51 protein-coding genes and 2 pseudogenes (2 of these 53 running past the window's edge) are annotated in these 57,671 nt (G+C 68.3%); 20 read left to right on the top strand and 33 right to left on the bottom strand.

Going from position 1 to position 57,671, the window contains the following annotated elements; translation table 11 throughout:
• The 3 genes from AB0L60_RS32560 to AB0L60_RS32550 all read right to left on the bottom strand — a co-directional run.
• Positions 1-141 carry the 5' portion of an SRPBCC family protein gene (locus AB0L60_RS32560; protein WP_364621871.1) on the bottom strand. Its footprint begins 519 nt before the window's first position, so 141 of the gene's 660 nt are visible here — the first part of the coding sequence; it begins with the start codon at positions 139-141; its stop codon lies beyond the left edge, outside the window.
• The gene (locus AB0L60_RS32555; protein WP_364621868.1) at positions 138-1,922 is read right to left on the bottom strand and encodes a thiamine pyrophosphate-binding protein; all 1,785 of its coding nucleotides are present in this window, start codon (positions 1,920-1,922) and stop codon (positions 138-140) included. Before AB0L60_RS32555 ends, AB0L60_RS32560 begins: the two co-directional genes overlap by 4 nt.
• A gap of 196 nt (positions 1,923-2,118) precedes the next feature.
• Entirely contained in the window at positions 2,119-3,330 is a 1,212-nt protein-coding gene (locus AB0L60_RS32550; protein ID WP_364621865.1) for a serine hydrolase domain-containing protein, read from the bottom strand.
• Between the two features lie 231 nt (positions 3,331-3,561).
• On the opposite strand from AB0L60_RS32550, the gene AB0L60_RS32545 reads away from it, so the two are divergent.
• Positions 3,562-4,800 (top strand): MFS transporter, encoded by a 1,239-nt coding sequence (locus AB0L60_RS32545; protein WP_364621862.1) that lies wholly within the window; start codon positions 3,562-3,564, stop codon positions 4,798-4,800.
• Complete coding sequence (locus AB0L60_RS32540; RefSeq protein ID WP_364621859.1) at positions 4,797-5,999, top strand: amidohydrolase; 1,203 nt, start codon at positions 4,797-4,799, stop codon at positions 5,997-5,999. The genes AB0L60_RS32545 and AB0L60_RS32540 overlap by 4 nt, the downstream gene beginning before the upstream one ends.
• 29 nt (positions 6,000-6,028) lie before the next feature.
• Here the strand turns inward: AB0L60_RS32540 and AB0L60_RS32535 are convergent, their stop codons facing one another.
• Both AB0L60_RS32535 and AB0L60_RS32530 read right to left on the bottom strand, forming a co-directional pair.
• The gene (locus AB0L60_RS32535; RefSeq protein ID WP_364621856.1) at positions 6,029-6,580 is read right to left on the bottom strand and encodes a GtrA family protein; all 552 of its coding nucleotides are present in this window, start codon (positions 6,578-6,580) and stop codon (positions 6,029-6,031) included.
• A gap of 69 nt (positions 6,581-6,649) precedes the next feature.
• Positions 6,650-7,717 (bottom strand): annotated as a pseudogene (locus AB0L60_RS32530) (ferredoxin--NADP reductase).
• A 239-nt stretch (positions 7,718-7,956) separates the two neighbouring features.
• Between AB0L60_RS32530 and AB0L60_RS32525 the strand changes: the two are divergent.
• Positions 7,957-8,193 carry a hypothetical protein gene (locus tag AB0L60_RS32525; RefSeq protein WP_364621853.1) on the top strand — a complete coding sequence of 79 codons (237 nt, stop codon included), beginning with the start codon at positions 7,957-7,959 and terminating at the stop codon, positions 8,191-8,193.
• On the opposite strand, the gene AB0L60_RS32520 is transcribed toward AB0L60_RS32525, so the two are convergent.
• On the bottom strand, positions 8,183-8,725 hold the full coding sequence (locus tag AB0L60_RS32520) for a helix-turn-helix domain-containing protein (protein WP_364621851.1): 543 nt from the start codon (positions 8,723-8,725) through the stop codon (positions 8,183-8,185). The genes AB0L60_RS32525 and AB0L60_RS32520 overlap by 11 nt on opposite strands.
• A gap of 276 nt (positions 8,726-9,001) precedes the next feature.
• Here AB0L60_RS32520 and AB0L60_RS32515 point away from each other — a divergent pair, with 276 nt between their 5' ends.
• On the top strand, positions 9,002-10,801 hold the full coding sequence (locus AB0L60_RS32515; protein WP_364621848.1) for an alkyl sulfatase dimerization domain-containing protein: 1,800 nt from the start codon (positions 9,002-9,004) through the stop codon (positions 10,799-10,801).
• 133 nt (positions 10,802-10,934) lie between these two features.
• Positions 10,935-11,252, top strand: a pseudogene (locus tag AB0L60_RS32510) (oxygenase MpaB family protein); the annotation flags it as partial.
• Here AB0L60_RS32510 and AB0L60_RS32505 read toward each other — a convergent pair.
• On the bottom strand, positions 11,242-11,889 hold the full coding sequence (locus tag AB0L60_RS32505) for a TetR/AcrR family transcriptional regulator (protein ID WP_364621846.1): 648 nt from the start codon (positions 11,887-11,889) through the stop codon (positions 11,242-11,244). The pseudogene AB0L60_RS32510 and the gene AB0L60_RS32505 sit on opposite strands and share 11 nt — an antisense overlap.
• 104 nt (positions 11,890-11,993) lie before the next feature.
• Between AB0L60_RS32505 and AB0L60_RS32500 the strand changes: the two genes are divergently transcribed.
• The 3 genes from AB0L60_RS32500 to AB0L60_RS32490 all read left to right on the top strand — a co-directional run bounded on the left by AB0L60_RS32500 (position 11,994) and on the right by AB0L60_RS32490 (position 14,756).
• Entirely contained in the window at positions 11,994-13,244 is a 1,251-nt protein-coding gene (locus AB0L60_RS32500) for an oxygenase MpaB family protein (protein WP_364621843.1), read from the top strand.
• Positions 13,245-13,444: 200 nt separating this feature from the next.
• Complete coding sequence (locus tag AB0L60_RS32495) at positions 13,445-13,600, top strand: hypothetical protein (RefSeq protein ID WP_364621840.1); 156 nt, start codon at positions 13,445-13,447, stop codon at positions 13,598-13,600.
• Between the two features lie 4 nt (positions 13,601-13,604).
• Positions 13,605-14,756, top strand: a complete 1,152-nt coding sequence (locus AB0L60_RS32490) for a YeiH family protein (RefSeq protein ID WP_364621837.1) — start codon at positions 13,605-13,607, stop codon at positions 14,754-14,756.
• A 3-nt stretch (positions 14,757-14,759) separates the two neighbouring features.
• Here AB0L60_RS32490 and AB0L60_RS32485 read toward each other — a convergent pair whose 3' ends face one another.
• The gene (locus AB0L60_RS32485; protein WP_364621833.1) at positions 14,760-15,917 is read right to left on the bottom strand and encodes a lipase family protein; all 1,158 of its coding nucleotides are present in this window, start codon (positions 15,915-15,917) and stop codon (positions 14,760-14,762) included.
• Positions 15,918-16,144: 227 nt separating this feature from the next.
• Between AB0L60_RS32485 and AB0L60_RS32480 the strand changes: the two genes are divergently transcribed.
• Complete coding sequence (locus AB0L60_RS32480) at positions 16,145-16,714, top strand: NADPH-dependent FMN reductase (protein ID WP_364621831.1); 570 nt, start codon at positions 16,145-16,147, stop codon at positions 16,712-16,714.
• 78 nt (positions 16,715-16,792) lie between these two features.
• On the opposite strand, the gene fadD32 is transcribed toward AB0L60_RS32480, so the two are convergent.
• Positions 16,793-18,673, bottom strand: coding sequence for a long-chain-fatty-acid--AMP ligase FadD32 (gene fadD32 / locus AB0L60_RS32475; protein ID WP_364621828.1), 1,881 nt, complete (start codon positions 18,671-18,673; stop codon positions 16,793-16,795).
• Positions 18,674-18,836: 163 nt separating this feature from the next.
• Positions 18,837-20,081, bottom strand: coding sequence for a KasA/KasB family beta-ketoacyl-ACP synthase (locus AB0L60_RS32470; RefSeq protein WP_364621825.1), 1,245 nt, complete (start codon positions 20,079-20,081; stop codon positions 18,837-18,839).
• A gap of 302 nt (positions 20,082-20,383) precedes the next feature.
• Here AB0L60_RS32470 and AB0L60_RS32465 point away from each other — a divergent pair, with 302 nt between their 5' ends.
• The gene (locus AB0L60_RS32465) at positions 20,384-21,382 is read left to right on the top strand and encodes an acyl-ACP desaturase (protein WP_364621823.1); all 999 of its coding nucleotides are present in this window, start codon (positions 20,384-20,386) and stop codon (positions 21,380-21,382) included.
• A 103-nt stretch (positions 21,383-21,485) separates the two neighbouring features.
• Here AB0L60_RS32465 and AB0L60_RS32460 read toward each other — a convergent pair whose 3' ends face one another.
• The 5 genes from AB0L60_RS32460 to AB0L60_RS32440 form a co-directional block, all read right to left on the bottom strand.
• Positions 21,486-21,641 carry a hypothetical protein gene (locus AB0L60_RS32460; RefSeq protein WP_364621820.1) on the bottom strand — a complete coding sequence of 52 codons (156 nt, stop codon included), beginning with the start codon at positions 21,639-21,641 and terminating at the stop codon, positions 21,486-21,488.
• Positions 21,642-21,772: 131 nt separating this feature from the next.
• Complete coding sequence (locus AB0L60_RS32455) at positions 21,773-22,543, bottom strand: winged helix-turn-helix domain-containing protein (protein ID WP_364621817.1); 771 nt, start codon at positions 22,541-22,543, stop codon at positions 21,773-21,775.
• Between the two features lie 56 nt (positions 22,544-22,599).
• Positions 22,600-23,433, bottom strand: a complete 834-nt coding sequence (locus AB0L60_RS32450; protein ID WP_364621814.1) for a DUF72 domain-containing protein — start codon at positions 23,431-23,433, stop codon at positions 22,600-22,602.
• 33 nt (positions 23,434-23,466) lie between these two features.
• The gene (gene glpK / locus AB0L60_RS32445; RefSeq protein ID WP_364621811.1) at positions 23,467-24,981 is read right to left on the bottom strand and encodes a glycerol kinase GlpK; all 1,515 of its coding nucleotides are present in this window, start codon (positions 24,979-24,981) and stop codon (positions 23,467-23,469) included.
• A gap of 25 nt (positions 24,982-25,006) precedes the next feature.
• Positions 25,007-25,771 (bottom strand): IclR family transcriptional regulator, encoded by a 765-nt coding sequence (locus AB0L60_RS32440; protein WP_364621809.1) that lies wholly within the window; start codon positions 25,769-25,771, stop codon positions 25,007-25,009.
• A gap of 172 nt (positions 25,772-25,943) precedes the next feature.
• On the opposite strand from AB0L60_RS32440, the gene glpK (AB0L60_RS32435) reads away from it, so the two are divergent.
• Together glpK (AB0L60_RS32435) and glpD are read left to right on the top strand one after the other, a co-directional pair.
• Positions 25,944-27,470, top strand: coding sequence for a glycerol kinase GlpK (gene glpK / locus AB0L60_RS32435; RefSeq protein WP_364621806.1), 1,527 nt, complete (start codon positions 25,944-25,946; stop codon positions 27,468-27,470).
• Between the two features lie 45 nt (positions 27,471-27,515).
• Positions 27,516-29,192 carry a glycerol-3-phosphate dehydrogenase gene (gene glpD / locus AB0L60_RS32430; protein ID WP_364621803.1) on the top strand — a complete coding sequence of 559 codons (1,677 nt, stop codon included), beginning with the start codon at positions 27,516-27,518 and terminating at the stop codon, positions 29,190-29,192.
• Positions 29,193-29,403: 211 nt separating this feature from the next.
• Here glpD and AB0L60_RS32425 read toward each other — a convergent pair whose 3' ends face one another.
• On the bottom strand, positions 29,404-29,907 hold the full coding sequence (locus AB0L60_RS32425; RefSeq protein WP_364621800.1) for a PaaI family thioesterase: 504 nt from the start codon (positions 29,905-29,907) through the stop codon (positions 29,404-29,406).
• Between the two features lie 230 nt (positions 29,908-30,137).
• Positions 30,138-32,747, bottom strand: a complete 2,610-nt coding sequence (locus tag AB0L60_RS32420; RefSeq protein ID WP_364621797.1) for an ATP-dependent Clp protease ATP-binding subunit — start codon at positions 32,745-32,747, stop codon at positions 30,138-30,140.
• A 196-nt stretch (positions 32,748-32,943) separates the two neighbouring features.
• On the opposite strand from AB0L60_RS32420, the gene AB0L60_RS32415 reads away from it, so the two are divergent.
• Positions 32,944-34,224 (top strand): amidohydrolase, encoded by a 1,281-nt coding sequence (locus tag AB0L60_RS32415; protein WP_364621794.1) that lies wholly within the window; start codon positions 32,944-32,946, stop codon positions 34,222-34,224.
• 52 nt (positions 34,225-34,276) lie between these two features.
• Here the strand turns inward: AB0L60_RS32415 and AB0L60_RS32410 are convergent, their stop codons facing one another.
• A complete protein-coding gene (locus AB0L60_RS32410; RefSeq protein WP_364621791.1) occupies positions 34,277-34,504 on the bottom strand; it encodes a hypothetical protein in 228 nt (75 codons plus the stop codon).
• Positions 34,505-34,775: 271 nt separating this feature from the next.
• Between AB0L60_RS32410 and AB0L60_RS32405 the strand changes: the two genes are divergently transcribed.
• Positions 34,776-38,390 (top strand): BTAD domain-containing putative transcriptional regulator, encoded by a 3,615-nt coding sequence (locus tag AB0L60_RS32405; RefSeq protein WP_364621788.1) that lies wholly within the window; start codon positions 34,776-34,778, stop codon positions 38,388-38,390.
• Positions 38,391-38,502: 112 nt separating this feature from the next.
• On the opposite strand, the gene AB0L60_RS32400 is transcribed toward AB0L60_RS32405, so the two are convergent.
• The 3 genes from AB0L60_RS32400 to AB0L60_RS32390 form a co-directional block, all read right to left on the bottom strand.
• Positions 38,503-38,850: an Lsr2 family protein gene (locus tag AB0L60_RS32400; protein WP_364621785.1), complete on the bottom strand. Its 348-nt coding sequence runs from the start codon at positions 38,848-38,850 to the stop codon at positions 38,503-38,505.
• Positions 38,851-38,985: 135 nt separating this feature from the next.
• The gene (locus AB0L60_RS32395) at positions 38,986-39,390 is read right to left on the bottom strand and encodes an Rv3235 family protein (RefSeq protein ID WP_364621783.1); all 405 of its coding nucleotides are present in this window, start codon (positions 39,388-39,390) and stop codon (positions 38,986-38,988) included.
• Between the two features lie 496 nt (positions 39,391-39,886).
• Positions 39,887-41,383, bottom strand: coding sequence for an NAD(P)/FAD-dependent oxidoreductase (locus AB0L60_RS32390; RefSeq protein ID WP_364621780.1), 1,497 nt, complete (start codon positions 41,381-41,383; stop codon positions 39,887-39,889).
• A 70-nt stretch (positions 41,384-41,453) separates the two neighbouring features.
• On the opposite strand from AB0L60_RS32390, the gene AB0L60_RS32385 reads away from it, so the two are divergent.
• Together AB0L60_RS32385 and AB0L60_RS32380 are read left to right on the top strand one after the other, a co-directional pair.
• On the top strand, positions 41,454-42,464 hold the full coding sequence (locus tag AB0L60_RS32385; RefSeq protein ID WP_364621777.1) for an AraC family transcriptional regulator: 1,011 nt from the start codon (positions 41,454-41,456) through the stop codon (positions 42,462-42,464).
• Between the two features lie 211 nt (positions 42,465-42,675).
• The gene (locus AB0L60_RS32380; RefSeq protein WP_364621774.1) at positions 42,676-42,804 is read left to right on the top strand and encodes a hypothetical protein; all 129 of its coding nucleotides are present in this window, start codon (positions 42,676-42,678) and stop codon (positions 42,802-42,804) included.
• Here the strand turns inward: AB0L60_RS32380 and AB0L60_RS32375 are convergent.
• Positions 42,801-43,607: a nuclear transport factor 2 family protein gene (locus AB0L60_RS32375; protein WP_364621771.1), complete on the bottom strand. Its 807-nt coding sequence runs from the start codon at positions 43,605-43,607 to the stop codon at positions 42,801-42,803. The genes AB0L60_RS32380 and AB0L60_RS32375 overlap by 4 nt on opposite strands.
• A 57-nt stretch (positions 43,608-43,664) precedes the next feature.
• Positions 43,665-44,531, bottom strand: a complete 867-nt coding sequence (locus tag AB0L60_RS32370; protein WP_364621953.1) for an LLM class F420-dependent oxidoreductase — start codon at positions 44,529-44,531, stop codon at positions 43,665-43,667.
• A 126-nt stretch (positions 44,532-44,657) separates the two neighbouring features.
• Here AB0L60_RS32370 and AB0L60_RS32365 point away from each other — a divergent pair, with 126 nt between their 5' ends.
• Positions 44,658-45,203 carry a YdcF family protein gene (locus AB0L60_RS32365; RefSeq protein WP_364621768.1) on the top strand — a complete coding sequence of 182 codons (546 nt, stop codon included), beginning with the start codon at positions 44,658-44,660 and terminating at the stop codon, positions 45,201-45,203.
• A gap of 104 nt (positions 45,204-45,307) precedes the next feature.
• Entirely contained in the window at positions 45,308-46,903 is a 1,596-nt protein-coding gene (locus AB0L60_RS32360; protein WP_364621766.1) for a GMC family oxidoreductase, read from the top strand.
• Between the two features lie 64 nt (positions 46,904-46,967).
• On the opposite strand, the gene AB0L60_RS32355 is transcribed toward AB0L60_RS32360, so the two are convergent.
• Genes AB0L60_RS32355 through AB0L60_RS32315 form a run of 9 tightly spaced genes read right to left on the bottom strand, consistent with a single transcriptional unit; the run spans position 46,968 to position 55,617 of the window.
• Positions 46,968-47,549 carry a hypothetical protein gene (locus AB0L60_RS32355; protein WP_364621764.1) on the bottom strand — a complete coding sequence of 194 codons (582 nt, stop codon included), beginning with the start codon at positions 47,547-47,549 and terminating at the stop codon, positions 46,968-46,970.
• A 22-nt stretch (positions 47,550-47,571) separates the two neighbouring features.
• Entirely contained in the window at positions 47,572-48,528 is a 957-nt protein-coding gene (locus AB0L60_RS32350; protein ID WP_364621761.1) for an MlaD family protein, read from the bottom strand.
• Positions 48,525-49,694 carry an MlaD family protein gene (locus tag AB0L60_RS32345; protein ID WP_364621759.1) on the bottom strand — a complete coding sequence of 390 codons (1,170 nt, stop codon included), beginning with the start codon at positions 49,692-49,694 and terminating at the stop codon, positions 48,525-48,527. Before AB0L60_RS32345 ends, AB0L60_RS32350 begins: the two co-directional genes overlap by 4 nt.
• On the bottom strand, positions 49,691-50,773 hold the full coding sequence (locus AB0L60_RS32340; RefSeq protein WP_364621757.1) for an MlaD family protein: 1,083 nt from the start codon (positions 50,771-50,773) through the stop codon (positions 49,691-49,693). The genes AB0L60_RS32345 and AB0L60_RS32340 overlap by 4 nt, the downstream gene beginning before the upstream one ends.
• Positions 50,773-51,849 carry an MlaD family protein gene (locus tag AB0L60_RS32335; protein ID WP_364621754.1) on the bottom strand — a complete coding sequence of 359 codons (1,077 nt, stop codon included), beginning with the start codon at positions 51,847-51,849 and terminating at the stop codon, positions 50,773-50,775. The genes AB0L60_RS32340 and AB0L60_RS32335 overlap by 1 nt, the downstream gene beginning before the upstream one ends.
• On the bottom strand, positions 51,837-52,889 hold the full coding sequence (locus AB0L60_RS32330) for an MCE family protein (protein ID WP_364621751.1): 1,053 nt from the start codon (positions 52,887-52,889) through the stop codon (positions 51,837-51,839). The genes AB0L60_RS32335 and AB0L60_RS32330 overlap by 13 nt, the downstream gene beginning before the upstream one ends.
• Positions 52,886-53,914 carry a mammalian cell entry protein gene (locus AB0L60_RS32325; protein WP_364621748.1) on the bottom strand — a complete coding sequence of 343 codons (1,029 nt, stop codon included), beginning with the start codon at positions 53,912-53,914 and terminating at the stop codon, positions 52,886-52,888. Before AB0L60_RS32325 ends, AB0L60_RS32330 begins: the two co-directional genes overlap by 4 nt.
• A 3-nt stretch (positions 53,915-53,917) precedes the next feature.
• On the bottom strand, positions 53,918-54,784 hold the full coding sequence (locus tag AB0L60_RS32320; protein ID WP_364621950.1) for an ABC transporter permease: 867 nt from the start codon (positions 54,782-54,784) through the stop codon (positions 53,918-53,920).
• Positions 54,781-55,617 (bottom strand): ABC transporter permease, encoded by an 837-nt coding sequence (locus AB0L60_RS32315; protein WP_364621745.1) that lies wholly within the window; start codon positions 55,615-55,617, stop codon positions 54,781-54,783. Before AB0L60_RS32315 ends, AB0L60_RS32320 begins: the two co-directional genes overlap by 4 nt.
• Positions 55,618-56,001: 384 nt before the next feature.
• Here AB0L60_RS32315 and AB0L60_RS32310 point away from each other — a divergent pair, with 384 nt between their 5' ends.
• Positions 56,002-56,232: a nuclear transport factor 2 family protein gene (locus tag AB0L60_RS32310; protein ID WP_364621744.1), complete on the top strand. Its 231-nt coding sequence runs from the start codon at positions 56,002-56,004 to the stop codon at positions 56,230-56,232.
• Here the strand turns inward: AB0L60_RS32310 and AB0L60_RS32305 are convergent, their stop codons facing one another.
• Positions 56,233-57,318: an ionic transporter y4hA gene (locus tag AB0L60_RS32305; RefSeq protein ID WP_364621741.1), complete on the bottom strand. Its 1,086-nt coding sequence runs from the start codon at positions 57,316-57,318 to the stop codon at positions 56,233-56,235.
• A gap of 105 nt (positions 57,319-57,423) precedes the next feature.
• Here AB0L60_RS32305 and AB0L60_RS32300 point away from each other — a divergent pair, with 105 nt between their 5' ends.
• Positions 57,424-57,671, top strand: the beginning of a protein-coding gene (locus AB0L60_RS32300; protein ID WP_364621739.1) for a VIT family protein. It continues 481 nt past the right edge of the window; the window shows 248 of its 729 coding nt (coding positions 1-248); it begins with the start codon at positions 57,424-57,426; its stop codon lies off the right edge, out of view.

The raw sequence follows: 57,671 nt of genomic DNA, 5'->3' as shown, positions 1-57,671 counted from the left end.
CTCGTCGTGCGGGTACACGGCGCGGGTCATGTCGAGGACCAGCGGCATGCCCTCCTTGAGGGCCATGGTCTCGATGCGGTACACGCCCGGGATATCCAGCTCCGGGACTTCGATCGGCGCGTCGGTGGCGGTCTCGGTCATGCGAGCGACTCCTTCAGGAAGGGGGCGAACGGTGGGATTTCGTCTGGGTCACACTGCAGTTCGATGAACGCGGGCCCCGGCGTGGCCCGCGTCTTGTCCAGTGCGTTCTCGAAGTCGGACAGCGTGCGCGCGGTCCAGGCGGGCAGCTCGGGAAACATGGCCGCGACACCGGCCCCGATCTCCGCCGCGCGGAACCGGTTGAAGCTGTACTCGCCGGAGTAGAAGACCTGCTCCCGCGTCACGCACATGGCGTGCGCGTTGTTGTTGAACACCACGAAGGTCACCGGCACCTGGTACTCGACAGCCGTGTGCACCTCGTGGCCGTGCATGAAATACGCGCCGTCCCCGGCGATCACCACGGCCCGCCGACCCCGCCCCAGGGCACACCCGATCCCCGCCCCGAAGGAGTAGCCCATCCCGCCCATGCCGAGCGCGATCAGGAACCGCCCGTCCTCGGGGACCCGCAGGTAGTGCACAACCGCGGCACCGGTGTTCCCGGCATCCGCGACCACATCGGTGCCGGGCTCCAGCGCCGCCTCGATGGCCGCGACGGCCGGGCGATATCGCACACCCGGGCCGGACGTGGGCGGGACGGTCAGCTCGTGCGGTGCACCGTATTTCGATTGCACACCAATCGATTCCGAGGCGGTCGCCGTGTCACCGGGCAGCGCCGGGAGAGCGGGCAGGACGGCTGATTCCGCCAAGGAGGCACGCAGTTCCCTGAGGGAGGCACCCAGCGGCCCCCGCGCCTCGGCATGAACCGGCACGAACGGCTGTTCCGCTCCCAGGTACACCACGCGCGGACAGGCGGCCAGCGCCGGATCCAATCCGGCCCGTGCGGTCATCGACAGCGGCGCCCCCACCAGCAGGCACAACTCCGCCGCCGCGACGAGCCCGGCGGCATGGGGGTGCCCCATGACCCCGACGACCCCGGCGAAGCGGTCATCCCGATTCGAGAAGGCATCCTTGGCATCCGGGGTGACCAGCACCGCCGCATCCAGCACCCGCGCCACCTCCGCCAGCTCGGCCCGTGCGTCGGCCGCCGCGACCTCGGGTCCGGCGATGACGACCACCCGGCTTCCGGCAGGCACATCGGCAAGCAGCGCCGCGATGTCCGACGGCGTTTCCTCAGAGCTCGCAATCGGCTCATCCCAACCCCCGTGGTCGGGCTCGTATCGCAGGCCGGCCGCCAGGGTGGATCCGCTCGAGATCAGGGTGGCTTGAATGTCCTTGGGAAGCAGCAGGACTGCCGGGCCACCGGACAGCGCGGCGACGATGGCACGGTCCAGCTCGGCGGAGATGTCGTGGGGCCGAGTGATTTTGACGCAGTGGCGGGAGACCGCGGTGAAGATGCGCTCGGCGTCGAGGCGGCCGGGGTGGCCGCTGGCGTCCTGGAAGGCGCCGCGACCCTCGAGGGTGGTCGGGGGCTGGCCGACCAAGGCCAGGACCGGGACCCGGGAGTCGAAGGATTCGGTGAGGGCGGCGAGGAGATTCATGGCGCCGCCGCCGGAGGTGGCCGCCACCACGCCGAGGCGGTTGGTGGCGCGGGCGTAGCCGTCCGCCATGGTGGCCGCGCCGAATTCGTGTTTGGCGATGATGCCGGTGAGGCCGGGGCGCCGGTGGAGGGCGTCGTAGAGGTCCTCGATATTGGCGCCGCCCACGCCGAAGACGTGGTCGGTGTGTGCCGCGATCCGCTCGGCGATGAGATCGGCCACGGTTCGGAATTCGGGTTTTCTCTCGAACACGATCCCCCGTTTCACATTGCCTTGTCCGCGATACATCGCACACAAGGTATCCATTTGAAGCAAGCTCGATCAACGTGTCTCAAGTCACAATCAAGCCGGAAGTTGCTGTTGCGCAGCGTAATTAGCCATGCAAAGACCCCGCCGGGGATGCCTCGGCGGGGTCCCGGTCCGGACGCAGGGGGAGAACCGGACCGCATCTGGATGGCTACCGGCGTGGGGCCGGTCTATCCAGTCAACGATCGGCGGCCTGCCGGGGTTCAGTGCGAGTACCCGATCGGCGTGTCGGCTTCCCGAAGGCCGCGCGGGCCAGGCGGAGGCAACGCCGGTCGCCATTGAGGGTGAGCCCGAGGCGGTTGGGAACGTAGGCGAAGGAGAGCCCGGTTTCCGGATCGGCGAAACCGAGCGAACCACCCATACCGGGCGTGCCGTAGGCGCGGTGACCGGACGAACCAAACGGGAAGGTCGGACACGACTTCCGGAATCCGAGGTGGAATCGGGTCGTGGTCTTCAGCACGGCATCGGGTGCGGGCACCGGTCCCGGGCCGCCGATGCGGGCCCGCACATCGTCCGCGATCGGCAGCTCACCGGACAGCCCGGCCGCATAGATCCGCGCCAGGCCGCGCGCCGAGCCGACCCCATTGCTGCCCGGCAGCTCCACCGACATGATCTCGGGCCGCACGAAGTCCTCGGGCATGCCCAGGTCCGGAACCGTCAGCGCCCGGAACAGCGGGCCCCGGCGCAGCAGCGCCGGAACCGCCTGATTCCAGGGCAGATTCCGTTCGTGGCGCAGGTCCAGCCCGGAGGTGCGGACCAGCCGGGCGATTCGCTCACCCCCGAGATCCGCATCCAGCCCGATCGTGAAATCGACGCCCAGCGGCCCCGAGATCTCCTCGGCGATGAACCGCCGGATGCTGCGCCCGGCCGGATCGGCGCGGCGCACCAGCTCATTGATGTACAGCCCGATACTGACCGGGTGATAGCCCTGTCGCGTACCCGGCGCCCACCCCGGCCGCTGCGCCGCCAGCACGCCGGCGACGCGATCCAGATCGAACAGGTCGGCCAGGGTCATCCGGGTATCGCGCAAAATGTGGAGGCCCACCTGATGATCGATCAGCTGCCGGACGGTGACCTCGGCCTTGCCACGCGCCGCGAATTCGGGCCAGTACCGCGCCACCGGCTCGTCGTAGTCCAGCTGCCCGCGCGACACCAGCATGGCAAGCGTCAGCGCCGCAACACCTTTGGTCGACGAGAATACCGGGGCTATGGTGTCCCGCTCCCACGGCAGCCGCCGGACCGCATCCCGCCAGCCGCCCCAGAGGTCCACCACGGGCGTGTCCCCATCGAACACCGCCACGGCCGCGCCGACCTCCCCGTGCTGGAAGTTGCGCCGGAAGGCGTCCGCCACCCGCCCGTACCCGTCGGCCGCATACCCGTGAATAGTCATGTCCCTCATCGGACGCGAGACTACGACACCCCCAGCGCCACGCCGCACGCCACGGGTGCGGGCAGTGACTCGTGCCTCTCGAACCCCGTCCAGCCAATTGCAGGGCGTTTACCAATCGTGCGATCAGGGCGTCACCACCTCACATGGCGGCTCTCGGCAATTGCGCCGTATGCTCGGGCATCGGCACGAACGTGGCGCCCTGCCACTACTCCCGCTTTTGAAGGGGCCTGGATGCCACGCACCACCCGGATAACCATCATGCTGCTGTTCGCGGCGTGGGTGGTCGATTACATCGATCGGACCGTGATCAATTTCGCGTTGCCCTCGATCGGCGACGACCTGGCTCTCGACCACACGCACCAGGGTCTGCTGGTGTCGGCGTTCTTCATCGCCTATGCGCTCATCCAGGTTCCCGGAGGTTTGCTGGCGGATCGGTTCGGGGCCTTGAAGGTCGGCATCGCAGGTCTGACGGCCTGGTCGATCTTCACCGGATTGACCGCGGTCGCCTGGTCTTTCGCGGTCCTGCTGGGCATCCGGTTCCTGTTCGGCTTGGTGCAGGGTGTTTTTCCGGCGGCCGCCATCAAGGCGCTGGCGGAACGCAGTCTGCCCGAGCAGCGGACGACCGCTGCGGGATGGACGAACTCCTCGAACGCGGCCGGCCTGCTGCTGGCGGCGGTGATCGCGGGGGTCATGCTGCCCACGGTCGGGTGGCGGGTGATGTTCGGGGTCATCTCGGTGCTGGGGGTGGCGGTCATCCTGGCGTGGCGTCGATGGATGCCGGAACCGCTGGTGCAGGACGAGATTCCGGTCGCGAACGCCGGCACGAGGGCCGAACGCCGCGCCGTGCTGTTCTCGCCCGCACTGATCGGCTTCGCGGTCATCTTCTTCGGCTACGACGTACTGGTGTGGGGCGTCACCGCCTGGACGCCGACCTTCCTGCACGAGCAGCGCGGAATCTCCATGGGCGGCATCGCCATCGCCGCGGTGCCGACCACGCTGGCCGCGGCGGCCGGGGTGGTGCTGGGCGCCCGGCTCTCCGATCGGATCGGCGGGCGGCCGCGGGTGATCGTGGTGCCGGCCATGGCCTTCACCGCCGCCATGCTGTTCGCCCTGCCGCGCGCCGAGTCCTTCCCGCTGTTCGTCCTGCTGGGCACGACGATGAGCCTGGTCGCCGGGATGGCCTACATGCCCGCGTTCTCGGTGCCGCTGCGGTCGCTGCCGAGCGCCTATATCGGCGCGGCCACCGGGGTGATCATCTTCGGTGGCCAGCTGGCGGGTGTGGTGAGCCCGCTCGCCTTCGGTGTCATCACCGATCACGTCTCGTACACAACGGCTTTCGAAGCCATGGCCCTCGGACCACTGCTGGCGTTGCTGGCGGCGGCCGTGGTCCCGCAAACCGCCGACGCGTTCCGGGCGACGCTGGCCCGCCGCGCCTCGGCGATCGTCCCGACGAAGGAGAGTCTCACGTGACCGAGCACTGGCAGCAGGTCTACCGCCATCTGCACGCCCACCCAGAGCTGTCGGGCCAGGAGCACGCCACCGCCCGCCTGGTGGCCGATGAGCTGCGCGCTCTGCCCGGCTGGGAGGTGACCGAGAACGTCGGTGGCACCGGTGTTGTCGGCGTGCTGCGGAGTGGTCCCGGGCCGGTGGTGTGGCTGCGCGCGGATATGGACGCGCTGCCGGTGCAGGAGGAGACCGGGCTCGACTACGCCTCCACGATCCCCGGCGTCATGCACGCGTGCGGCCACGACGTGCACGTCACGGCACTGCTCGGCACCTGCGCGGAACTGTCGGCGAATCCCTTGCCCGGCACGGTGGTGGCGCTGTTCCAGCCCGCCGAGGAGACCGGTGCGGGCGCGCAGGGCATGATCAACGACGGTCTGCTGGAACGCTTTCCGCATCCGCGCATCGTGCTCGGCCAGCATGTGAGCCCGCTGCCCGCGGGCATCATCCTGAGCCGGCCCGGCACCCTGATGGCCGCCTCCGACTCGGTCCGGATCACCTTCCTGGGCAAGGGCGGCCACGCTTCTCAGCCGCACACGGCCATCGACCCGCTGCTCATGGCGGCCTCCCTGGTGGTGCGGTTGCAATCGCTCACCGCCCGCCAGACCGCCACCGCCGCCAGTCCGGTCCTCACCGCCGGCGCTCTGCACGCGGGTACCCGCCCCAACATCATCGCGGACACCTCCGAGGTCCTGCTCAGCCTGCGCACCTTCACCGACAGTTCGCGCAACCACATGGTCGAGGACATCCAGCGCATGGCCGAGGCCGAGGCGGCCGCCGCCGGCGCACCCCAGGAACCGAAAGTCGAGTTCTACGACCACTTCCCGGTCACCGAGAACACCCCCGGCGACACCGAACGGGTGCTGGCCACCCTCACCGCCGCCGGCCTCCCCGTCATGCCCATGGACCACCCCATCACCGGCAGCGAGGATTTCGGAGCCTTCGGCACCGCGGCCCACGCCCCCTCCGTCTTCTGGCACATCGGCGGCATAGACCCCGCCCGCTTCAGCGAGGAGGACCAGGCCTACATGCTCACCGAGGGCGCCCTTCCACCCCGCTTCCCCTCCAACCACTCCCCCCGCTTCGCCCCCGACCCCGCCCAAGCCCTCCCCGCCGCCATCACCACCATGCTCACCGCCACCCGGGCCGAACTCACCCGCGCCTGAAAGCCGGCGATAGAGAGGGTTCGGCAGGTTCAGGCCATTATCGGACCCATCAGAAAGGCCGGCCGCACGTCGCCGCCCGGCCGCGAATACCGCAGGGCGTCTTCGGATTCCGTGGAATGGTGTTCCTCGAGCTCCGCCCGGGATTCGGTGGAGGGTGATCCGAAGACGAAGCCGCGCAGGGCCAGGAAGCGCAGGGCGCCGATGGCCGCGGTGAGGGCGATGACGGCGGCCGCGCGGGCGAGGGGGCTCAGGCCGGGCGCGTAGGAGTCGAGGGCGGCCAGGGCGGCCGAGCTGATCAGGAGGCCGATCACGGCCAGTCCGCCGCCTTCCCATTGGGCGGTGAACCAGGTGACGCGGCCGGCGGCGCGGAAGGTGAGATGGCGGTGGAGTTCGTTGGCGATCACGGTGCTGAGGATCGAGCCGGCGATATTGGCGATCAGGGGACCGGTGCTGTTCAGGGTCAGGAACAGTACGAGGTAGGTGATATTGCTGGCGCCGCCGACCAGGGCGAAGCGGATCAGCTGGGCGAAGACGTGATCGCCGCGCAGGTAGCGCAGTCCGAGATCGGCGGTGGTGTTCACCTGATTACCGTCGCCGGTGCGACTGACATCGACCTGACGTCGACCTGACGCGCGGCTTGCGTCGGGCACTCACTGGTCGAAGGCGATGTGGAGGTCGTCCGATTCGGGCAGCGTCTGGCAGGCGAGGGTCAGGCCCTGGGCCAGTTCGTCTTCGATCAGGGATTCGTTCATGAGCATGCGGGTGCGGCCCTGCTTGACGCTGCAGACGCAGGTGGCGCAGGCCGATTCCCGGCACACGTAGGGGGCGTCGATGCCGTGGCCCAGCAGGACGTCGAGGAGTTTCTCGGATCTCGGCCACGGCAGGGTGTGGGTTTCGCCGTCGATGTCGACCCGGACGGTCGCGACATCCGCGGCGGCCGTGCCCCGGGCGGTCGCCATGGCGCGCGTGGGTTCGGACGCCATCGGGCTGTGGTGTTCGAACGGGTTGTCGGTGAGCGAGCGGTAGTTCTCCTGGTGGATGGCCCGGCCGGGAATGCGGAGCTGACCGAGGCCCCGCTCCACCGAGGACGCGAAACCCGCCGGGCCGCACACGTAGACGTCATGACGGCGGTAGGGACGCGCCCACAATGCGAAGACACGCGAGGACGGCAGCCCCCGCTCGGATTCGAGCCAGTGGGTCACTGTCAGCCGTCGCGGGTAACCGCGAGCCAGCTGCCGCAGCCGGTTCGCGAAGATGATCGATTCCCGGTCCCGGTTGGCATAGAACAGCGCGATATCGCCGCGCCCGATGGCGAGCGCCGATTTGAGGATGGAGATCACCGGCGTGATGCCGCTGCCCGCCGCGCAGAGCAGCAGATCCCGGTCCCACGCCCGTGGCACGAAATTGCCCGCCGGTTCGAGGACGGTGAGGAGGTCGCCCGCGGAGACGTTGTCGCACAGCCAGTTCGAGCCGTAACCGCCCGGCGTCCGCTTGACCGTCACGGTGGGCCGGTCGTCGCAGTGCGGGCTGCTGGACAGGGAGCAGCAGCGGGCTACCGAGCCGGTGCGCTCGCTGGGAACGCACACGGTGAGGTATTGCCCCGGCGTTTAGGCGAAGCGGCGGGTCAGGTCGGTGGGGATATCGAAGATCAGCGAGACCGCGTCGGCGGTCTCGCTGATGACTTCGCGCACCTTCAACTGGTGGGCGCGTGCGTTCAACGGGGCCCTCCCCTGCCGAACGCCAGCTCCCCCGGGGACTGGATGCGCTCCATCGAAAGCGGTTGCGTCATCCGGCGGAGCTGGTGCTCCCAATCCCGCCTACATCGATCTGGTGGCCGAGCGCCCCAACCTGTTTCGCTTCATTGTCAGCTCACATGTGGTCGCGGCCTTCGGCGCGACCCGCCTGATGTGAGGATGGCCGCCCACTGTCCGATACAGTCGCGGACTTCTTCTCCGGCGTGCTGCGCCTGCGCGGTGCGAACGGCGACCACACCCAGTTCGCGGTGGATGCCATGCTCGGCGCGATCGGCCTGGGTGTGCTGCGCCGGCTGAATGAACCGGCCATCACCGCAAAGGAACTCGCCGAGGAACTGACCACCTTCGCTTGGGGCGCGCTCGCGGCCACCGCCGCCGCCGGCGGCCTCACCCTCGATCCGGACGCGCCGCTGCTGCCGCTGCCCCAGCTCAGCGAATGAAGCGCTCCACCATCCGCCGCTCGCTGGCGGCATCGGCCAGCGGCCAGGTCAGCAGCGACAGCACCATACGCACAATCCATTGCGCCGCTTCGTCATCCGGCGCGATCCCGGTGAGCAGGGTGGCGATCCGCCCCAGCTCCGGCGAGCTCGCGAAGGCCCCGTCGCTGCCGCCCGCGCGGGTGCCCGCGAATCCCTTGGCCAGCACCGGATCCGAGCGCACCGCCGCCACCGCCGCCAGGATCGCCTCCACGATCCGGCGCGGGCCCTCGTAGCGCCGCACCGCCGCGGCCACCCTCTCCGCCACCGCGATCGCCGATTTGGCCATCACCGCGTCGAACAGTGCGGCCTTGCCGGGAAAGTGCCGATACAGCGTGGCCCGCGAGCAGCCGACCGCGCTCGCCACCTCGTCCATCCCCACATGGTCGAACCCCCGCGCCTGGAACAGCTCCGACGCGACCCCGACGATCCGGTCCGCGGCGACCGACCGCCGCACGCCACCCGCCAGCCAGTCCACGCGCTGCTCGGTCACCATGCCCACTCCTCATCGATGAAGATCAGGTCTCATCCTGAGATGTGAGTCACGATTCGTCCAGGGTCAATGCGGACACCACGGGCGGGTTGCCGGATATCCGTTGCATAGCTGAATCTCCGTGAATGCACCAAATTCACCTTGCGCACCCACCTGCAACAGACCTATCTCAAATTGCTGGAAGTTCACTCGTTCTGTGTGAGGCTGGCGAAAGACGTGGCGTGGACAGTGTCCGCCTACGGGCTCTGCAGAGCCGGAAACCCAACAGTGAGGTGGCACATGACAGCAGCACCCGTTGATCGCACCGATTTCGACAATGCCGAGCGCGGATTCATCGCGCGACTCTCGCCCGCAGTGATTCCGGGGAAGAGCGGCGGCGTGGCCTACGACGCGGACTCCTTCGACTTCCTGAAGGCCGACGGCGCGGCCACCGTCCGCCCGAGCCTGTGGCGGCAGTCCCAGCTCACCGCGATGCACGGCCTCTACGAGGTGTGCGAGGGTGTGTATCAGGTTCGCGGCCTGGATATTTCGAACATGACGCTGATCGAATCGGACAACGGCGTCATCGTGATCGACCCGCTCGTGAGCGCGGAGACCGCCGCCGCGGCGCTGGCGCTGTACCGCGCGAACCGCGGCGACCGCGCGGTCACCGCGGTGATCTACACCCACCCGCACGCCGATCACTTCGGCGGCGTGCTGGGTGTGGTCGATCAGGACACCACCGTGCCGATCATCGCGCCCGAGCACTTCATGGAACACGCCATCTCGGAGAACGTGTACGCCGGCACGGCCATGCTGCGCCGCGGCATGTACTACTCCGGCGCGAATCTGACGCGCGACCCGAAGGGGCTGGTCGGCATGGGCCTGGGCCCGGTCGCCTCGGCGGGTGAATTCGGGCTGCTCGCACCGACACTCGACATCACGGCCACCGGCCAGGAGGAAGTGGTCGACGGGGTGCGGTTCATCTTCCAGATGACGCCCGGCACCGAGGCGCCGGCCGAGATGAACTTCCTGCTGCCCGACCGCAATGCGCTGTGCATGGCCGAGAACGCTTGCCACACCCTGCACAACATCCTCACCCTGCGCGGCGCGCAGGTCCGCGATGCCCGCATGTGGTCGCGGTACATCGCCGAGGCGATCGAGATGTTCATCGACCGCACCGATGTCGTGTTCGCCTCACACCATTGGCCGACCTGGGGCCGGGACAACATCGTGGAGTTCCTGATCCAGCAGCGCGACACCTACGCCTATCTGCACGACCAGACCGTGCGGCGAATGAACCAGGGCGAGATCGGAACCGAGATCGCCGAGGACTTCCCGCTGGCCCCGGACCTGGCCGCACAGTGGAACAACCGCGGGTACTACGGCTCCGTCAGCCATGACGTGAAGGCCGTCTACCAGCGCTATCTCGGCTGGTACGACGCCAATCCGGCGCACCTGTGGCTGCACCCGCCGCGGGAGCAGGCCACCCGCTACGTACGGCTGCTCGGTGGCGTGGACGCGACCGTCGCCAAGGTGAAGGAGTTCGTGGACCAGGGCGATCTGCGCTTCGCGGCCGAACTCGGCAGCCACGCGGTCTTCGCCGACCCGTCCCACGCCGAGGCCAAGGAGACCCTGGCGGCGGTGTTCGACCAGCTCGGCTTCGGCTCCGAGAACGCGACCTGGCGCAACTGTTTCCTCACCGGCGCACAGGAACTCCGCCGGGGCGTCGCCCCCACGGCGATCGCCGCCAGCCAGGCGGTAGCCCTCGCCATGAGCATCACCCAGCTGTTCGACACCCTGTCGCTGAACATCGTCGGATCCCAGGCGTGGGACGAGAAGTTCAGCATCGCTTGGCATTTCACCGACAGCGGCGAGGAGTACCGGATGGAGCTGAGCCATGGCGCGCTCATCCACCATCCGGCCACCCGCAAGCGAGATGCCGATCTCGACATCACCCTCACCAAGCTGGGCCTGATGCAACTGATGGCGACAGGGAAGTTCGACGGCCTGCAGGCCAAGGGCGATACCGGGGTGTGGAAGCGGCTCACCGGCCTGCTCGACAAGGCCGATCCCAATTTCACGATCGTCGTGCCCTGACGCTCGGAAGACCACCGGACCGCCTCGACACCCCCCGGGGCGGTCCGGATCCGACTCGGCCACCACCGAATTCACCATCGAGGATTACCTGGATCCTGCCCTGAATCCCGACATCTTCTGATGGACGCACGTCCCCTTCGTCGACGCCGTCATGGCCATGAACGAATACTTCGGCACACCCCTGACCGGCACCCGGAAGCAACAGCTGTGGGCCGAGAGCGTCACCTGGCGGGAGCGGTATGGACTCTCCATGCAGCCGGTGTTCGGGACTTACGAAGAGTTCCAGAGTTATTGGGCGCACATGCTCGCCGAGGAGTCGAAGGCCAACGAGACCACCGACTTCGCGCTACGAGCCGCGGCGGACGACCTGGCCCCTGATTCCCCGGCCGCCGCGCTACGGACGGCGCGTCTACCGCAGGATCCGCGCCGCCGAAAGGGACTCAGCCGGTAGCCATTTCGCGCTGCACGGTGGTGGTGATCTCGGAGGCGGTCAGGATCATGGCCACCAGGAAGTCGATGAGCTGGGCACGGTCGATGTCCAGCTCGTCGCGCAGCCACTCGATGAGGATCTCCAGGCCGCCGTGAGCGACCGTGCGGGCGGCGAGCTCGGCGTGCACTCCGGTCACGGCGGCGTCGCCGAGCAGTTCGCGCCCCTGATCGAGCATGACCTGGGCGACCACATCGATGAGTTCGGTACGGCGGCGGCGCAATTCGTCGGTGGTCTGCATGTCGATGGCCAGCCGGCGGCGGGCGGGATGATCGGCGATGGCGGTGACACCGGCCTCGATCACGGCCCGCAGGCGGATCCGGGTGTCGGCGGGCGCGACGGCGATGACGCCCATGACCGCGGCGACGACCTCGGCCAGCTGCTCGTCGACCAGTTCGTACAGCAGCCGGTCGGTGTGGCTGTAGGTCTCGTAGAAGTAGCGATCGTTGAGCCCGGCGCGGGCGCACAGCGCGCGCACCTTCAACCCGCCGATACCCTCCTCGGCGATCACCTCCAGCGCGACTTCGCGCAGCCGCTCGCGCCGCTGGTTCCGGCGCTCATCAGCGCTGAGACCGGCGTATCGGCCACGGGATATGTCCACGGTTCCGCCCTGTCCGTTGCCATGCCGCAAGGTTTGGTGAAGACTATCACCAAAGTTCTGGTGACGTCCTTCACCAGAATCTGAACGCATCCAGGAGGCACGCAATGACGCGTTCCGAATTGCCCGATCCGGTGATCTTCCGGGAGTTCCCGTTCAATATCGGGGTCAAGATCCTCGCCCCCGGAGATATCCGTCCGACCCCCGAGCAGCAGGCCGCCTACCGCAAGTTCACCAAGATGGGCGACCCGCTGGCCGACGCCGTGGTCGAGATGTTCCGGCGACTGCCGACCGGGCAGGGCCGGGCCATGTTCGAGACGGCCCTGGAGCGCGGCATCGACGCGGTGCCGGACGCGCCCGCCGAGCTGAAAGCCTTTTTCGCGCACATCGATTCGGTGCCGTTCTGGCTCGACCAGGACAAGATGGACCGGGCCGCACGGGTCAGCGGCCGGGTCGGGCCGTGGGCGACCAACCTGGCCCTGTCCATGTTCTCGCTCAATGGCGGCTACCTCGCCTCACGGGCGGGCAAGGTGCTGGTCGGCACCGGCGGGCTGTCGGCCGAGACCATGGCGCCCCGCCGGGTCGTCGAGACCGCCACCTGGTGGATCGACGTGACCGCGCCGGGCGGACTGGAGCGGTTCGCGCCGGGATTCAAGAACACCGTGCGGGTGCGCATCATGCACGCGCAGGTGCGGGCGGGCATGAACCGGCGGCCGGACTGGGATTACGAGCAGTGGGACCACCCGCTCAACCAGTCCCTGACCGCGGGCACGCTGATGTTGTTCTCGCTGGCCACGATTGCCGGGTGCAATGCCGTCGGGCTGCGGTTCTCGAAGAAGGAGAAGGCGGCCGTCTATCACCTGTGGCGATACGTCGGCCATGTGATCGGGCTCGATCCCGAGATCCTGCCGGCCGACGAGACCGATACCTGGCGGCTGCTGTGGCTACAGGCCGACTACGAATTCCTGCCCGACGAGGACTCGCGGCGGCTGTCCAAGGCATTGGTGTCCGCGCTCGGACCGGTCTACGGGTTCGATGGTCCCGGCCTGCGCTCCCGCGCGCTGCGCTGGACCTTCACCATGTATGCGGTCTCCTACAGCCGAATCCTGCTGGGCAAGACCAACTCCGACTTCCTGGAGATGCCCTGCAGCCGGGTCTTCCTGGCGGCGGTACTGGCCACGGCCGCCGTCAACGGCGTACTCGAGGTGCCGCGCCGGATCATTCCGGGCGCGACCCGGCTGAGCGAGCGGCTGGGCCGCCGCGCCACCGAGCGGATGATGCGGCGGGCCGCCCTCGTGAACAATCCGGACCGCAGCTATGCCCGCCACGATCGGCCGGCTCAAACCCACGCGGCCTGAACTTCTTACCGGCGGTAACCTACGCCGGGTAACCCCTTGATGAAGGAATCTGGTCAACACACCGGCCGCCCATCGGCGCGACTGAGCGAAAACAGCACGACCGAGCTGGAATCAGGCCGATTCCAACGCTGTCCGAAATCCTCCGGGCACCCCATAGTGCAGACCTGCTGTACTGCGCTTTCTCGACCTGGAGGCCCCTGGTGAACAGTCCCAATCCCGCGCCGGAGACATCCGCCGCCCGGCCGTCGTGGCCCGACACCCTCGGACGTCTGGGTGCCGACTGGTGGTCGGTGATCGTGTCCGGCGTGGTGACCGTGCTCGCCGTGTTCGACGTGCTGCCGAAGATTCCGTGGTGACGCCGTGAGTGATACCACCGTGAATCTCGGAAAGAACGCCGAAACCGACTTCGGGGCAACCGACTTCGAAGAGCCCTCGGGTCCGCTCACCGTTGCCCGCCTGCTCGGCTACCTCCCGGGCATCCTGCTGCTCATCGCGGTCGGCGTGCTCGGCAAGTACGCACAGATCTGGTGGAACGCCGCCGCCAAGCACCAGCACTGGACCGTCCCCGATATCGAATACGTGCTGTGGGCCATCCTGATCGGCCTGCTCATCACCAATACCGTTGGCCTGCACCCGATCTTCCGGCCCGGTGTCGGCACCTACGAGTTCTGGCTGAAGATCGGCATCGTAGCGCTCGGCTCGCGCTTCGTGCTCGGTGATGTGGCGAAGCTGGGCGGTACCAGTTTCATTCAGATCCTGGTCGACATGACCGTGTCGGGCGCGATCATCCTGGCGGTGGCGCGTTGGCTGGGTCTGTCCGGCAAGCTCGGATCGCTGCTGGCCATCGGCACCGCCATCTGCGGGGTGTCGGCCATCATCGCGGGCAAGGGCGCGATCCGGGCCCGCAATTCCGATGTCGGCTATGCCATCGCGGCCATTCTGGCGCTGGGCGCGGTCGCGCTGTTCGCGCTGCCACCGCTCGGGCACGCCATCGGGCTCAGCGATCACGAGTTCGGGCTGTGGGCGGGCCTGGCCGTGGACAACACCGCCGAGACCACCGCCACCGGCTATCTGTTCTCCGATGAGGCGGGCAAGATCGCGGTACTGGTGAAGTCCACCCGCAATGCCCTCATCGGTTTCGTGGTGCTGGGCTTCGCGGCCTACTGGGCGGCGCGCGGCGAGGCCGAGGCCATCGCGCCCGGGCTGCGGGCGAAGGCGGTGTTCGTGTGGTCCAAGTTCCCGAAGTTCGTGCTGGGCTTCCTGGCCGTGTCCGCGGTGGCGACCTTCCACTGGCTGAGCAAGCAACAGGTCACCAACCTGGCCAATGTGTCCCGCTGGGCCTTCCTGCTCACCTTCGCGGGCGTCGGGCTCAATACCAATATTCGCGAGCTGGCACGCACGGGCTGGCGGCCGCTGGTGGTCGCCGTGGTCGGCCTGGTGACCGTCGCGGTGGTCTCACTCGGGCTGGTGCTGTTCACCTCGCGCGTCCTGCATTGGGGTGTCGCGGGCTGAGACTCACGCCCCGCGGAGCAGCACCGGAGCGTCGGCCTCCTCGGTGAAACGCTCGGAGAGAAACCGCATGGCCGGTCCCGCGAAGGCCATTGCGCCGCCGATGTGTTCACGTCCCCGCATGGTGTGCATGGTGACGTCCGCGCCCAGCGCCTCCCACTCCTCCGCGAGGCGCACGGCCTGCGGATACGGGATGACCTGCTCGCTGGTGCCGCCGGCCACCAGAACCGGTGTGGCGGGCATGATTCCGCCCAGCCGGTTCTCCAGCAGCCGGGCCTTGACCTCGGGCACGTCGAACGGGGGCCGGTGGCAGAAGGTCGAGACCTTCGTGGGCACGACCAGACCCGCACCGATCCCGAGCACGGCCGCGGCGGCGACGTGGGTGCGGCGGAACAGTGCGGCCAGGGCGCGACCCTGCGGCTTGAGGTGCTGCAGCACATTCAGTTCCGGATAGGCGGCCTCGATGCCGAGCACACCGTAGAAGAGCAGGAAGGCGTAGGGCGTGCCGTCCAGGAACTTCACCATGTCGACCATGTCGGCCGGCGCCGAGCCGACCACGCCGCCGGTAAGCGGCAGGTCCGGGGCATAGCCGGGCTGCAACTGCAGTGCCCAGCCCGCGGCATTACCGCCCTCGGAATAGCCGTAGACGCCCAGCGGGCCGTCGGGATCCAGGTCCGCCTCGGGCAGCCGGCGCGCGGCGCGCATGCTGTCCAGGACAGCCGGGCCCAGGGCGCGGCCCATGACGTACGGGTGCAGACCCGGAGTGCCCAGGCCCGGATAGTCGGTGATGGCGAGCGCCCAGCCGCGGCGCAGGGCGGCGCGGAGGAAGACCGATTCGTACTCCAGCCCGAAACGCAGCTGCCAGGACGCGGCGGCGACCGTGCCCGCCAGGCCCTGCGTGCCGATGGCGTACCCGACCAGCGGGCGCGAGCCGGGTCCGCGCCACGGCGTGTTCGGCACCAGCACGGTACCGCTGACCTGTGTCGGAGCCCCGATGGCGGTGGTCGATGTGTACTTGATGCGCCAGGCGCGAGCAGGCAGCGGAACCCCGGGCAGCATCCGTGCGGTCATCGGTTCGGCGGCCAGCAGCCTGCCGGGTTCGAACGCACCGGGATATCCGGCACCGACCGCCGCCTCGTCGAGGCGGTTGGTGTTCGCAGTCATCGTTGCCTGCCCTTCTTGCACACACTCGCGTTATGCAGTTGTCGCACAACCGGACCTGAGGGAGCGGCGTCAGCTGTCCCGGACAGTTCGGTTGAACGGAACCATACCCACTATGAGAGATAGCGACACCTCTTGTCACAACAACTCCCATTCGGTGGGACGGCGCATACGAGTCAACGACCCCGTGACCTCGAAATACTCCCGGCCCCAGCCATGTTGGCGCAGTTGTGACTATTCCCCGCATCCTGTTGATTTCGGGCAGCACTCGCGAGGGCTCGACGAACACCGCCGCGCTGCGCTCGATCGCCGCCGACGCCGGGTCCGACTTCGAGGCCGTCCGGTACCAGGGCCTGCTCGACCTGCCCGCTTTCATCCCCGGTGACGAGCCCGAGCCGCCTGTGGTGGAGGACCTGCACCGGCAGCTCGCCGAGGTCGACGCGGTGCTGTTCTGCACCCCGGAATACGCGGGCATGATCCCCGGTAGCCTGAAGAACCTGCTCGAGTGGACGGTCGGCAATGCCGATCTCAGCGACAAGCCGGTCGCCTACGTGAACGTCGCCTACGAGGGCCGCGGTGAGGCCGCCGTGGCCACCCTGCGCACCGTGCTCGGCTACGTCGGAGCCGAGCTGGTCGAGGCGGCCTGCGGCCGCATCACCGTGCTCCAGAGCGGTATCGGACCGGATGGCCTGGTTGCCGATGCGGATGCCCGCGCCCGCCTGAATGCCGCCGCCCGCACCCTGGCCGCGCATGCTGCCCACCCCGCCGAGCAGCTCACCTCGGTACAACTCGACAACTGACGCATCGCCTCGACCCGAAACGCCGGGTGGCATACCTTCGAGGCCTCCCGGAGGTGTGCCACTCGCCGAAGAAACCCATCAATCGTTCTCGTCCGGGAACGCCTGCTGGCGGTGGCCGCCGCGGAGGGTGCCCTCCAGGTAGGCCGCCTTGCAGGCGCGGCGGGCGATCTTGCCGCTGGAGGTGCGCGGAATCGAGCCCGCGGGAACCAGCAGCAGGTCCCGCACGGTGATGCCGTGGCGCTTGGCGATGGCCGCCCGTACGGTCTCGGTGATCGGCTCCGGATCGAGCTTGGCCGCGCCGGTCCCGCGTTCGGCCACGATGACCAGTTGCTCGGAGGCGGAGGCGGGCGCGCCGGTGTCGACCGCGGCCACCTCGGCCGGGAGCTGATCCCCCGCGACCGAGAAGGCCGCCACGAAACCCGGGCGCAGGGCGGTGCTGGACTCCTGGGCGGAGTACTCCAGATCCTGCGGATAGTGGTTGCGCCCATCCACGATCACCAGGTCCTTGACGCGGCCGGTGATGAAGAGCTCGCCGTCGTAGTACGCGCCGAAGTCGCCGGTGCGCATCCAGTTCCCGTCCGCCGGTGCACCTTCCGCGCGGCTCGCGGGCTGCCGGGAGGTGAGCCTGTTGTGGAACGTGGCAAGGCTCTCCTCCGGACGGCCCCAGTAGCCGCGGCCGATGTTCGCACCGTGCAACCAGATCTCGCCGACCTCGCCCTCGGCCTTCTCCGCGCCGGTGTCCGGGTCCACGATGGCCGCCCACTGGGACTTCGCCACGTAGCCGCAGGACACCTGGGCCACAGCGTTTTCCGCGTCCTCGTCGACCTCGACCATCTGCCCGGCATTGAGCTCGGTGCGGTCCACCCAGACCGTGCGGGCCTCGTCCTCACGCTTGGTGGCGGAGACGAACAGCGTGGCCTCGGCCATGCCGTAGCAGGGTTTGATGGCGGTCTTGGGCAGGCCGTACGGGGCGAAGGCGTCGTTGAACTTCTGCATCGAGGTCAGCGACACCGGCTCGCTGCCATTGATAAGTCCGATGACATTGGACAGGTCCAATTCCTCACCGGCCTTGGGCAATCCGCGGGCCGCGGCGTGCTCGAAGGCGAAATTCGGTGCGGCGGCGAAGATCTCGGCGCCGTCCTCCTGGGCGGCCAGCTCCTTGATCCAGCGGTAGGGCCGGCGCACGAAGGCGCTGGGCGACATGATGGTGATGTACTTGCCGCCGATGGTGGGCAGGATGACCGTCAGCAGCCCCATGTCGTGGAACAGCGGCAGCCAGGTGACGCCGCGGGCCTTCTCGGTGATGCCGATGGCATCGACTACCTGCAGCAGGTTGGTGCCGACAGCCCGGTGCGTGATCTCCACGCCGGCCGGGGTGCGGGTGGAGCCGGAGGTGTACTGCAGGTAGGCCACATCGTCCATCTGCAGGTGCGGCCGTACCCAGCTCGCCCCCACGCCGTCCGGGATCGCCTCGACCGCCACGATGCGCGGGCGCTGCGGCGCGGGTAGGTGTTTGAAGATCTCGCGCACCCCGGAGGCGGCCGCACCGACCGTCAGGACGGCCGCGGGCATGCAGTTCTCGAGCACGGCGTACAACCGGTCGGTGTGCCCCTGCTCGTCCGGATCGAACAGCGGTACCGCGATATTGCCCGCGTACACCGCGGCGTACATGGCCACGATGTAGTCGAGTCCCTGCGGCGCCAGGATGGCGACCCGGTCGCCCGGCTGCGTGACCTGCTGTAGTCGGGCGGCTACGGCGCGCAGCCGGATGCCGAAGCGATTCCACGTGATGTCGTGGTACTCGCCGTCGCGTTCGCGTGAATAGTCGATATAGCGGTAGGCGAGCTCGTCCCCGTTGGCCGCGGCGTGCTTGTCGACCAGGTCGACCATGGTCTGGTTCTCAGGGATCTTGATGTTGCCGTGCTCGTCCAGATAGTCATCGATGGTCTCGCCGATCATTCCCTATCCTTTTTCAACTCACAGTCGTCAGAACTGTGCAGTGACACCGAACAAAGATCGACACGAAAGCCCGAATGTAGCTGGGGGCTGGGGAACTCTAGCAGGTGCCGGACCCCGCGTCACTGCCTACAGCCGATGGAGATACCGCGTATGGCCGGGGCGATCAGTAGCGGCCGAAAGCGATGGCCACGTTGTGCCCGCCGAAGCCGAAGGAGTTGTTCAGGGCGTAGTCGTAGCGACCCGGCCGGGCCTGGCCTTTCACCACATCCAGGTCGATCTCGGGGTCCTGATTCTCCAAATTCAGTGTGGCGGGGATGATTCCGTCCCGCACGCTGAGGACGGTGATGACCGACTCCAGCGCGCCGACCGCGCCGATGGAATGCCCGAGGGCGGATTTCGGCGCGTACACCGCGGCGTGATTGCCGACGGCTTGCTTGATGGCGTTCGCCTCCGCGGTATCGCCGATCGGCGTGGCGGTGGCGTGCGCATTGATATGCGTGATATCGGATTTGGACAGGCCCGCGTACTCCATGGCGCGGGACATGGCACGCGCCGCGCCGGTGCCCTCGGGGTCGGGGGCGACCAGGTGGAAGCCGTCGGAGGTGACGCCCGCGCCCATGATGCGGGCGTGGACGGTGGCGCCGCGGGCCCTGGCGTGCTCCTCGGTCTCGATGACCATGAGCGCGCCGGCCTCACCGAAAACGAAACCGTCGCGGTCCATGTCGAACGGCCGCGAGGCGCCCTTGGGGTCGTGGTTGCGAGTGCTCAGGGCGCGCATCATGGAGAATCCGGCGATGGGCAGTGCCTGGATGGAACCCTCCACACCGCCGGTGACCACCATGTCGGCGTCGCCCATGACGACCATGCGCCAGGCATTGGAGATCGCCTCGGAACCGGACGAACAAGCCGAAACGGGAGTGCACACACCGGCCCTCGCGCCCAGCTCGACCCCGACGCAGGCGGCCGCGCCATTGGGCATCACGGCCTGCACTGTGTGCGGCACCACCTTGCGGTAGCCGCCGTTGACCAGCTTGTCGCGGGCGGACATGAGCATCTCCGCGCCGCCGAGACCGGTGCCGATGGAGACGCCGAGGCGATCCCGGTCCACCTCGGGGCTACCGGCGTTGACCCACACCTCACGACCCAGCATCACCGCCATCTGCTCGACGTAGGACAGGCGCCGGGCCTCGGCATTGGTGACCAGGCCGGCGGGCGAGACCTTGAGGTGACCACCGATGCGGACCGGTAAGCCGAAATCGTCGACGAAGCTGTCCTCGAGGACGTCGATCCCGCTCTCCCCGTTGAGTAGTCCCTTCCACGTCGAGTCGACGTCGCCCGCGATCGAGGTGGTCGCCGCGAGCGCGGTGACAACGACACTGGGGTACTGCCGGCGATAGAGCGTCTGCATGTTCACTCTCCGTAGCAATGCTTCGGCGAACCAGCGTGCGATCCGCATGGCTGTCAATGACTGGTTTGGAACTAGCGAGCGAGCCCGGCTATGAACGCATCGGCCGGGTATCAAGCCAATATTCGGCGAACTGAGCTAGATTATCCGAGGCGGAGCCGATCGGTCCCATTAAGCGACACGCGGGCATCCCTTTTCAACTCCACGGATCCCTCCGCCGCGGCGGCGATCGCCGGATCTCCAGCATTTCTCTCCTAACATCATTCCCCCAGCACCGGATCCATTTCGAGGGAGGGCACAGGATCGTGGCCAGGAGTCTCACGCAGTTGGAGCTGCTCATCGAGCTGGAACCGATTGCCGAGCAGAACGTGAATCGTCACCTATCGATGGCCAAGGACTGGAACCCGCACGACTACGTGCCTTGGGATCTCGGTCGCAACTTCGCAGCTATGGCGGGTGTGGACTGGGAACCGGAGCAGTCGAAGCTCAGCGAGGTCGCCAAGGCGGCCATGGTGACCAATCTTCTCACTGAGGACAATCTTCCCAGCTATCACCGGGAAATCGCCGAGAACTTCTCCCAGGACGGGGCTTGGGGTACCTGGGTGGGCCGCTGGACGGCCGAGGAGAACCGGCACGGCATCGTGATGCGCGACTATCTGGTGGTCACCCGGGGTGTGGATCCGGTGGCGCTGGAGCAGGCACGAATGATTCACATGACCGACGGGTACAACCCCGCGCATCTGATCAGGAAGTACTCGGGCACCGAGTTCATTCACGCCGATGCCGGATTCATGCATTCCGTCGCTTATGTGACATTTCAGGAATTGGCGACCCGGGTGTCCCACCGCAATACCGGCAGAGTATGCGACGACCCCGTCGCGGACCGCATGCTGCAGCGGATCGCCGCCGACGAGAACCTGCACATGCTCTTCTACCGCAACATGTGCGCCGCGGCCCTGGACCTCTCGCCCGACCAGGCCATGGACGCCATCACCAATGTCGTGGTGAGCTTCCAGATGCCCGGCCTGGGCATGCCCAACTTCCGCCGTAACGGCGTGCTGATGGCCAAGCACGGCATCTACGATCTGCGCCAGCACCTCGACGAGGTGCTGATCCCCAACCTCAAGAAGTGGAACATCTTCGAGCGCACCGACTTCGGCCCGTCCGGCGACCGGCGCCGCAACGAGCTCGGCGAATTCCTCGACAAGCTCCGCAAGGACGTGGTCCGCTTCGAGGAGCAGCGCGACCGCGCACTCGCCCGCGAAGCCCAGCGCTCCAGCAAACCCCCGGTACTCGTGGGCTGAATCATCCGGTGGCACACTGCGGAGCGGGCCGGGCCCGCCCCGCAGTGTGCCGCGTCTTCATTCCGGGTCGACCCCTGCCACATTCAGGACGGCCCTGCCCCGTTCACGGACGACCCCGTGCCGGGAGGAGCGACCGGGCCAGGATGGCGGCGGCCAACCCCGCGTGCGCGGGGCCCGCAGCCGACACGGTGACATTGGTGGCCGCGGGCATGGTGTAGGCCATACCGAAACCGATGAGCAGCAAGGGGATCGCGACCACCGGATAGGGTGTCCGGGCGCTGATGCAGACAAGGCCGATCAGCCCCGTCGCGCCGACGGTCAGGCCGGTGACGACCGACCCGGAGATGGCGTGCCTGCCGGTGTTCGTGCGGGGGTGCGGGGCCCGGCCTTTCAGGCGCCGCGTGGAACGACCTTTGCGGGGGCTGGGGTGGCGGTTCCGGTGAGGTCGGAGCTGATGGCGGTCTTGTCGATGCCGGCTGTGCGGTCGAGTGCCGCCCAGCCGGCGGGGGTGAATGCCATTGCGCGGGGGGTGGTTCCGGGGGCGCACCAGTTCTTGTCGAGCATGCGGCGCAGCATCAGCGCGCCGAGGCCGCCGGCCAGGTGGTAGCGGCGTTCGGACCAGTCGAGGCAGACCTTGACCGGTGGGCGGCGGCCGAAATGGCGGAGATCGGTTGGGGTGATGGCCAATTCGTCGAGGAGGGGGTGGGTATGGTCGGGGGCGGTCCAGTGGCCGCCGATCACGTTCAGCAGGGCGGCGTCGTGCAGGGCGTCGAAGATCGCTACCCCGACGGCTCCGGCGAGATGGTCGTAGCAGGTGCGGGCGAGCTTCAGGTCGCGGTTGGCGCGAGCGCCACGTAGCGAACGGACCGGTTGGACTGGCGAGATCAGGGCCATGGATTCCAGGACCTGGACCACCTCGGGGAGTGCGATGCGGTAGTAGCGGTGGCGGCCCGTCCTCTCGACGGCCAGCCAGCCCTGATCGACCAGCTTGCCCAGGTGCTCGCTGGCGGTCGCGGCCGTGACGCCTGCCGCCCGGGCCAGTTCGCCGGCCGGCTGGGCGCGGCCGTCGGCCAGGACGGTGAGCATGCGGGCCCGGGCCGGGTCGGCCAGGAGGCGGGCGGCTCCGGAGATGTCCACATCGCCGTCTCTGATCGGTTCCATGGGTCCAGTGTCCCGCCGCCGTCCTTCGGCCCGCGCCGAACGGTCCGCGGGTTCGGTCAGAACAGGGTCATGGGGTCGGTGGGGAGGGGGTCCGGCAGGGGTTCCATGTCGGGGAGGTGGGCGCGGACCTCGGCGTGGAAGCGGCGGGCGAGCGTGCGGGCCGAGGCGTTGTCGGGCGTGTGGATGAATACGGTCGGGGAGCGGCCTTCGCGCAGCCAGGCGACGGTGGTGTCGATCCACGGCTGCCAGCCGGCGACGGTGGTGGCGATGTCGTCGCGGCCGTGATAGCGCACAATGGGGTATTCGGTGAGGGCGCGGGTGCGGCGCCGGTTGTTGGGCTTCTTGGAGCGGGCCTCGTACTCGGCCGGGCTGACGGGCGGGCCGTCGAACAGGACGGTCGTGTCGAACGGGATCCACTCCGCACCCGCGGCCGTCAGCACCTGTTCGAGCTGGGCGGTGGCGCGGGGGTTTTCGAAGAAAACGGGGTGGCGCACCTCGACGGCGCAGCGGCAGTGCGACGGCAGGCCGTCCAGCAGCTCGGCGAGAGCGGGCAGGTTGGTGAAGGACGCGGGCAGCTGCACCCACAGCGAGTGCAGGCGGCGGCCCAGCGGTTCGATGGCGTCCAGGAACGCCGCCATCTCGTCGTCGACGCCGGTGAGGCGGCGGTCGTGGGTGATGGTGCGGGGCAGTTTGATCACGAAGCGGAAGTCGGGATCGGTTTGGCGGGCCCAGGATTCGACGGTGCGCCGCTGCGGGACCGCGTAGAAGGTGGTGTTGCCCTCCACCGCATTGCACCAGGAGGAGTACGTGCGCAGGCGTTCTGCCGGGGGTAGCGGCTTCTCCTGCCAGTCCGGGTGTGTCCACATTGCGCAACCGACGTAGAGCCGCATACCTGCCACGTTAGGTCAACGATTTCCGCGTCGTCAGGACACCGGCTTGCTGGGCCGCAGCCAGCCGAAGGTAAGCTGCACGGCCCGCTTCCAGTTGTCGTACTCCTCGGCGCGCAGGTCCGCATCCATGCGCGGCAGCCACTGCGCCGCGACGCGCCAATTGTGGCGCAGGCCCTCGAGATCCGGCCAGTAACCGACCGCCAGGCCCGCCGCGTAGGCCGCGCCCAGCGATACCGTCTCCGCAACGATCGGACGCATAACCGGTATGTCGAGCACATCGGCGATGATCTGCATGAGCAGGTTGTCCGAGGTCATCCCGCCCGCCACCCGCAGCGCCCCGGCCTGCAGCCCCGCGTCGGCGTTCATGGCCTCCACCACGTCGCGCGTCTGCCAGGCCGTGGCCTCGAGCACGGCACGGGCGATGTGCCCCTTGGTGATGTACGAGGTGAGCCCGATGAGCAGCCCGCGCGCGTCACTGCGCCAATGCGGCGCGTACAGCCCCGAGAAGGCGGGCACCAGATAGCAGCCGCCATTGTCTTCGACTGTGCCCGCCAGGGTTTCGATCTCCGGCGCACTGGCGATGAGCCCGATGTTGTCGCGCAGCCACTGCACCAGCGAGCCGGTCACCGCGATCGGCCCCTCCAGCGCGTACACCGGTTCCGGCCCCACCTGGTACCCGATGGTGGTGAGCAGTCCGTGCTCGGACCGCACCAGCTCCCGCCCGGTGTTCATCAGCAGGAATCCGCCGGTGCCGTAGGTGCATTCGGTCTCGCCGGGCGCGAAACAGGTCTGCCCGAAGAGCGCCGCGTGCTGGTCGCCCAGCGCCGCCGCGATCCGCACCCCGGGAAGCACCCGCCGCGCCGTGCCGAATTCACCGGTCGAAGGCTGGATCCGGGGCAGCATCGCCTTGGGAATATCGAAGAACCGCAACAGTTCTCGATCCCATTCCAGGGTGGAGAGGTTCATCAGCAGCGTCCGACCGGCATTGGAGACGTCGGTGACGTGCACCCCGCGATCGGCTCCCCCGGTGAGGTTCCAGATGAGCCAGGTCTCCATGGTCCCGAACAGCACGTCGCCGCGCTCGGCCCGCTCCCGCAGTCCGGGCGTACGATCCAGCAGCCACCGCAGCCGCGGCGCGGCGAAGTAGGTGGCCAGCGGCAGCCCGCACAGCTCCCGAATCCGTTCCGATCCGGGCGATTTCCGCAGCCGCTCGACGAGCTCCTCGGTGCGCACGTCCTGCCACACGATGGCCCGCCCGATCGGCGTCCCGGTGTGCCGGTCCCACACCACCGTCGTCTCGCGCTGATTGGCGATCCCCACCGCGGCCACCTGCCCCAGGGTGATCCCCGAATCCCGCAGTGCCGCGGGCACGATGCGCTCCACATTGCGCCAGATCTCGAGCGCGTCCTGCTCCATCCACCCCGGCCGCGGATAGTGCTGCCGGTGCTCGCGCTGTGCCACCCCGGTCAGCCGCGCCCGCTGATCGAAGAGGATGGCCCGGGTGGAGGTGGTGCCCTGGTCGATGGCGAGCACATAGCGTTGCGTCATCCGAGCCTGCTCCTGTCCGGGAAAGTCATTGCGCGCCACCGAGATCCCGGGACACCGCGGCGGCGGCGTCGCGCACCTGGGCGATGGTCGCGGACCGGAACCGCAGCTGCCCGTCGCAGAGCCGGTCGACCGGCCCGGTGATGCCGATGGCACCGACCACCAAACCACCCCGGGAGCGAATCGGCGCGGCGACGCTCGCCTCACCGGAACGGTATTCGCCGATATCCCCGGCCCAGCCGGTTCGCCGCACCTCGAAGATGGCCCGCCGCAACTCCGCCGGATCGGTGAGGGTACGGTGCGTGATCGTCGGCAGCCGGCCGTCGCGCGCCGCGTCGGCGAGCTCCCCGTCGTAGGCCAGCAGTACCTTGCCCAGAGCCGTTGCGTGTGGCGGCAATTCCTCTCCGACCGCCAGTTCCTGCTCGGTATTGTCGGGCCGGAAGACGTGGTGGATCACCACCACTTCCCCGTCCACCGGCGCGGCGATACGCACCGATTCCCCGCTGCGCGCGGCCAGCGCGTCGGCGCGGTTGATGGCCCGGGAACGCAGTTCATTGGCGTCCAGGTGCCCGGACCCGAGGTCCTGCAGTGCCGGACTCAGCAGATACTTGCCCGTCACGGGATCCTGATCGACGAACCCCACCCCGTGCAGCGTCCGCAGAATGCCGTGCGCGGTCGGCTTGGCCAGCCCCAGCGCCGCGGCGATCTCCCCCACTCCCATGCGCCCGGACCCGCGCGCGAGCAGCCGTAGCATGGCCGCGGCGCGCTCGATCGACTGAATCGGACCCGGCATGTTCGTAACCTATCAGCTAACCGTTCGGCATTGTCGAACGCATCCCCTGCCATAGGCACGTTCCACTTCGTAACGTTGCGCTCGGGCCCGGCCGTTACCGGTCTCACCCCCGCCACCTCTCTGGGGGACCCAGGCAAACGGACTCAATGACGAGCTTCCCGGAAGGACCGTGATGACGCAGTACGTCGGAGCCATCGATCAGGGCACGACCTCCACGCGATTCATGGTGTTCGACCACGGCGGCAATGTGGTTGCCCGCCATCAACTCGAACACGAGCAGATTCTCCCGCAGGCCGGCTGGGTGGAGCACAACCCGGACGAGATCTGGGAGCGCACCCGCACCGTCATCAAGAGCGCCCTGGCCGGAGCCGGTCTCACCGCGAGCGACCTGGCCGCCGTCGGCGTCACCAATCAGCGCGAGACCACCGTCGTGTGGAACCGCCACACCGGACGCCCCTACTACAACGCCATCGTCTGGCAGGACACCCGCACCGACCGCATCGTGGCCGAGGTGGAGAAGGCCGGCCACGGCGATCTCATTCGCGAACGCGCCGGACTGCCGCCCGCGCCGTACTTCTCCGGCGGCAAGCTGAAGTGGATCCTCGACAATGTCCCCGGCGTGCGGGCGGACGCGGAGAACGGCGACGCCCTCTTCGGCACCTCCGACAGCTGGATCATCTGGAACCTCACCGGCGGCGTCCACGGCGGTGTGCACGTCACCGACCCGACCAATGCGTCGCGCACCATGCTCATGGACCTCGAAACCCTGGACTGGGACGACGAATTGCTCGCCGTGTTCGGGGTGCCGCGCGCCATGCTGCCGCGCATCGCACCCTCGTCGAATCCCGAGGGCTTCGGCACCACCTACCCGGGCGGCCCGTTCAAGGGCGCGGTGCGGATCGCGGGCGTGCTCGGCGACCAGCAGGCCGCCACCGTCGGCCAGGTCTGCTTCCGGCCGGGCGAGGCCAAGAACACCTACGGCACAGGGAATTTCCTGATGCTGAACACCGGCACCGAGATCGTGCACTCCGAGCACGGCCTGCTGACCACGGTCGCCTATCAGTTCGGCGACGACAAGCCGGTGTACGCGCTGGAGGGCTCGATCGCCGTCACCGGCTCGGCCGTGCAGTGGCTGCGCGACCAGCTGGGCATCATCTCCGGCGCGGAAAGGGTTGAGGCCCTTGCCCGTCAGGTGCCCGACAATGGCGGCGTCTACTTCGTGCCCGCCTTCTCCGGGCTGTTCGCACCCTACTGGCGCCCGGATGCCCGCGGGGTGATCGCGGGCCTGTCCCGCTTCAGCAACAACGCCCACATCGCCAGGGCCACACTGGAATCCATCTGCTATCAGACCCGCGACGTGGTCGAGGCCATGCAGCAGGACTCCGGGGTGCGGCTCGACACCCTGCGCGTCGACGGCGGCGTCACCACCAATGAACTCGCCATGCAGATCCAGGCCGACTTCCTCGGCGTGCCGGTCTCCCGGCCGGTGGTCGCCGAGACCACCGCGCTCGGCGCCGCCTACGCCGCTGGTCTCGCGGTCGGATTCTGGCGTAGCACAGACGAACTCGTCGCCAACTGGCACGAGGACAAGAACTGGCAGCCCACCATGACCGAGGAGCAGCGGCAGCGCGGCTATGCGCGCTGGGTCAAGGCCGTCTCGCGCACCCTCGACTGGGTCGACTTCGACGACGAGGACTGACCGGTGCCCCTTCAGCTTCGAAACACCGATAACAAGGAGTATTTCGTGTCCGCACAACTGGATCCCGCCTACCGCGCCCGGGCGATTGATTCGCTCGGCGACACCGAAATCGACGTTCTGGTGATCGGTGGTGGAGTGACCGGGGCGGGCGCCGCCCTCGACGCCGCCGCTCGCGGCCTGTCCGTCACCCTGGTCGAGGCGCGCGACTTCGCCGCCGGTACTTCCAGCCGGTCCTCCAAGCTCATCCACGGCGGCCTGCGCTACCTGGAACAGTACGACTTCGCGCTGGTCCGTGAGGCTTTGAAGGAGCGCGGCCTGCTGCTGAACAAGCTGGCCCCGCACCTGGTGCATCCGGTGTCGTTCTTGTTCCCGCTGCAGAAGCACTACGAGCGCTTCTACATCGGCGCCGGTATCGCCCTCTACGACACCATGGGCGGCGCGCGCTCGGTGCCCATGCACCGGCACCTGAGCCGTTCCGGCGCACTGGAATTGGCGCCGGCGCTCCGGGAAGACGCTATGACCGGCGCCATTCGCTACTACGACGCGCAGGTCGACGACGCCCGGTACACCATGATGATCGCCCGCACCGCGGCCCAGCACGGCGCGACCGTGCTGACCCGCACCCGGGTCACCGGGCTGCTGCGCGATGGCGAGCAGGTCGTGGGCGCGAAGGTCGTGGATCTGGAAACCGGTCTGGAGCACAGCATCCGGGCCAAGACCGTGATCTCGGCGACCGGAGTGTGGACCGACGACATGATCAAGATGACCGGCGTGGACTTCCCGTTCCACGTACGCATGTCCAAGGGCGTGCACATCATGGTCCCGCGCGAGAAGCTGGACCTGAACACCGGCATCGCCATGAAGACCGAGAAGTCCGTGCTGTTCGTCATCCCGTGGGCCGAGCACTGGATCATCGGCACCACCGACACCGACTGGTCGCTGGACAAGAACCACCCGACCGCGACCGCCGCGGATGTGCAGTACATCCTCGACCACGTCAATTCGCTACTGCGCGAACCGCTCACGCGCGCCGACATCGTCGGCACCTACGCGGGCCTGCGGCCGCTCATGACCGGCGCGTCGAAGGAGACCTCCAAGCTGTCGCGCGAGCACGCGGTGGCCGAACCGGCCCCGGGCCTGTTCGTCATCGCGGGCGGCAAATACACCACCTACCGGGTGATGGCCGCCGATGTGGTGGACGCCGCCGCCGAGCGCCTCGGCAGCGACGCCGCGCCGTCGGTGACCGCGAACCTGCCCATCCTGGGCGCGGTCGGCTACCAGGACATGGTCGACACCATCGCCGATGTGGCGGCGCGGGCCGGACTGCCGGTCGAGACCGTGGCGCATCTGCTGGGCCGCTACGGCTCGCTGACCGCGGAGATCTTCGACCTCATCGCCGCGGTTCCCGAACTGGGCCAACCGATTCCGGGCGCCGAAGACTACCTGGGCGCCGAGGCCGTCTACGCCGTCACCCACGAGGGCGCGCTGCACCTGGACGACCTGCTCACCCGCCGCACCCGCATCTCCATCGAGGTGCCCGACCGCGGCCTGCGGGCGGCGCCGGAGATCGCCCGCCTCATCGCCCCGCGCCTGGGCTGGGACGACGAGCGCACCAATGCCGAGATCAACCGCTACTTCGACCGCGTGCACGCCGAACTGGCGGCCAACGAGGAGAAGGACGACGAGTCGGCCAACGCGGCCCGCATGATCGCCGTCGGCTGAGGATCACCCCGAGCATTCCGGCGCCGCACGAGTAATCCCGCGCGGCGCCGGAGTCGTATTCATTTCCCGAAAAACCCCGTGCCGGAATCATTTTCACCAGGAAGAACGCCGATCGAGCCTACGCCTGGGTTCCGGTACTCGGCTCCCTGGCCGACGGCGCGCTCGCGGGCCTGATCGCCCGGGAGCACCTGTGGTTCGCGGTTGCGCCGAATCACAGCCCGATGGTGGGCATCTCTCCGAGGGTCGCACCGAGACTCAGGAAGTGCTCCGGCGCAACCTCGACGAAAATCGCCCGCCCGGTGGCGATCACGGTGTCGCCATCGGTCAGCGTGGTGTCGATGAAGAGTTTGCGGCCCTCACGTCCGGCGAGCACCGCGGTGACCACGAAATCGCGGTGCAGGCGAGCGGGGGCACAGAAGGTGACGTCGAGTTTGACGGTGACGGCGGGCTGGCGCAGTGGGACCAGGATCGCGCCGCAGGCGTCGTCCAGGGCCGCGGCGATGATGCCGCCGTGCGCCACGCCGGGCGCGCCCTGGTGCCGCTCGTCCAGTGTGAAGGTGCCGCGCACGGTGTCGCCCCGACGCCCGAAGGCGATCTGCGGGGACGCCGGATTGGCGGGGCCACAGCCGAAGCAGCCGGGGTGATGCGGCGGGAAGGGCCCGTCCGCGACGAGGTCGCCCAGGGGCAGCGGCGCGGCGTCGCGATCAAGGTCCATAACCAGAAGTTAACGCATATTCGAAACCGACATGCAACCGCCCCGAGCGCGCAGGCCGATCGATAGCAGTGGCCGGGCGCGCCCGGCGACGCCGTGACCACGTTCGATGTGGACGCGCCGACGGATAGCGGGCTGTGGCACCGGCGGGTGTGGGACGTCCCCGCGCAGACACCGAGCTGACCGCCGCGCCGGATCGGTTCCGGCGCGGCGCTTTTCGTGTACGAGAGTACTCAGTGCTTGGTGGGGGACGCCTTACCGCCCGACGCCTTCGTGCCGTGCTTGCCGTGGCCATTTCCGCCGGCGTGCTTGGCATCCGGCTTGTCAGGCTTGACCTTGCCGCCCTTGCCGACGGTCATGACCGATTCCTCGGTGATCTCGGCGTCGGTCTTCGTCCCACCGCTGTGGTGAATCGCCTCGATCTGCAGACCGCTGCCGTCGGCATCGATGCGCACCGTGTCGCCGGGCGCCAGCGCGCCCTCGAGCAGCTTCTTCGACAGTGCGTTGTCCAGCTGCTTCTGCACGGTCCGGCGTAGTGGCCGGGCGCCGAACTCGGGCTGATATCCGTTCTCCGCCAGCCAGTCCATCGCCCGGTCCGTGACATCCAGGTCGATGTTCTGGGCGTGCAGCCGCCGCTTGGTGCCGTCGAGCACCAGGCCGACGATATTGCGCAGCTGCGACCTGTCGAGCCGGTGGAAGATGATCTGCTCGTCGAGCCGGTTGAGGAACTCGGGCCGGAACTGCCGGCGCAGCCGCTCCTCCAGCTGCGGCGTGATCGAGTCCAGGTCGCCGTCCTTCGCGGACAGGATCAGATCGGAGCCGATATTGCTGGTGAGAATCACGATGGTGTTCTTGAAATCCACCGTGCGGCCCCTGGAGTCGGTGACCCGGCCGTCGTCGAGCAGCTGCAGCAGCACATTGAACACGTCCGGATGCGCCTTCTCGACCTCGTCGAACAGGATCACCGAGTACGGCTGCCGGCGCACCTTGTCGGTGAGCTGGGCGGCGTCGTCGTAGCCCACGTATCCGGGCGGCGCGCCCACCAGCCGCGAGACGGTGTGCTTCTCCTGGAACTCGCTCATATCGAAGCGAATGAGCCGGTCCTCGTCACCGAAGACGGCCTCCGCCAGGGCTTTCGCGAGTTCGGTCTTGCCGACGCCGGTGGGGCCCAGGAACAGGAACGAGCCGATGGGCCGGTTGGGGTCCTTGAGCCCGGCGCGGGCGCGGCGCACCGCCTCGGCCACCGCGACGATGGCCTCGTCCTGGCCGACCACCCGCCGGTGCAGATCCTGTTCCAGCTTCAGCAGTTTCGCGCGTTCCTCGGTGGTGAGGTCGGCGACCGGGATACCGGTCTGCCGCGACACCACCTCGGCGATATCGGTGATCCCGACCGTCGGGATCTCGGTGCGGTCCACCTCGTCGGCGGTCTTCTTCTCCAACTTCGAGATCTCGGCCTTGATCTTGTTGGCCCGCTCGTAGTCCTCGCCGGCGACCGCCGCGTCCTTCTCCCGATTCAGGTGCGCCAGTTTGTCTTCCAGCTCACGCACCTTGGGATCCGGTGTGCGCGTACGCAATCGGACCCGCGCGCCTGCCTGGTCCACCAGGTCGATGGCCTTGTCCGGCATGAAGCGGTCGGTGATGTAGCGGTCGGACAGCTCGGCCGCGGCGATCAGCGCCTCGTCCAGGTAGCGCACCTGGTGGTGCTCCTCGTACACATCGGAGAGCCCGCGCAGGATCTCGATGGTGTCGGCCACCGACGGCTCGGACACCATGACCGGCTGGAAGCGGCGTTCCAACGCCGCGTCCTTCTCGATGTACTTGCGGTACTCGTCGATGGTGGTGGCGCCGATGGCGTGCAGTTCGCCGCGGGCCAGGGCGGGCTTGAGCATATTGCCCGCGTCCATGGAGCCCTCGCCACCGGCGCCCGCGCCCACGATGGTGTGCAGCTCGTCGATGAAGATCACCAGTTCGTCGGAGTGCTCACGCACCTCGTCGAGCACCTTGGTGAGCCGCTCCTCGAATTCGCCGCGATATTTGCTGCCCGCCACCATCGAGCTGACGTCCAGCGCGACGACCCGGCGATCGGTCAGGGTGGCGGGCACATCGCCATTGACGATGCGCTGGGCCAGGCCCTCCACGATCGCGGTCTTGCCGACGCCCGGATCACCGATGAGGACCGGATTGTTCTTGCGCCGCCGCGACAGGATCTCGACGGTCTGCTCGATCTCCTCGGCGCGGCCGACTACCGGATCGATCTTTCCGGCCCGAGCCTCTGCGGTGAGGTCGCGGCCGTACTCGTCGAGGGTCGGGGTGTCGGAAGGCTCCTTGGCGGTCTGGGCGGCGGGCATCTTCGCGCCCGAGAGGGCCTGGGCGGCGGGGCTGTCGTGCACGCCCGCGATGCCGAGCAGAATGTGCTCGGGCCCGATGTAGCTGCTGCCCGCTTCGGCGGCGCTGCGCTGCGAATTGCGCAGGGCCAGCTTGGCACCGGGGCTCAGGGCCAGGGCATGGTCCTGGCCGTGCGCGCCGACGCCGCTGCCCGCGGCGGTCCGCATCTGCTTGCGCAGTTGTTCGGGGTCCCTGCCGATTTCGGCGATGATGCTCTGGGATGGCTCGATGGCGGCGGCCGCGTAGAGCAGGTGCTCGGGGGTGATCTCGGCGCTGCCCCAGTCGTGGGCGGCCTGCCGGGCGGAGTCCACGACCTGTTTGGCGCTCTCGCTCAGCAAACGACTCAGGTCGATGCGCTGCACCGGCGGCTGGCGGGACATTCCGGATCCGAAGAATCGGTTGAAGATATCGTCGAAGGAGTCGAACGACCCCATCGAACTGGGCCAACCCTGGGTCATGGTCACCTCGTGGCTTCGGGTGACGCTCGGAAGGACTCGGGTTCGCAACGAGCCTGCCGACGCGTCAGCTATCGGATGGCGAACTCGGGGTCCACAGTAGTAGCCTCGGCGCGGACGGCAAATGGCCGTAACGACTTTGTTTCGGATCGGTTCGGCCCTTGCCCCGTCGTCGGAATACCGGCCGAACGGAGTCCCGATGCCCGCGATCCACGACGAACTCGACGCCCGCGCGGCTGCGGTCGCCGGACAGGTGGTGCGGTGGCGGCGGCATCTGCACGAGCATCCGGAACTCTCCAATCGCGAGGGGAACACCGCGGCGCTGATCAGCGATCACCTGAAAGCATTGAGCCTGGACGAGGTTCGCACCGGCATCGCCGGGCACGGGGTGGTCGGTGTGCTGCGCGGCGGGCAGGCCGGCGACCGGGTGGTGGCGCTGCGCGGGGACATCGACGCACTGCCGGTGCCGGACCTGTGCGGGGTGCCGTTCGCCTCCCACATGGTCGATCAGCAGTACCCCGGCGGGCCGTTCCCGGTGTCACACGCCTGCGGGCACGACTGTCACACCGCCATGCTCATGGGCGCTGCCACTGTCCTGGCCGACGTCCGCGAAAAGCTGCCGGGCACCGTACTTTTCGTGTTCCAGCCCGCCGAGGAGGGCCCGCCGGTCGACGAAAAGGGCGGTGCGCGTGAGATGCTCGCCGAGGGCGCGCTCGACGATCCCGTGCCGACCATGGCGTTCGGATTCCACGTCACCCCATACCCCAAGGGCTACATCGGATATCGGGTCGGGAACCAGTTCGGGGCGTCCTGCCTGACCAGGATCACCCTCACCGGCCTGCAGGTACACGGGTCCACGCCGTGGATGGGCATCGACCCGATGCCGGCGGCCGGAGCGATCCTGACGGGTATCGGGCAGCTCTATCGGCAGGTCAGCGCCTTCGACCCGGTCACGGTGAGCATCGGGCACGTCGAGGACGTCGGGCGGTTCAATATCATCGGCCAGACCGTGACGCTGTGGGGCACCATCCGCTGCGCGGTGGAGCACGACATGGGCGAGGTGCAGACACGGCTGCGGACGCTCGCCACGAACACCGCGGCCGCCTACAACTGTTCGGCCGCAGTGGATTTCCTGCAGGATGTGCCCGCCGTGCACAACGAGCAGGCGTGGGTGGATGCCGGGCTGCCCACCTTCCGCCGGGTGGCCGGGGACGACCGGGTGGTGCAGACGGGGGCCACACTCGGATACGACGACGTCTCGGAGTTCGTCAACAGATACGGCGGGCTGTACGTGACGCTGGGCGTGCAGGACACGCAGCTCGATGCCGCGGGTCTGCCCACGCCGATGCCCGGCGGGCGCGGACTCTTCATGAACCACAACCCGCACTTCTACGCCGACGACGACACCCTCGTCACCGGCGTGCGACTGCACGCACAGGTGGCCTATGACCATCTGAGCGGCGCGCTGGTACCCGAATAGTTTGTACCGCAGTCGATTTGCACGCCGCGATCACCCTCGCGACGGAAAACCGTCAGCGCCCGGCGACGACCGGCATGAAGGGCGCGTAGTCGCGGACGTGGCCCTCGGTCCAATCCCAGAGGGACTTCGGGTCCACGGACACGCCGCGCTGCAGAATCAGCCGCCAGCCATCGTCCCGCTTCTCCCAGATATCGCCGTCGCGGTCCACGTACATGCCGGTGCTCTCGGGCTCGATGCCGGTCTCTCCCAGGCCCCTGGGGAAATCCACTGGCTTCGTCACACCAACCACCCCTTAACTTCAAGGTTGCTTCCAGTCAGAAGTATTCTTCCCGCCCACTCTTGCGATCCACTTCCGGCCGGGTTGTGCGACGTATTCGCACCGGTAGCATTGGAAACGGAATTCCGTACCACATGGTCTTCTTTATGGCCGCGACCCGCCGATAACTATCCGACAACCATTCGGCTACCTTTTGGCATCTCCAGGTTTTTGAGGGATAGTGCTCTTCTTGCGGCGAATGACCAAGTTCGCTTCCGGTCGCAGGAGGACACCGATGGCAGGCGCGGAGCTGAGAGTGCTCGGCCCCCTGCAGCTGTCCGTCGACGGTCGCGACACCCCCCTGGGCACCCCCATGCAGCGCGCCGTGCTGGGCCGCCTCATCGTCGCGCACGGCCAGGTCGTGAGCACCGAACGGCTGATCGACGACCTGTGGTCCGGGCACCCGCCACCCAAGGCCACCGCGGTACTGCAGGTGCACATCCACAACCTGCGGCGACTGTTCGAACCCCAGCGCCCGCGGCGTGCGCCCTCCCGCTTCATCGTGTCCGAGTCGTCCGGGTATGCCCTGAAGATCCCCGAGAACGCCGTGGACGCATGGCATTTCGAACAGCAGCTGCGGACCTATCAGGAACTGGTCAGCAACCCCGAGATCCACACCGACCCCACCGAGCGCAATGCCCTGCTGGAGGCCGCCCTCTCGCTCTGGCACGGTCCCGCGCTGGAGGCCTTCGCCGAGGCCGACTGGGCCGTCGCCGAGGCCGACCGGCTCACCGATCTCTACCTCACCGCTGTCGAACTCAATGCCCGCACCGAATTGGAATTGGGCCGCTCCGGCGAAGTGGTCCGCGAACTCCGCCAGCTCTTCGAGGACAATCCCGGCCGCGAGGAAATCGTCCGCCTGCTCGCCCTGGCGCAATACCAGCTGGGTCAGCAGCTCGAGGCGCTCACCACCATCCGGCGCTCTCGCGAATTCCTCGGCGGCCTATTCGGCGTGGATCCCTCCCCCGCGTTGCGCCAACTCGAAATAGCGATTCTCAATCACTCCGCCGGCCTCGCCCAGACCCCGCCCCTGCCGGCTCACGACCGCCGCCCCACCGGCCCCGCCGCACCCCCTGCCACCACCACGAGTAGGGCCGCTCCCGCGCCGGTCTCCAGCCCGGGCATCGTGACCGCGAAATCCAGCGCCGCACCCGGAGCTGCCGACGGGTTCCATTGCGCTACCGGCTATCTCACCGAGTTGTCGGAGCTGCTGAACGCCGCCGAGGCGGCGCGGGCCGGGCAGTTGCGGGTCGCCTGGGTTGCCGGAGAGGCGGGAATCGGCAAGACCGTGCTGGCGGAGGCCACCCTCGCCACGCTGTCCACCGCGGGCTGGACCGCGATGACAGGAACCTGCCCGGAGATCGACGGCGCGCCCGCGGCTTGGGCCTGGACCGAGATCAGCACCGCCCTCGACGTGAGCGAGCCGAACCGGGCTGCGGCTGGGCAGCCTTCGGAGAGCGCGGCCGGCGCACCGGGCGCTCCCGCCGCGGCACCGCCGGATACCGTCTCCTCCCAGCCGATTTCACCGGGCGCACCGCGGCCGAGCGCGATCGACGCGGGGACGCCGGCCGAGGACGTGTTCACGCTGGCGCGGGTCATCGCGGAAAAATGCAGGCGCGCGGCCGGTTCCGCGCCGGTGGCGCTGCTGCTGGAGGACGTGCAGCGGGCCGATCCGGAGACCTTGCAGGTATTGCGGCAGGTGGTGAGCTGGCTCCGGGACGAGCCGGTATTCGTGCTGGTCACGATGCGGCGATCGGAGGCGGCGCAAGGGCCGCACAATACGGTCGCGGCACTGGCGCAGCATACGGGCGCCTGGCTGGAGCTGAATGGACTGGACGCGGAGGGGACGCGGCGAGCCGCGGCGGCTGCCGGGCTGACGGGGATCGGGGCCGAGGCGCTGGAACAGCTGCACCGGCGGACGGGCGGGAATCCGCTGTTCGTCCGGGAGGTAGCGAAAGTGGCTGCCGCACAGGGGAGTTTGGATGACGTGCCGGATTCGATCCGCGAGCTGATCGAGGATCGGGTGGCGCAGCTGCCCGACGGGGTAGCCGAGGTGCTGCGGCAGCTGTCCATCTGGGGTGAGAGCGTCGATCTGGCGATCCTCAGCGCGACGGCGGGGCTGGCCGAGGACACCGTGATCGATCTGGTCGCGGCGGCCGAGGCGGCCGGACTGGTGGGCTCCGGGAGCGGCGGGAGTATCCGGTTCGAGCACGGGCTGATTCGCGATGCCGTGTATCTGGGCATATCGCCGCTGCGCCGGGGCCGGATGCACTGGGCCGCACTGGAGCTGCTGGAACAGCGTGCCGACGCCTATCCGGCGGTGGCGCGGGATCCGGATGTGCTGGCCCGGCACGCCCTCGCCGGCGCGACCGCCGAAACCGCCTCGCGCGCGATCGAATACGTGGAGCGGGCGGCCGAGCGGCGCACCAGCCGCGGGATACGCAGTGCCGGTGTGCGGCTGCTGCGGTCGGCGGTGGACCTGCACCGGCTGGCGCGCCACGACGCCGACCACGCGCCAGCCGGCGACCGCATCGCACTGCTGCGCACCCGCTGCGCGCTGGTCACGGCGCTGGCCTACGACAATCGGCATCTGGAGGCCCGCGTGGAGCGCGACCGGGCCCTCACCCTCGCCGAGCAGCTGGGCGATCCGGACCTCGTGGTCCGGGCGCTGACCTGCTGGCGCGCCCCGATCATCTGGGCAATTCGCAACTGGCGCAGGCCCGATCAGCACATGCGGGGGGCGCTGGCGCGCGCCCTGACCCGGTACGGCATCGGCGCGTCCACCCTGGCCCTGCTGGTGAGCGACGCTCCCGACCCCACGGCGCCTATCCATCACGACTCGAATACCGTTGCGGCACAGTCCGATTCGAACGACGTGAGGGATTCCGATCTGGTACGCCTGCTGGTCGCGGCGACCTTCGAGACGGGACTGGTGGAGTCGGCCGCCGGGCGGCGACTGGCGCGGCTGGCCCTCGAGGCGGCGCGGCGCACCGGCGATCCCGAATTACTGTGCGCCGCTATCAATGCGGTGACCTATCTCGCATTCGAGTACGACGCGGAGTTCTCGGCACTGGTCGACGAACTGGAGGGGCTGGCGACCGCCGCCGGACTGGCCGAGTACCGGGCGCTGGCGCACTATCTGGGATATCGGGCCGCGGTGGCCCGGGCGGATCTGCGGGAGGCGGGGCGGCGGGCGACGGCCGCGGTGGAGTTCGCCGACGAGGGCCAGTTGCAGCCGCTGCTGGATATGGTCAGCTGTTTCGCCGGGACCATGGAACTGCTGCGCGGGAACATCGACGCAGCCGATGAGCTGTACCAGCGGTTCACCACCCGCACCCGGCTTGCCGGCGTCGCCAATCACGCGGAGGCGGAGTTGTTCTGCGCGCTCTCGACCGGATGGGCTCGGGGTGAACTGGGGAGCCTGACGGATCGGCTCGCGAACGCCTATGCGGCCCTGCCCGCGGCAGCCGCCCCGGCCTACACGCTCGCGCTGCTGCAGAGCGGACAGCGCGAGCGCGCACGCGGCGTGTACGAGGACTCGGATCCGATTGCGGCGGGCTTCTATCCGGTCCTCATGTCGGCATTGCGGGCGGTCGCCGCTATCGAGCTCGGCGACACTCCAGCAATTCAGCGGCTCTACGAATACCTGGCGCCGCACAGCGGCACCCTGATCGGCCTCGAAACCGGGATGACCGAGTTCGGCCCGATGGACTCGATCCTGGCGGCGCTGGCCGCCGCCCAGGGGGACGCCGAGGTGGCCGCTGCGCATCGCGACCGCGCCAAACGGCTGCTGGAAAGGATTCGAGCCGAACTTCCCGAGTGCGGCGCCGCACTACTGCGCGCGGCTTGACGTACGAGAAATCCGGATCGAGCCATTGGCCTGAAATGTCCTCCCCGCGCTTAGAGCCGATGCCCGCAGGCTTCGGCTCCCAGCGAATTCCCAGCGCCTTGATTTACGCTGGCTAATTCTTGGCGCGCTGGTAAGCGTCGACGATCTCGGCCGGGATACGGCCGCGCGAGGAAACCTGGTGCCCCTGAGCGCGCGCCCATTCGCGGATCGCGGTGCTCTCCTCGCGGTCCACAGCCGGACGGGCGCGGCCGCCCGCGGCTACCTTGCCGGTCCGCTTGGAACGACCGACCTTGCGGGCCTTATCGGTCCACGGTTCCAGGGCCTCCCGCAGCTTGCCGGCGTTCTTGTTCGACAGGTCGATCTCGAAGTCGTTGCCGTCGATCGAGAAAAAGACGGTCTCGTCGGCCTTCGATTCGCCGTCGTAGTCGTCAACCAGAGTTACGGTGACTTTCTTCGCCATGGACTGCCCTTCCACGTGTGAGGTGCCGCTATTCGCCGAAATGTTAATGCCGCGCGATGCAGGATTCAAACCAGGCGCGAATCGAATTAGAGGCGACCAGACTATTCTGCTATTACCGCAGAGACCGTCCGGTCTTCAGCACACCCGGAATGCGGCCAAACGCCACCCGGAACGACCGTGGACAATGCGGGCGGCGAGCGCGAAACGCCGCCCGCCGCGATCGTAACCCGCGCAAACTTCCGCCTGCCCCGGCCCGGCCATGATCACATCCACCCTGGTGAGGGTGGCGGTGCCCAGCTCTCGCCCGGGTAGCCGTCCCGCCCCCGCCAGGGTGCGCACCGCGGCCACCACCGCGGGCTCGGCGAGCGGGCCCAGTTGCCTCACCGCACGGCGGCCGTCCAGCACCTCGAGCGCCAGCCGCAGCGCCGCACCGGCGAATTGTCTTGCCGCAGTGTTGTGTTCATCACCACCCCGGGATTTCACAGCATGCGAAGAACGCAGCAGCCGGTGCAGGCCGGCCGATCCGGGCGCAGCAGACACCGATCGGCGATCCACTCGATTCCGGCATCCGGGTGATCGGCCCGCGGTGGCAGCCGGCCACTGATCGGGCTGCGGCACCTGGCGGCCCACCTCCGGTGCGTGGCGGCCTGCCCTCGGGACCTGACGGACCGGCTGCGGCTTGCCGCGACACTGTTCCAGCGACGGCTCGAATCGTGGTGCGGGCAGCAGGAATCCGCCCGCCACTGTCCCCGAGTCCGCCGCTGCCCGCGACTCGACCACCGCTCTCGTCTCGACTCCTCCCATGGCGCGAAAGCATGGCAGCCCAGCCGGACGCACACGGCCGAAATCAGGGTTCGCACCCCTCGGGCTACTTCAGCAGCGCGAGCCGCCCCACCGCCGCCGCCGCCACCCGCACCGACCGCATCGAACCGCCGAACCGCGTGGATGTCATGGCTGACATGCTAGCCAGCATGCCCGAGAGCGAACCGCAGGCACTACGCGGGGGCGAACCGGAGGCACTGCGGCGGAAGCGAATTCAGTGGACCGGTTCGACCACCTCGGCCGCCGCGACCGGCCGCAGCGTCTGGCCGAGGTCGGTGCGCAGGACCATGGCGGTGTCCAGCAGGTAGTTCTGCCGCACCTGCCACGGATGCCGATCGCCCTGGCGCGGGAAGTCACCGATCGAGCGCTGGACGTACCCGGAGGCCAGATCCAGCAGTGGCCGCTCCCGCAGGGTGCGCTGCGGCTGCGGGACCACCGCGCGGTAGCCGTTGCGGTCCATGTACCCCAGCACCTTGCAGACCAGTCGTGAGGTCAGGTCGGCGCGCAGCGTCCAGGAGGCGTTGGTGTAGCCGATGCACACCGCGAAGTTGGGCACGCCGGTCAGCATGGTGCCCTGCCAGACGAACTGCTCGGACAGCTCCACCGGTGCGCCGTCGACCACCAGGTCGACGCCGCCGAAGGCGAGCAGCTGCAGGCCGGTGGCGGTGACCACCACGTCGGCCTCGAGCACCTTGCCCGACTTCAGCCGGATGCCCTCGGGCACAAAGGTTTCGATGTGATCGGTGACCACCTCGGCCTTGCCCTTGCGCATGGCCTTGAAGAAGTCGGCGTTGGGCACCGCGCACAGCCGCTGATCCCACGGATTGTATTCGGGCGTGAAATGTTCGGCGACCAGCTTCTCGTCCTTCAGGATTCGGGTGGTGAGCCCGGTGAGCAGCTTGCGGGCGGCCGCGGGCCGACGCCGGCAGTACTGGTAGAAGCCGATGTTGAACAGGATGTTCTTGGTGCGGATGAGCCGGTGCGCCAGATTCGGCGGCAGCAGTTCGCGCATCCGGTCGGCCACCTTGTCGCGGCCGGGGACCGCGGAGATCCAGGTGGGGCTGCGCTGCAGCATGGTCACCAGTTCAGCTTGCTCGGCCATGGCCGGGACCAGGGTGACCGCGGTCGCGCCGCTGCCGATGACCACCACGCGCTTGCCGGTGTAGTCGAAGTCCTCGGGCCAGAACTGGGGGTGCACCACGGTGCCGGCGAAGTCGGCGATGCCGGGGAACTCGGGCTCGTGGCCGTGGTCGTAGTTGTAGTAGCCGGCGCAGGAGTAGAGGAAGTTGCAGGTGAGCGTGCCGCGCTCGACGCCCTCGGAGGTACGCCGCTCGAGCGTGAGGGTCCACCGCGACTCGCCGCTGTCCCATTCCGCGCCAACGACTTTGGTGCCGTACCGGATGTGCTTGTCGATGCCGTTCTCGGTGGCCGTCTCGGTGATGTAGCGCAGGATGGCCGGCCCGTCGGCGATCGACTTGGCATCACGCCAGGGCTTGAACGGGTAGCCGAGGGTGAACATGTCGCTGTCGGAGCGGATGCCCGGGTAACGGAACAGGTCCCAGGTGCCGCCGAGCGCATCGCGCGCCTCGAGGATGGCGTAGCTGCGGCCGGGCTGCTCGGCCTGCAGGCGATACGCCGCGCCGATGCCGGAGAGCCCGGCTCCGACGATGACGACGTCGAGGTGTTCGGCGAGAGGTTGCGCAGCGTTCATGACTTCCAGTCTGTTGCGCCCGCCATCCGGTTTCTTGACTCTGCACGACAAGTATTTGATCCTTGACGACATGTCGGTGATCAGATCCGCCGGACTGCGGGGTTTCCGCGCGACCGTGGCCGAGCTCGGCGGGGACGCCGAGGAGCTGGCCGCCGCCTGCGGACTGCCGCTCGCCGCCCTGGACACCGACGATCTACTGGTCCCCGACCATGCGGTCGGGGCGGTGCTGGAGCTGGCGGCCCATCGGCTCGACTGCCCGGATCTGGGGCTGCGGATGGCGTCGCGGCAGGACCTGGACATGCTCGGCCCGCTGGCGCTGGCCATCCGGAATGCCACCACCCTGGCCGCGGTGCTCGACTGCACCTCGCGGTACCTGTTCGTGCACGCCCGCTCGCTCAGTCTGACCATGGCACCCGACCCGTACGGCGATCGCGGCGTCATCGCCCTGCGCTACGGCGCCACCGCACCCGGCCTGCCCACCCCTGTCCAGGGCACCGATCTCGGATTGGCCTTCGTACACAGGACGATTCAGCGCCTGGCCGAGGACCGCTATGGGCTGCGCTCGGTGGAGGTCCCCTACCGGCCCGCCGCCCCGATCCAGGCGTACGAGGAATTCTTCGGCGCGCCAGTGCGAATCGAGCGTCCGACCGCACTGCTGCGGATACCGGCCGCGCTCGGCAATCGGCGACTCTCCGGCGGCGACGAGAACCTGCACCGGATGGCGATGGCCTTCCTGGCCCAGCAGTCCGGCGGCGCGGCCACGGCGATCGCGCCGCGCGTGCGGACCACGCTGCAGAAGCTGCTCGGCACCACCGCCCCCGAAATCGATGCCGTGGCACGGCTGCTCACCATTCATCCGCGCACCCTGCAGCGACGGCTGGCCGCCGAGGACACCAGCTTCGCGGCAATTCTCGACGAGGTCCGGCGCACCGAGGCGCGACGCTACCTGACCACGACGGATATGCCGATGAGCCAGGTGGCCTCGCTCATCGGATTGTCGGAACAGTCGGTATTCACACGTTGTTGCCAGCGCTGGTGGGGTGCAACGCCGACCGCGGTGCGCAAGGGCAAAGCGGGCTGACCACACCGGATATCAATGGAACGCCACCGAGTTTCGATGGGCCCATTGGCAAATCACGCACGGCGAGTCGCTCACGACACGCACTCGATTTGCGAGTCGCCGCGTGTCGATCATGGTCAATCGGCGCTCCCGCGTCCAGGATGTCCTGATGATCGCCGAATGCCCTTCCTGCGCTTGGCCCTCTCCCACGGCTGTCTCCTCCCACCGCGGGGTGCAGTACCTACGCTGCGTGTGCGGCCAGTGGCTGATCAGCGTGCACGGGAAGGTGGTCGGCGCGGCCGGGGGCACCACGTTCAGCGGGAACAATCCCCTGGCGGAGATCGCCGGGATCCGGGATTAGCTCGCCGGCACGAAGATTCGCGCCGACTCGATGCGCAGCCCGCGGTCGGCGAAATCGAGTTCGGCGATACCGCGGCCCTCACGGGTCTCCACCGACACCGTCACCGAGTGCCCGGCGGCAATGGCCTTGCTCCAGCGCAGGCCCTTCACCCGGGTGGTGAAGTCCTCCAGCGACATCGCGCCGTCCACACCCCACTCCAGGCGCGGGACCGGAGCCAGAACCGCACGGGCACTGGACGAGTCCCCGGCGGCCACGGCATCCAGCAGCTGACCGGCGGCCCGCTTGCCCGCCGCGCCGACACCGCGCAGGCCGGACATGAAGCCCATCGCCCCGCCGATGCCCTGATTGCCGAGCAGCTGCGGGCCCAGCTTGGCCCCTGCCAGCAGCCCCTGCGTGCCCGATCCCAGCAGCTGGCCGATCATGCCCGCCAGCTCCCAATGTGCGCGCAGGGCACGGATTTTCAGCGCGCCGTCCACCTCGGCCAGGTCGTAGCGGAGATGCATGGGCACGTGCAGGGTGACCCCGGTGGACATGGTGGTGGCGATGGTGAGATCACGGAAGACCGTCATGCCACACACCACGTCACCGGTCACGTCGAAGACGATGCCGTTGGGCGCGATGAAGGTGTCGTAGAAGCGTTCGATGGCCGCGCGCCCGATGTGCGGGCGTGAGCCGACCGGGTCCTCGACGCTGCCGTTGTCGGCGAAAAGGCCCACCCAGGCGGCCTTGTCGTGCGCGCCGACCGCCCGCGGTGACGCTTCGACGGTCGCCAATAGTTCGGCGGCGGTGGGATTCGCGGGCACAGTGTCCTCCAGATGTTGGCAAGCGCGCGCGATGATACCGAACGCCCCGGCCCCGGACTAGATGGTCGCCAGGCGCGGGAGCAGGCGTTCGGCGAATTCGGTCGTGAAGGCGATGGGATCGCCATCGGGCATGAAGTCCAGCTCGGTGATGCCCAGGGCGGCGAGCTGCTCGGCATCCCGCAGCACCTGGTCCGGATCGCCGAGGGCATCGGACACATAGACCCCGGTCTTGCGGATGGCGTCGTAATCGCGGCCCTCGGCCTCGCAGTGCGCGCGCAGCACGGCCAGCTTGGCGGCGACCTCCTCGGGGCTGCTCGCGAAGAGATTGCAGGCGTCCGCGTAGCGGGCCACCAGCAGCAGCGTCTTGCGCTCACCGCCGCCGCCGATCCGGATGGGCGGCCGCGGCCGGCTCAAAGGCACTGGCACGCACAGGGTCTCGGCCAGCTGGTAGTGCTCGCCCTTGTACGGCCCATTGTCGGGGCCCCACATCTGCAGGCAGATCTGCAGTGTCTCCTCGAGCCGTTCGAACCGCTCGGCCATCGGGACGACCGGTACGCCGAGCCCGCGCTGCTCGCGCTCGTACCAGGACGCGCCGATGCCCAGTTCGGCCCGGCCGCCCGAGAGCACGTCGAGGGTGGTGACGATCTTGGCGAGCAGGCCGGGATACCGGTACATCACCCCGGTCACCAGCAGTCCCAACCGCATACGCTCGGTCAGCGCCGCCAGGTAGCCGAGGGTGGTGTAGCCCTCCAGCATAGGTTCCTCGGCGGTGCCGCGAAGCTCCATCTGGAAGTAGTGGTCCATGACCGTGAACTGCGCGAATCCGGCCTGTTCGGCAATGCGCGCGGTATGCGCCAGCGTCGACGCGATCCGGTCGGTCGCGGCGGGGTGCGAGTAGTTCCAGTAGTGCAGGCCCAGCTCCATGGCGGACTCCTCCGTTGGGGACGACATGCCTTTGTTTCGTGCGTGATGCCATGCGTTCGTGCGCAATACAGTCTGCCCCACGATCACGCCGGGAAGGTCGACGGCGGGATCGGTACCGTCGCAGGCGTGCCTGCTCTCCGGAGGGTCATCGCAGGGGTTGTCACCGTGACGGCGCTGATCGTCGCTCTCGCGTTCGCGGGGCTGCCGGTGTTCGTGCACCCGCAGCTGGATCCGCTGCGCCGGGCCGACGCCATCGTGGTGCTCGGCGGGACGGCCTACGCGCGCTACGACGTCGGGCTGCGGCTCGCCGAGCAGGGCTATGCGCCCGAGCTGCTGATCTCGCGATCCACCGGCCAGAATGACCCGGTGATGGACCGCTACTGCGACGGCGGGTTCGACTTCACGGTCTCCTGCTTCGTGCCGAACCCGTGGACCACCCAGGGCGAGGCCGAGGAAATCCGCCGGCGGGCCCAGGCCGGGCACTGGCAGCACATCATCGTGGTGACCTATACACCGCACGTCTCGCGCGCGCGATACATCGTGGGGAAGTGTTTTTCCGGACAGATCACCATGGTCGCCAGCCCCAGCGATTCGGGGCTGTTGTTCTGGTCGTGGATGTATGTGCGGCAGTCGGCAGGTTATGTGCGCGCGTTTCTGCAGCGCGGATGCTGAGCCGAAAGATGGGCCACGGCCGCGCAATTGAGCGGTTACGATGAGTCCGGGCAAAGGGAAGCGCGTCCGTCGCGGGGGTGGATGCGGGTGCGGGAGGATTTCCGGTGCGTATCGACGACCTTCGTGCCGTGCGGGACAGCGAGCTGACGGCCGACCTGTGCATTATCGGGTCCGGACCGGCGGGTCTGACCCTGGCTGCCGAACTCGCGGGAAGTTCGCTACGGGTGCTGGTGCTGGAGAGCGGTGGGCGCGAACTCGACCCCGGCACCGATGAGCTCAATGACATCGAGAATATCGGCGCCGCGCGGGCCCAGCCGTATCGCAATGCCCGCAATCGCATTGTGGGCGGCAGTTCGCACACCTGGAGCGGGCGCTGCGCACCGCTGGACGAACTGGATTTCACGGCCCGCGCCTGGGTCCCGTTCTCCGGCTGGCCGATCGGATTCGCCGAGGTCCAACCGTATCTGGATCGGGCGGCGGGACATCTGGGGCTGGGGTACGGGGCCGGGTTCACCGGCGACCGGTTCTGGGAGCTGGCCGATCGGATTCCGGCCCATCCGGAGGTGGACCGGCGCTGGCTGCGGCCCTACTTCTGGCAGATCAGCAAGGACCCGGCGGATCCGTTCGACTCCAAGCGATTCGGCGTCCATGCCGGGGAAATCTCCGCGGCCGATGTTCGAATTCTGCTGAATGCCACCGTCTCCCATATCGATACCGATCCGGACGGCAGCCGGGTCGAGGCATTACGGGTGGTGGATTCCGACGGAAATACCCGTATCGTGCATGCGACGCGAATTGTGCTGGCCGCCGGAGGAATCGAAAACGCGCGCCTGCTGCTCGCGTCGAATCGCATTGTGCCGGAGGGTATCGGTAATCGTCACGACGTGGTGGGCCGGTATCTGCTGGATCATCGTTGCGGTGTGGTGGGCGCGCTGGACCCGCACACCTCGTCCGCCGCGCGTGACCGATTCGGCAAATACGTGGTGAAAACCCGCGGCGGCAAGCACACCTTCCTGCACGGGCTGGCACTGTCGCCGGAAATCCAGGCCGACGAGGGACTCCTCAACTGCGCCCTGTGGATTCAGGAGGTGCCCGCCGAGGACGACCCCTGGGAGTCGGTGAAGAACCTGCTGCGCGGGCATCTGAACCTGCACGACGCCCGCACCGTCGCCGGCCATCCCGGCCTGCTGCTTTCCGGGGCCAAACGCCGTCTCATCGACCACACCGGCCTGCCACGCAAGCTCGAGCACGTGGAGCTGCGCTGCATGGTGGAGCAGACCCCGGATCCGCGCAGCCGGATCACATTGAGCGACACCGTGGATCGCCTCGGCATGCCGCATCCGCGGATCGACTGGCAGGTCAGCGCCCAGGAGGACGCCACCGTCCGCCGCGCCGCCGCCCTGGTCGCCGGCGAGTTCGCCCGCCTCGGCTATCCCCCGCCCGCCCTGGACGAATGGGTCCGCGAGGCCAGTGATCTCCCGGTCCGGCTGACCGACTGGGCACACCCCACCGGCGCGACCCGCATGTCGGCGGACCCGCGCACCGGCGTCGTGGACGGCGACTGCCGCGTGCACGGCGTGAGCAACCTCTATATCGCCGGCAGTTCGGTCTTCCCCACCAACGGCCACGCCAACCCCACCCTGACCATCGTCGCGCTGGCCGTGCGGCTGGCCGACAAGCTGCGCGGCGCCGCCGCCTGACGGGTGCACCGAAAGGCCCGCCGAGCTCGAAAGCTGCGGCAGGCCAAGGTTTTCCGGGACCCTGCTACTGCTTGGGCAGCGGTAGGTCGATGCCGCCGACGTCGGTGACCTTCCAGTCGCTCCCGGGGTCGACGCTCACCGTGTAGTAGATGGTGGTGAGGACGCCGTCCGGGTTCTGCGCATTGGTGGAGTTGACGTTCAGATAGACGTTGACCTTGTAGGCGCCGTTGTCGCGATTGGTGACCTGCGAGCTGAGCAGGGTCGGGCTCGAGGTCCACTTCAGCGGAACCAGGATCTCCTGCAGCTTCGAGGAGGTGGCGTCGAACTTGCTCGCCAGCGCCGGGGTGGTGTTGGACTTGAGGCGAGCGGTCCAGGCGTTGAAGTCGGAGAAGTTGAGGTTGGCCGCGCCCATGGCATAGTCGGAGGCCACCTGCTCGGCGTGCTTGTCGTTCGCGGCCTGGGCGTCGCGGTCCTTCAGGTCGCCGCGCGCGGACAGCCACAGCACGGTGACCGTCACCAGCGCGCCGACGAGCAGCACCGCGGCGACCGCGGTCACCAGAGTCGAGACCTTCAGCTGCACCGTCTTGCCCGGGGCCGGCGCCGGATCCGGGTCGACCGGCTGCTTCGATTCGGTGTCCTGAGACATGGTCTCCTCCTTGCTGATACTGCTACTTCACGCCGACCTGCACGCGCACGGCACCGTCACCGGTGGACGCGAGCGCCTGCGAGATCAAGCTGCTGATATTGAGCTGAGGCCCGGCGGTGCGTGCCGCGTCGGCGAGCGGCTGCAACTGGGGCGCGAGGGCCTTGAATTCGGGTCCGGCCCGCTGTAGCCATTCGGTCAGCTTGGCCAGGAACGGCGCCAATCCGTTGCCGGAGACATATGCCTGCGGCCCGGGAGCACGGTCGACCAGTCTACCGACGGCATTGATGAGCTCCTCGAGTGACTGCTCGAACTGCACGAACGCCGGTGCCGCGGCCGCCGTGGCCTCGCCCATGCCATCGATATTCGAGGCAGCCGTCTGGAAGCTGTTGAGTAGCTGAGCAATCTTGGGCTCGCGGCTGATAATCGCCGCAGCGAGTAGATCACCGGCACGGGTCAGGTTCGGCATGGCCGAATCCGTGTCGTGGAAGGCCGCTCCCAGCGTGCTCGCCAGCGAGGCAGCGACCTTCGGGTCGAGCTGGTTCATGACCTTGTTGACCAGTCGCGACACCTCGGGAATGGACAGTGGCGACTTCACCGCCGCGGCATCCAGGCGCTGGCCGTCCCTCAGGTACGGCCCGCCCGCGGTGCGGGGCCGGAATTCCACGAACGGCTCGCCCAGCGCGGACAGCTGCTCGATGGTGACGTCACTGTCGGTGGGCAGCCTGCGGTCCCCGTCGATGCGGAAGCCCACCTCGACGCCGCGCGCGGTGGAGTCCACCGACGTGATCCTGCCGACCCGCATGCCGGTGAGCAGGATGGGCGAACCCACGCTCAGCCCGCCAGAATTCGCCATCACCATGGACCCGTCGGTGTGGTGCGCGAACGGATCCGCCCGTACCACGCCGAAGGTCAGATAGCTCGCGCCCACCACGGTGACGGCCGCGATGCCGCCCAGCGACGCCAGCGAACCCCACTTCATCGCACCGCTCCGATCATGCGCAGCCCGGCCAGAATGTTGGAGACCTGATCGTCGCGGGAGACCGGATCCGCCCGGACGCCGGTGATGTTCACCTTGGGCCCGTTCTCGACGAACGGAATCAGCTTGTCCCGCAGCAGCGAGGTCAGCAGCGACAGGTTCGAGGGCACCGACAGGTCCAGCGGACGTCCCGAAAGCGCCAGCGGCGCAAAGGATTGCGTCACCGGATCCAGCGCGGTGGCCAGCGGGGCCAGCCACACCAGCGACTGCCCGAGCCGGCCGAGCGCGGCGAAGATCTGGGTGACGCCCTTGATCGAGCCGGTGATCCCGGTCATGGCGTCCACCGACTCCTGGCTGAGCTCGTGGTCCAAGAAGTCCGCGCGATCGTGCAGCACCTGGGCGTTCACACCCAGACCGTCGAGCAGCTTGTCGACCTGGTCCAGATTGGCCGCCAGATCCACCGCGTTCCCGGCCGCGTTCTGCGCGATCCGCTTGGTCTCCTCGGGATCGCGGGGCAGCACCGCATTGAAGTGGTTGATGATGTCCTGCAACTGATTCACGGCCCCGCCCTGGGTGAAGGCGGCCAGCGCGGCCATGGTGTCCTCGAGCTGCACCGGCGGGCGGGTGTGGTCCTGGGTGATGGTGCCGCTGTCCTTCAGCAGCGACCCGAAACCGTCCGGCGGCGTGGTCAGCGCCAGATGGATGTCACCCAGCACCGTGTTCTGCCGCAGCTCGGCCACCGTCGTGACCGGCAGCTGCACCTTGGACGAGATGTCCGCGTCCACCACGACATAGCCGCCGCGTCCGCCCGCGTGCGCCGGATCCACCACGCGCACACCGCTGACCGAACCGACCTGCGCGCCATTGGCGATGACCTTGGCCTTCGCGGGCAGATTCAGCACATTGCCGAACTCGATGTGAATCCGGTAGGTGGGCCCCGAAATCGTGGTGCCCGGCACCGGCACCGAGGACGGATCGAAGGCACAGCCCCCCGCCCCGGCGAACAACCCGGCAGCCAGCACGGCGGCTCCGGCACGCCTGGCCGCGCGTCCCCGCGGACGCACGTCGGAGCCTGCCCCCTGCGCAGGCTTCGACCACGCCGAGCCGCCCGCTCCCGCCCCGGAACCGAGCCGGGTGGCGACGACGATCTCCCAGCGTCCGAACCTCATCGCACACCTGCCATTCCGAGCACCAACGGGACCAGCGGGACGTTCACCATGCCGTTGGCGGCGTCGGTGCAGCTGCCCGGAGTGACGGCATTGACGGCGGCGCAGACCTGTTCGGCCTGCGGGGCCGGCAGGGCCGCGCGCGGGGAGCCGTAGGTGATGCCGTTGCCCATGATGTTCTGGGCCGCATTGGTCAGCACCGGGAGTTTCAGCATGACCTCGGAGAGCGAGCCGACATTGGCGCGCAGCAGCCGGACCAGCGGCAGGGTGTCGTCGAGACCGCGCATGATCGGGTCACCCGCGATGGTGACCAGATCATTGAGCATGGGCAGCACCTCACCGAGCCGGTCGATGAGTCGCGCACCGGGACCGAGCAATTCGGTGCTGGCATTGTTCAGCGCGGGGGCCAGCCGCAGCAGCATGGAGCGCAGGTCGCCCCAGTGCTGCTCGACCTTCGCACCGACCGCGGCGAAGGCGTCGAAGACGCCCGCCAGGTGCCCGATGTCGGCGTCCGGCTGGGCCAGCGCCGAACCCAGCCTCTTGACGATCTCGTTGATCCGCGGGCCCGCGCCCTGGGTGGCCGAGTCCAGCGCGGACAGGCCGTGCGCCAGCGCATCCGGCGCTCGCGCCTGTTGCAGCTGCGAGGACAGGTCGGCCAGCGCCGTCAGGGTCGCGGTGATGCTCTTGGGCGTCAGGGTTTTGGTGATGCACTGCGACGAATCCCAATGCGCCAGATCCTTACCGCTGTTGAGCACCGCCAGATTGCGATCGGCCACAATCGAATCCGAGACGGTGGTGGCGGCGGCGTCCGCGTACACGGGGTACTTCGCGTCGACGGAGAACTTCACCTTGACCCTGGTGCCGTCCGAATCGATGGAATCGACGGTGCCGACCGGGATTCCGCGCATGGTCACCTTGTTGCCCGCGTACAGACCGACCGCGTCGGGCATGACGGCGCAGTAGGACACGGTCTTCTTCATCGGGTTGAACCACAGCAGGTACCCGACCACCGCCAGCAGTACCACCAGCACCGCACCGGCGACCGACATGAACGCCTGCGATCCGAGCATCCGCTTGAACATCAGCAGTCCTTCCCCGGCACCGGAATGCACACCTGCGGCGGTGCCACGGGCTGCTGTGGCTGTGCCACGGGCTGTTCCGGCAGCGCGACGGTCTGCTGTGACTGGTCGATCTGCACGCCGCCATCCGGAACCACCAGGTCCGACAGCTTCTTCCGCAGGTCCTGCGCGGCAGTCAGGGTCGGGACGAACTTCTGGCCGAGCTGTTCGAGCAGGGTGATGGCGTCGGTCAGCTTGGGCTTCAGATCCGACCAGGTGGGTTCCGCACCGCCGAGCCGGCCGAGCACATCGCTGAGCAGCCGGATGGCCTCGGCCACCTCCGCGTGCTTGTCGTCGAGCACGGTGACCAGCAGGTTGGCATTGTCCATGAGCCGGCCCAGATCGGATTTCGCGCCGTCGTACATCCGCACGTACTCGTCGGCCACGGCCACCGCATCGGATACCTGGCCGCGCTGCTTGTCCAGCGCGTTCACATAGGTGTCGATCGTGGCCAGCGTGGTGCGCAGGGTGTCGGGCGAACCGTCGATCGAATTGCCCAGTGCCGCAAGGTTCTTGTTCAGCATCGAGCCGTCGATCTTGGAGAGCGGGGCGGCCGCGTCCTGGAAGGTCTCGATCAGGCTGTAGGGCAGGCGCACCCGGTCCGCCGGGATGGCCGCCGACCCCAACGGCTTGCTCCCGGCCGGGAACACCGCCACATAGTGGCCGCCGACAATGGTCAGCATGCGAATGTCCAGGGAGGTCTGATCGCCCAGGAACACATCGGATTTCACCGTGAAGCGCATGACGACCCTGTCCGGCTTCAGCTCCAGCGACTTCACCTCGCCGACCGAGATGCCGGCGATGCGCACGTCGTCGCCCGCCTTCACCGACTGTGCCTCGGACAGTTCCGCGGTGTAGGTGTGCTTGCCGAACGGAATCACATACAGCGCACCGGCTGCCGACAGGCCCAGCACCACCAGCACCGCGCCGATGACGCCCTTGCGCAGGTGCCGCTGCTGCTTGGTGGCGTCGTCGACCACCCGATCGTCACGTTTCCAACCGAGCCCGCTCCAGAAGCGGGGCAATGTCATCCGTTGCATATCGCCACCTGCTGTCCCGACACGAGCACCCTGACCACCGCTGGCACATCGGCGGTTCCCTTGCTGCACACCGGCTTCCAGCCGCTCGGGCTGGCCGGCAGGGCCGCGTCGGCCGCGCCGAGTACCGCGGGCAGGCGGCCGAAGGCGTCCACCGCCTCCTTGGCGTCGGGGAAGATCGTGCGGATCAGCGCGTCCACATCGGACCCGCTGTCGATCCCCAATGAGCGCAGCAGATTGTCGATGGGCCGCAGCACCGAGGGCGCGGTGACCGCGAATTGCGCCAGGCCGCCGATGTTCTGCTGCAACGCCTCGAAGATGTCGGAGAGCTGCTTCAGCAGCGGCACCAGGTAGTGCACGCGCCCGCCCAGCCGGTCCGACAGATCCGACATATTGTGGATCAGCGTCGAGATCACCTGCTGCCGGTTGTCCACGTACGACGCCAGTTTCCCGATCGCGTCCATGGCCGGGCCGATCCCGCTGCCGTCACCCTCGATCAAGGCCACCATGCTGGCGCTGAACTGGTTGATGGCCTCCGGGGAAATGGTCTGCAGCACCGGCTTCAGGCCGTTGAACAGCTGCGTCACATCGAACGACGGGACGGTGTGGTCCTCGCCGATGCGCGCGCCCGCCGGAATCCGGTTGCCCGGCTGCGGCTGCTGCTGCAGATCGATGTACCGCTGTCCGGTCAGATTCTGGTAGCGGATGGCCAGCTTGGAGTTGTCGTAGACGGGCGCATCGGTCTTGACCGACAGCTGCACCCGTGCCTTCGCACCCTCGAGACCGATCTGCTTCACCTTGCCGACCTGCACGCCGAACATGCGCACGTCGTCGCCGACCTTCAAACCGTTGGCGTCGGTGAAGATGGCATCGTGGGTCTCGGTCTTCCCCGACACCGGGCGCTGAATCGCGGTGAGCACCAACATGAGCACCACCACGATGACGCCCGCGAACAGGGCCAGCCGCCAGGCCGCGGCTTTCACATGCCCACCCGTCGCCCCACCGCCACCCCCGATGGAATCGCTGCGCGATGCCCGCCTCATTTGGCCCCTCCCAGCAGCGGCACCGCGATGGCAGGCACACCCTTCAGATCGACCTCCACATTCAGCTCCGGCCCCTGCCCGGTGTCCGGCATGGCCGCGCGCAACCGCTCCAGCAGCAGGCGCAATTCGGCCGCGGACTGCTGCGGCTGCGGCACCATCTGAGCGAGTGCGGTCAGCACCGGGACCAGCATGTCGGTGGTGCCGGACAGCTGATTCCCGGCCTGGGTGAAGGTGGTCGCCAGCGCCGGCAACAGCTGACCGGTGACCGTCGCTACGCCCTTGTCGTAGACGGCGCGGTCGGTCTGCAACCGCTGCATACTGCGGATCAGATCCACCACCTGCACGGTCGCGCCCGCGAACCGGCCGCCGCCCTCGAAGGCCGGGCCGAGGTTGCCGACCAGCTCCGACATCGGCATCTTCTGGTTGTCGGTAATGGTGCGCTGCGCGGTGATGAGCGCCTGCGCCAGCGGCATGAGCGCCTGGGTATCGGCCGCGGCCTGTGCGATCACCGACGCCATCTGCGGGGTCAGCACCGAATCGCCCACCTGCGAGGCGCTGCGCAGCAGCGAGCCCATGGTGGCGTCGTAGACCGCGGCGGCGCGGCTGCCCGTGAAGTCCAGCACCGTGCCCGAGCGCAGCGGGGCACCGCCCGCGCCCCGGCGCAATTCGATCTCGCTGATGCCGAAGAGGTTGGCGGGTGCGTAGTCCACCTGCAGGCTGTCGTCCAGCCCGAACAGCTCGGCATCGTCGAGCCGCAGCGAAATCTGCTGTGTCCCGTACTGATCCGGCGCGATCTCGGTGACCTTGCCGATCACCACGCCATTGGCCCGGACGTCGGTGCCGACCAGCACGCCGTCACCGATCTGCTCGGTGCGCAGTGAGATCGGCAGTCCGGCCTCGGTTTTCTGTGACCGGTACAGCACCCAGCCCGCCACCACGGCCACCACCAGCGCCAGCGCGACGGTGCCGACCGCCATCGCCCGCTTGCGATCGACGGCCACACCCGGCATTCCGTAATTCGGCATCCCCTACCCCGTGAACGTAATAGCCGAGTTGAAGCCCCACAGGGACAGCGACAGCACCATGTCCATGGCCACGATGGCCACCGAACTCGCGCGCACCGCCTTACCCGAGGCGATGCCCACGCCCTCCGGCCCGCCGGTCGCGAAAAAGCCGAAGTAGCAGTGGATCAGGATGACCACCACCGCGAACACGGCCACCTTGACCACCGCGGCGATCACGTCGAACCCGGACACGAACTGGAAGAAGTAATGGTCGTACACACCGGCGGACGCCCCGTGCACCAGCGTGATCAGCCCTCGGCAGGCCGCGTAGGACAGGATCAGCGCGATCAGGAAGGTCGGCACGATGGCGACCGCGCCCGCGAGCACGCGGGTGGTCACCACGAAGGGAACCGAACGCAGACCGAGGGATTCGATGGCGTCGATCTCCTCGGAGATACGCATCGACCCGATCTCGGCGGTCATGCGGCAGCCCGCCTGCGCGGCGAACCCGATGGCCGCCACGATCGGCGCCAGCTCACGGGTGGTGGCGTAGGCCGATACCAGGCCGGACACCGGGCCCATGCCCAGCATGTCCAGCGTGGTGAACGACTCCACCGCCACCGACGCGCCCATGACCAGGCCGAGCACGATCATCATCGGCACGGTCCCGCCGCCCACGATGACCGAGCCGCGGCCCCAGGTCATATCCGAGATAGCCCGCATGGTCTCACTGCGATAGCGCTTCAGCGTCAACGGAATCGACGACAGCACCTGCCAGACGAAGGCCAGCGTGAAGCCCAGGTTCTCCACCCGGCGCAGGATCAGGCCACGGCGGCGATAGGCGCGCGCGGCCCAGCCCAGCCCCCTGGGCACATAGGTTGCCGACATCAGGCCAGCCTCGTGGGCAGGAAGAGATCGGTGATCTGGGTGGCGACCAGATTGACGGTCACGATCGACACCACCGACAGCACCACCGCGGCGTTCACGGCGTCGGCGACACCCCGCGGGCCGCCCTTCGCCTCGAGCCCGCGCTGGCAGGCGATGATCACCACGAGGAAGCCGAAGATCACGGCCTTCAACAGTGACACCCACACATCGGCGGTGGTGGTGAAGGATCCGAAGGTGGACCAGTACGAGCCCGGCGTCACGCCCTGCCCGCCGATGGCGACGCCGTAGCCGGCCAGCACGCCCACGAAGATGATGAGCACGTTGAGCAGCGGCGCGACGAAGACCATGGCCACCAGGCGTGGGATCACCAGCCGGTGAATCGGGCTGATGCCCATGGTGTTCAGCGCGTCGATCTCCTCGCGAATGGTGCGCGCACCCAGATCCGCCGCCAGTGCCGCGGCGCCCGCGCCGCCCAGCAGGAAGCCGGTGGCCAAAGGCGCGCCCTGTTTGATGACGCCCAGGCCGCCGGTCGCGCCCAGCAGTGAATCCGCGCCCAGGGTGTGAATCAGATTGCCCACCTGGACCGAAACGATGACACCGAACGGAATCGCGATGAGCACGGCCGGAATCGCGGTCACGGTAATGAGCCGCCAGGCCTGGAGAATGGCTTCTTTCCATTGGAATTGGCGGCGTGCGATATCGGTGACGGTGCCGACCACCGTTTCCTCGGCAATTCCGACCGCGCGACCGAAGGTGCGCAGCGACGCCACCGAGGTGCTGGAGAAGTTGTCACGCACGATGCGCACGGCGGACCGATTATGGACGGCCCGGGTCATCGCAGGACTGCTTCTTCGAGACGCCGGAACCGACGTGTGGTGGCGAGCTTCAAATTTCTTCTCCGTGATCGGCAACACTGCCTGCCATCAAAGCTAATGGTTACGCGGAGTTACAACAAATCGGCCCGAGGTGTGACCGGAACCTCCAAGTTACCTACCGGTACATCCGCAGTCGGTCCCGGTCAGTGGGACGAATGGCCATATGACCTGCAGTTCTAGAACGTGTTATCAGAGCAGATCGGCTATAACTATGATGCTGAACACGCCCCGGGCGAACCCCCGGCGAGGCGGCTTCGCGGCCCTCAGCGATACCCGAAGCCGAATTGAGTGATCTCGCAGCAACCTCCGATTTCACATCGAACCGACGCGTAACCCGGACAGTGCGTGTTCACTGTCGCTGTGGACAACACGGTGTCGGCGGTCCTGTACACGATCGAAGCCGGCGACTGGGCGGAATTCGCGAAACTGGTGCACCCCTATGTGCATTGGACCGAGGACGGCGTCACCACCCGCGGACGAACCCGCGTCATGGCGCTGCTGTCCCGGCACGATGCCACCAATCCCGCGACGTCCTACGAACTGCGCGACGGCCAGATCTATCGCTGGAACTCCTGATTACGGACTGACCGCCAGAAAAACGAAGGCCGAGAACAACACCAGGTGCACACAGCCCTGGAGCAGGGTCGCGCGTCCGGGCACCACGGTGAGCGCGCCGACCACCACGGTCAATGCCAGTAGCACCATCTGGGTCGCGCCCAGGCCGAGCATGAGCGGGCCCGCGATCCAGACCGAGGCGAGCGCGATGGCCGGAATGGTCAGGCCGATACTCGCCATGGCCGAACCCAGCGCCAGATTCAGCGAGATCTGCACCCGGTCGCGCCGCGCAGTACGCACGGCCGCAATGGTTTCGGGCAGCAGCACCAGCATCGCGATCACCACACCGACCGCGGACTGCGGCAGCCCGGCCGCGGCGATACCGGATTCGATATTCGGTGTGTCCACCTTCGCCAGCCCGACCACGCCGATCAGGGCAATCAGCAGCAAACCCAGACTCAGCAACGCCTGCCCGCGGGTGGGCGGCTCCTCGTGCTCATCGTCGACCGCCTCGATCCCCTCGACGGGCAGGAAGTCGCCGGGATGCCGGACCGTCTGCACCATGACGAAGACGCCGTAGAGAACCAGCGACGCCACGGCGGCGAAGGTCAGCTGCGAGGTCGAGAACACCGGGCCCGGTTCGCTGGTGGTGAAGGTCGGCAGCACCAGGCTCAGCGTCGCGAGTGTCGCGACCGTGGCCAGCGCCGCGCCGGTGCCCTCGGCATTGAAGACCGCCACCCGCCGCCGCAGCGCGCCCACCAGCAGCGAAAGGCCGAAAATGCCGTTGCACGTGATCATTACGGCGGCGAAGACGGTGTCGCGGGCCAGCGCGGCGGACTTCTCCGGACTGGACACCATGAGCGTGACGATCAGCCCGACCTCGATGATGGTCACCGCCACCGCCAGGATCAGTGATCCGAACGGCTCGCCCACCCGGTGCGCGACCGTCTCCGCGTGGTGCACCGCGGCCAGCACCGCGCCGATCAGCACGGCTCCCACCAGTACCGCCGGGACCGGGCTGAGCTGCCGGCCCCAGGCCACCACCAGCACCGCGGCGCCCAGCACCGGGAGGATGGCCGACCAGTACCGCCTGCAGAAACCCACCATGACCCCATGGTTGCAGCAAACCGTCCGCACACCCCGTAAATGGGAGCCATGCCTCCCCCGCACGCATTACCGCATGAGTGCATCCCGGTGAATTAGGCTGCCCACGTGGACGACACCGACGACGCAGCGCTACCGCACCCGCACGAGCCGCACGACGAGGGCCTCGCCGCCCGCCTCAACTGGTTGCGGGCCGGTGTGCTGGGCGCCAATGACGGCATCGTCTCCACCGCCGGCCTGGTGGTCGGCGTCGCCGCCGCGTCCACCGACTCCAGCGCCATCCTCACCGCGGGCGTCGCGGGTCTGGCCGCCGGCGCCCTCTCCATGGCGGTCGGCGAATACGTCTCGGTCAGCAC

It is taken from the genome of Nocardia sp. NPDC051981, from assembly GCF_040680715.1.
Classification (GTDB): domain Bacteria; phylum Actinomycetota; class Actinomycetes; order Mycobacteriales; family Mycobacteriaceae; genus Nocardia.
This window is presented reverse-complemented; position numbering and strand designations above follow the sequence as displayed.

Coding starts and splice junctions, on each gene's coding strand:
- AB0L60_RS32555 (WP_364621868.1), bottom strand. CDS start 1,922: ATGTATCGCGGACAAGGCAATGTGAAACGGGGGATCGTGTTCGAGAGA.
- AB0L60_RS32550 (WP_364621865.1), bottom strand. CDS start 3,330: ATGACTATTCACGGGTATGCGGCCGACGGGTACGGGCGGGTGGCGGAC.
- AB0L60_RS32545 (WP_364621862.1), top strand. CDS start 3,562: ATGCCACGCACCACCCGGATAACCATCATGCTGCTGTTCGCGGCGTGG.
- AB0L60_RS32520 (WP_364621851.1), bottom strand. CDS start 8,725: ATGGTGACCGAGCAGCGCGTGGACTGGCTGGCGGGTGGCGTGCGGCGG.
- AB0L60_RS32515 (WP_364621848.1), top strand. CDS start 9,002: ATGACAGCAGCACCCGTTGATCGCACCGATTTCGACAATGCCGAGCGC.
- AB0L60_RS32500 (WP_364621843.1), top strand. CDS start 11,994: ATGACGCGTTCCGAATTGCCCGATCCGGTGATCTTCCGGGAGTTCCCG.
- AB0L60_RS32485 (WP_364621833.1), bottom strand. CDS start 15,917: ATGACTGCGAACACCAACCGCCTCGACGAGGCGGCGGTCGGTGCCGGA.
- fadD32 (WP_364621828.1), bottom strand. CDS start 18,673: ATGATCGGCGAGACCATCGATGACTATCTGGACGAGCACGGCAACATC.
- AB0L60_RS32470 (WP_364621825.1), bottom strand. CDS start 20,081: ATGCAGACGCTCTATCGCCGGCAGTACCCCAGTGTCGTTGTCACCGCG.
- AB0L60_RS32455 (WP_364621817.1), bottom strand. CDS start 22,543: ATGGAACCGATCAGAGACGGCGATGTGGACATCTCCGGAGCCGCCCGC.
- AB0L60_RS32450 (WP_364621814.1), bottom strand. CDS start 23,433: ATGCGGCTCTACGTCGGTTGCGCAATGTGGACACACCCGGACTGGCAG.
- glpK (WP_364621811.1), bottom strand. CDS start 24,981: ATGACGCAACGCTATGTGCTCGCCATCGACCAGGGCACCACCTCCACC.
- AB0L60_RS32440 (WP_364621809.1), bottom strand. CDS start 25,771: ATGCCGGGTCCGATTCAGTCGATCGAGCGCGCCGCGGCCATGCTACGG.
- glpK (WP_364621806.1), top strand. CDS start 25,944: ATGACGCAGTACGTCGGAGCCATCGATCAGGGCACGACCTCCACGCGA.
- AB0L60_RS32425 (WP_364621800.1), bottom strand. CDS start 29,907: ATGGACCTTGATCGCGACGCCGCGCCGCTGCCCCTGGGCGACCTCGTC.
- AB0L60_RS32420 (WP_364621797.1), bottom strand. CDS start 32,747: ATGACCCAGGGTTGGCCCAGTTCGATGGGGTCGTTCGACTCCTTCGAC.
- AB0L60_RS32415 (WP_364621794.1), top strand. CDS start 32,944: ATGCCCGCGATCCACGACGAACTCGACGCCCGCGCGGCTGCGGTCGCC.
- AB0L60_RS32405 (WP_364621788.1), top strand. CDS start 34,776: ATGGCAGGCGCGGAGCTGAGAGTGCTCGGCCCCCTGCAGCTGTCCGTC.
- AB0L60_RS32400 (WP_364621785.1), bottom strand. CDS start 38,850: ATGGCGAAGAAAGTCACCGTAACTCTGGTTGACGACTACGACGGCGAA.
- AB0L60_RS32390 (WP_364621780.1), bottom strand. CDS start 41,383: ATGAACGCTGCGCAACCTCTCGCCGAACACCTCGACGTCGTCATCGTC.
- AB0L60_RS32385 (WP_364621777.1), top strand. CDS start 41,454: ATGTCGGTGATCAGATCCGCCGGACTGCGGGGTTTCCGCGCGACCGTG.
- AB0L60_RS32370 (WP_364621953.1), bottom strand. CDS start 44,531: ATGGAGCTGGGCCTGCACTACTGGAACTACTCGCACCCCGCCGCGACC.
- AB0L60_RS32355 (WP_364621764.1), bottom strand. CDS start 47,549: ATGTCTCAGGACACCGAATCGAAGCAGCCGGTCGACCCGGATCCGGCG.
- AB0L60_RS32350 (WP_364621761.1), bottom strand. CDS start 48,528: ATGAAGTGGGGTTCGCTGGCGTCGCTGGGCGGCATCGCGGCCGTCACC.
- AB0L60_RS32345 (WP_364621759.1), bottom strand. CDS start 49,694: ATGAGGTTCGGACGCTGGGAGATCGTCGTCGCCACCCGGCTCGGTTCC.
- AB0L60_RS32340 (WP_364621757.1), bottom strand. CDS start 50,773: ATGTTCAAGCGGATGCTCGGATCGCAGGCGTTCATGTCGGTCGCCGGT.
- AB0L60_RS32335 (WP_364621754.1), bottom strand. CDS start 51,849: ATGCAACGGATGACATTGCCCCGCTTCTGGAGCGGGCTCGGTTGGAAA.
- AB0L60_RS32330 (WP_364621751.1), bottom strand. CDS start 52,889: ATGAGGCGGGCATCGCGCAGCGATTCCATCGGGGGTGGCGGTGGGGCG.
- AB0L60_RS32325 (WP_364621748.1), bottom strand. CDS start 53,914: ATGCCGAATTACGGAATGCCGGGTGTGGCCGTCGATCGCAAGCGGGCG.
- AB0L60_RS32315 (WP_364621745.1), bottom strand. CDS start 55,617: ATGACCCGGGCCGTCCATAATCGGTCCGCCGTGCGCATCGTGCGTGAC.
- AB0L60_RS32305 (WP_364621741.1), bottom strand. CDS start 57,318: ATGGTGGGTTTCTGCAGGCGGTACTGGTCGGCCATCCTCCCGGTGCTG.